The organism is Peribacillus sp. 05N428 (assembly GCF_056397085.1).
In genome coordinates, this window is sequence record NZ_JBFTMS010000004.1 from 1 (window position 1) to 57,671 (window position 57,671).

Consider the following 57,671-nt stretch of genomic DNA (forward strand, 5'->3'; position numbering starts at 1 on the left):
ATTTGAAATACTTAGGGTCCTTATGTCTAACCGTGATGTGGTAGTTAAACGACTCGTTAGCACTATTAATCAATTAAACCGTTGGGTGGATATTGTCTTTCCCGAACTCAGGCAAGTATTTAAAGACATTACTGGTAAAGGGGCGATCGCCACACTTCGTTTATTTCCATCTCCAATGGAACTGCGTTCCCTGAAACCTCATGATGTTGTTTCAGGATGGAAATCAATAATGAAGAGGCAGCCTGGATTAAAGAAAGCTCAATTACTTCTTCAGTTAGCTAGGAAATCTGTCGGCACAAGACAAGCACTTGAAGCGTATAAATTTCATTTGGAACAATTATTAGAGGAGTATGATCTCGCAGTCTTACAACTCGAAAGAGTGGAACAAGAGGTTAAGGATGTATTAAAACAAATACCTTTTGCCAAGAAGCTTCTTGCCATTAAGGGAATTAGTGAAATTTCATTAGCCGGAATATTAGGTGAAGCAGGAGATCTAAGTGGTTTTTCACACGGTAATTCTTTACTTCGGCACGCTGGGTTGCATCTGGCTGAAGCAAGCTCTGGAAAGTGGAAAGGCCAAATGGTCATCTCTAAGCGAGGAAGATCCAGGCTAAGGCGTTTCCTTTACTTAGCCACCATGAGCCTTGTGATGAATAACATGGAATTTCGAGCCATTCACTCCCATAATGTTAAGGTGAAAAAAATGAAGAAAATGAAATCGATTATGAAATTGATAGGTAAGCTAGCCAGGATATTTGTTGGAATAGCACGCAGAAACGAGTCTTATTGTGCAGATAAAGTTCAACCTATAACTGAACTGGTTGCGTAGTTTTAAAGGGGGATTTTTTAATAGGGTTCTCGAAGGGAACCTTCAACAACTAATTTTCATAGACTTTTTCTTTTTACGAATGTTGGCTTATTCGTAGGATTTCAAATATGTACGGAGTACCAGATTTCTTGAACAAAAGGGCACCGACCCATCAGGTTAGCATAACTGGCCTTCACCCCTTGGATAGGCATGACGAAGGAATGATAGGGCAATTGACCCGTTGAGACATGGGAGGAAAAGCCTCCTGGGGCGGCGTGGAGAATGTACATTATATGGTAAAATGTGGAGTCTTGTACAACTCCTTTATTTCACTATGCCTTCACGAAATCTTCATGTCCTGAAATCACTCCCTTTACCCGTGAACTTAAATTCAAAGGTGATGAAATCCTGCGAATAAGCGAGTATTTGTGAGAAAATCGTATTAAACTGAGGGAGTTGAAGAGTGCTGTTTAATCTTTTTTCAACAATTGGGCCATATTGTTGAATAATCATTATCTTGATCTCCGCAATCAGGCGCATTTCATAAAGTGAGATGCGCCTTTTTCAAGATCGGTCCTATACAAATTTCTGTAGAGTTAAATGTTTGGAATAAAACCCCTGTATTCAAAATTAATCAAGTTGAATTATAATTTTTATAAATAAATAGGGGTTAATCTTGAATTAATGATTCAGGGAAACAGAGGAAAGAGGAAATGGATTATGTTTGTTAATATGTTTTGGACAATTTATTTAGGAATACTTGGTGCTGTTGCTATTGGATATCTTATTAAAGGAAAATATAAGACTTTTCCAGCAAAACTAGATTTTGTAATTTCGATTATTACCTGGATAGGACTTTTTGGTTACGTATCAAATATCCAAATAATAAATACTTCTTTATGGCAAATCGTGTTTTTTGGGGCGTTATTTTGGGACTTAATCTACAGCTTCTTCCTAGCTGACTACGGGGAGGAGTTCGAGGGTGTTTCACCTCCAGTCAAATACATCATTATTGCTGTAGTATTTGTACTTTTACTCGGTCCATTGTATTTTGGTCTCTATAAGTACGCATTCTAATTAGAGAAGTATACTTTAAGGCAGCTTTTTCTTTATGCAACTATAGGGGCAGATTAGTTGAAGAGTGCTGTTTGATCTTTGTTCAACAATTGGGCCATATTATTGAATAAGGCTTACTGAAAAATGGCAGTTTAGTTTAAGAAAGTGGATCGATAATATAGTAAATAATACTTCCCTTGACCCTGTACTATGGTACAGGGTTTATACTTTATATGAGGTGAGATAGATGCAATATCGTATTGGAGAACTAGCTGAAAAGTGTGGCGTTAACAAGGAGACCATTCGATATTATGAGCGTTTAGGCTTAATTCCAGAGCCTAATCGTACCGAAAAAGGATACCGAATGTATTCCCAACAAACGGTCGATCGATTGAATTTCATAAAACGGATGCAGGAATTGGGATTTACCTTAAATGAAATTGATAAATTGCTAGGGGTTGTCGATCGCAATGAAGCAAAGTGCCGTGACATATATGATTTCACTGTTCTTAAATTAGAGGACATCCGGCGTAAAATTGAAGATCTTAAAAAAATTGAACAAATGTTGATAGACCTTAAAGAGAGATGTCCTGAAAACAAAGATATTTACGAATGTCCTATTATTGAAACTTTAATGTATGAAGAAAAGAAAACAGAAAAATATTTATAGAAATAATAAAATGTAAAGGTGGAAAAATGATGGAAGATTGTTGTAGTAACCTTAAAGAAATAAAAATTGAAAATAATGGTGAGTGTCCATCATGTAAAAATAAAGCTAGAAATGTAAAGCTGATTACATTAAAATCATTGCTTAAACCATCTGCATTAGAAACATTAAACGCTAAAGAAATTCAGTATTTTTGTTCAACTGAAGATTGTAATGTAGTCTATTTTGATACGAATAATAAAAAGTACCTTGTATCTGATATTAAGGTAGCTGTTCATCAAAAAGATGACTCAGCAACTACACCCATTTGTTATTGTTTTGATTGGACAAAAGAAAAAATTAAACAATATGCGGAAAAAGTACTTACTCCTAATCCAGTAGAACATATTCGCGAAAATATAAAAGAAAACCGATGTGGATGTGAGGTAAACAACCCTCAAGGTAGTTGTTGCTTAGGAAATGTTACAAAGTTTATTAATCAATTTTCATAGGAGGGTTTTATGGGTTATTGTGAAGATATAAGAGAAATGATTGGAAATTCTCCACTGATAGTGGTGCGGCCAAGTGTAGCCATTATAAATAATAAAGGAGAAATTTTACTGAATAGATATTCAGGTGCAACTTGGGGAATTCCTGGCGGAATTTTGCAATTAAATGAGTCAGTTGAGGAATGTATTAAAAGAAATGTACAAGATGATTTAGGACTAACAATAAATTCATTACAATTATTTGGTGTTTATTCTGGTCTGGAACTCTATATGAAGCCAGAGGACGGTGAAGATGAGTATCACATCGTTGCGATAGGATACTTATGTACGGACTATGAAGGAGAAGTAACGCCTGATGAAAATCAAGAAATTGAAGCTGGATTTTTTAAATTAGAACAGTTGCCTGAAGAAACAGCTCCGTTTATTAAGAATAAGTTGGTTGAATTAAAAGGGCAACTTGAAAAAATTTGAATGCATCAAAATGAAGTTTTCCATCTTAGTTCCCACAGGATTAAATGTTGGTGGTACCCTTTATTGAGCTAAATTAGCTAATAGAAACTCATAAACTTGAATAATCGGGCGCGATTCTTTAATAAGAATCGCTTTTACTTAATGAACTAACGGGTGCTTTAGTGTAATAAGGAGTATTAAAATAATCGTACTTAGTTATAAAAAAGCTATCAATTCCATGATAGCTTTTTTATGTCTATATATAGTGCAAAATAACACTTAAAACAAGTGCAATTTATCTCCACAAATGACAATAATGGTTAAAACAAACGCTTTTTAATCCCTAAACTCTTCCCTTATTCAAAATCCCTATATAAAGTCAAAGAAACGTTTACAGGAATTTCCTTAGCGTGGGTTTCTTGTCAAAATGTTGGTGGTACCCCTTTAATGTGCCTACTCAAAGTACCGTACGTAGCAACCTACAGTATGTTTTGGACTTTCATCGTTTTAGCTTTTATAGTTGCAAGCACACAAGTGAATCTTGCCATCCAAAAAGCTTGAAAAAAAGTTTAAATTCTATTACTACATTTTCTACTACCCCAAGGATAATCTGTCTTTTTATCTAAAATCATTTTCTATTGTTCATGTTTCCAACTTGTAGATTGTCCTGAAGAAGGACAACTAGGAAACTTTTGTCCAGCATTTAATTCAACATGATCCCCATCTGAATCAATATAATGACCTGTTTCCATTACTTGTTCACCAGTTTTATGAGAGTGATGATGTTCTTGATTATGAGCCATAAATATCCTCCTATTCACATTGTTAAATTGAAAACTTAACAATCATATAGTGCCCTCAAAGTAGATCATTATTCAAAACGTATTTTCAGTTTTGATGTCTGTACTCCATATATTAAGCCGGATTCCTTATAGTAGGAAATCGGCTTTTCTTATCCAGAAATTGTCTTAGCGTATTGCTAGCAGGTGCTCCTAAACTGCAAATCGTTTCCGTACCCATGTACGGAATAGAAGTAGCTCTCACAAAACTAAATTGGAGATTAAACTAAAGAGTCATTAGAAGTTCTTTTTAATAAGAAGGTTATAATCTATATCCAATTGAACATGTAATAGGAAAGATTTAAGTTTTATTAAGAGTAAATAGGGAAAAGTTACAAAAGATAACATCATCACTAATGAATGGAGATGAATGAATGATATGTCAGATACAAATCAAATGCCTCGGGAAGAAGGAATAGATCATAGCTTGAGCCTTATGAGAGAAGGTTATATGTACATTTTGAACAGACGTCACAGTTTTAATTCTGATATATTCGAGACCCGATTGCTTGGCAAGAAAGCGATCTGCATGGTAGGAAAGGAAGCTGCGGAAGTTTTTTATGACACTGAGAAATTCAAAAGGAAAGATGCAGCACCGAACCGGGCGGTTCAAACACTGTTCGGGAAGAATGGTGTTCAGGCGTTGGATGGACAAGATCACAAATATCGAAAAGATATGTTTATGTCCAACATGTCCCCTGAAGGGATTCAAGGCTTAACAAACATTACAAAAATACAGTGGAGTACAGCACTAAATAAATGGGAACAGATGGACAAAGTTATTCTTTATGAAGAAGTAAAGGAGATCATGTGCAGAACAGCATGCCAGTGGGCAGGCGTACCGTTGGAAGAAGAAGATGTTAAGAAAATGACAAAAGACTTGGCAGCGATGTTCGAGTCTCCGGCTGCAGTAGGCCCAAACCATTGGCTAGGGAGAAATGCACGGAATAACGTGGAAAAAAGGATTGGCGAGTTAGTTGATAAAGTGCGTAATGGGGAACTAAAACCTCCAGAAGATACAGCTTTACATAGATTTGCCTGGCACCGTGATCAAGAAGGGAATCTATTAGCTACAAATACGGCTTCTGTAGAAGTAATTAATATCCTGAGGCCGATTGTGGCGATTGCTATATTCATCAATTTTACTGCGCTGGCGGTGCATCATTATCCGGAAGAAAGGGAGAAACTTGAATCCAGTGATGAAAAATATGCTCAGATGTTTGTACAGGAAGTTCGCCGTTTTTATCCGTTTTTTCCTTTTGTCGCGGCATTGGTAAAAAAAGATTTCATCTGGAACGGCTATAAATTTGAAGAAGGCACGTTAACCTTGCTTGATCTATATGGCACAAATCATGATCATGAAATTTGGGAAAATCCTGATGTGTTCAGTCCTGATCGGTTTGCCAAGTGGGAAGGAAGCCCTTTTAGCTTCATTCCGCAAGGTGGTGGTGATTACTTTATGGGACATCGCTGTGCTGGAGAGTGGGTCACCATTGAAATCATGAAAGTGAGTCTTGATTTTCTGGCCAAACGAATGGAATATGAAATTCCTGACCAGGATTTAAGTTACAGCCTGGTAAGCATACCAAGTATTCCACATAGCAAAGTAGTGATAAAGAATGTTAAACGAAAGTTGTAATCACACTAAATTATGGATATTCATTAGAAAGATAAATAAAAAAGTGACTCCATAATTATCGGAAAACGGTTTTATAGGCAGACCCCCTAATGTTTATTGAGAACTTAAAAAACAAAGCCTGATTTTTCTAACATGGAGAAATCGGGCCTTTTATAGTGAAAAAACCTCTATGTTTAAATCTGTGTTTACCTGACTACTACCTTTAGGTGTTCTACATAAATGGAAATTAAATTTAGTTATATATAGAATTATTTATTACAAACTAAAAAATATAAAGAATATTTTTTGAATCATATTCAAACATATATTTGACTATTTGTTTTTGTTTGCATATAATAATAATCAAACAAACATTTGATTGATATGGGGTGGAAAACTTGCAAAATGATGCATGTGAAGTTACGTGTATAGATGAAGAAAAAGTCATAAGAGTTAAAAATGAACTAATCCAACAAAATCCTTTGGAAGTAGCCAAAATTTTTAAAGCATTATCAGACGATACTAGGATTAAAATTGCCTATAGTCTCTCTTTAGAAGATGAATTGTGTGTATGTGATGTAGCAAATATTGTTGGTGCTACAACTGCCACTACATCTCATCATTTGAGGTTACTTAAAAATCTTGGATTAGCTAATTATCGAAAAGAAGGAAAGTTAGTCTACTATTCATTAGATGATGAGCATGTAAAGCAACTAATACAGGTTGCATTTGCACATCAGAAGGAGGTTGTTAAAATTGTCTGAAGCAAAAGCATTAGAGACTGAAAAAAATGTTTACCGGGTTCAGGGGTTTACATGTGCAAATTGTGCAGGGAAGTTTGAAAATAATGTAAAAAAACTTCCGGGAGTACAGGATGCAAAAGTGAATTTTGGAGCATCTAAGATATCCGTTTACGGTGATACAACAATTGAAGAGCTAGAAAAAGCTGGAGCATTCGAGAATCTTAAAGTTGCTCCGGAAAAACCCAGGAGGCAAGCTAAACCAGAGGTTAAAGAGGATAAAAGCGTATACCGTGTTGAAGGATTCACTTGCGCAAACTGTGCAGGGAAATTTGAGGGTAACGTAAAACAGCTTCCTGGAGTTGAGGATGCAAAGGTAAATTTTGGTGCATCTAAAATTGCCGTTTACGGTAATGCAACGATTGAAGAACTAGAAAAAGCAGGTTCGTTTGAGAATCTAAAAGTGACTCCTGACAAACCTATACGAGAAGCTAAACAAGAGGATATAAAAGAAGATAAAGTACCATTTTATAAAAGGCATAGTTCTCTACTTTATGCTTCCTTATTCATTGCCTTTGGATACCTTTCCTCGTTTGTGAATGGAGAAGAGAACATTGTTACTACCTTATTGTTTTTAGCATCCATGATTATCGGAGGGTTATCACTTTTTAAAGTCGGTTTGCAAAACTTACTACGCTTTGACTTTGATATGAAAACCCTTATGACAGTGGCAGTTATAGGTGGTGCTATTATTGGAGAATGGGCAGAAGTTGCCGTTGTTGTTATTCTCTTTGCAATTAGTGAAGCACTTGAGCGATTCTCTATGGATAAAGCAAGGCAGTCCATTCGTTCATTAATGGATATCGCTCCTAAAGAGGCACTCGTTAGACGGAATGGACAGGAAATAATGATTCATGTCGATGATATTGCTGTTGGGGATATCATGATTGTAAAACCTGGACAAAAGATTGCGATGGATGGTTTAGTCGTAAGTGGCTACTCTGCCGTCAACCAAGCAGCTATTACAGGTGAATCAGTCCCTGTCGAGAAAACGGTTGATGATGAAGTATTTGCAGGTACGTTAAATGAAGAAGGATTACTTGAAGTAAAAATAACGAAACTTGTAGAAGATACAACGATTTCTAAAATTATTCATCTTGTTGAGGAAGCACAAGGAGAACGAGCTCCTTCGCAAGCCTTTGTCGATAAATTCGCGAAATATTACACGCCGATTATTATGATCATTGCAGCATTAGTTGCTATAGTCCCTCCTATATTCTTTGATGGCAGTTGGGAAACATGGGTGTATCAAGGATTAGCTGTTCTTGTTGTTGGGTGTCCTTGTGCGTTGGTCATATCGACTCCGATTTCAATTGTTTCAGCGATTGGGAATGCTGCGAAAAAAGGTGTTCTTGTAAAAGGCGGAGTGTATTTAGAAGAAATGGGTGCCTTAAAGGCCATAGCGTTCGATAAAACAGGTACATTAACAAAAGGTGTCCCAGTTGTGACTGATTTTAATGTGCTTAACAAACAGATAAATGAAAAAGAATTACTATCCATCATTACTGCATTAGAGTATCGTTCTCAGCATCCACTTGCATCAGCTATCATGAAAAAAGCAGAAGAGGTGAACATTGCTTATACTGACGTACTGGTTGAGGACTTTTCATCAATTACTGGTAAGGGTATCAAAGGCATTGTAAACGGGATTACTTATTATATCGGTAGCCCTAAACTCTTTAAGGAATTGTTGACAACTGATTTCGATTTAGACTTAGAACAAAATGTAACAACTCTTCAAAATCAAGGGAAAACAGCGATGGTTGTTGGAACTGACAAAGAAATACTCGCTGTTATTGCCGTAGCTGATGAAGTACGTGAATCAAGTAAAGAAATCATTCAAAAACTACATCAACTTGGAATCAAAAAGACTGTTATGCTTACAGGTGATAATAAGGGTACTGCGAATGCAATAGGCGGTCATGTCGGAGTATCAGATATTCAAGCTGAACTGATGCCACAGGACAAATTAGACTATATTAAACAATTAAGATCCGAGTACGGAAACGTAGCTATGGTTGGAGATGGTGTCAATGATGCTCCTGCGTTAGCAGCTTCTACAGTTGGGATTGCAATGGGTGGAGCTGGTACAGATACAGCCCTGGAAACAGCAGACGTGGCTCTAATGGGAGACGATTTAACAAAACTTCCATTCATTGTAAAGCTTAGCCGAAAATCTCTAAATATAATCAAAGCTAACATCACTTTTGCCATTGCGATTAAATTAATTGCCTTACTATTGGTTATCCCAGGTTGGTTAACGCTCTGGATTGCCATCCTTTCAGATATGGGCGCAACCCTTCTGGTAGCATTAAATAGTTTACGACTTATGAAAGTGAAAGAATAAAGGGAAAAGGGCTTTCCAGACAGCTTGGAAAGCCTTTTTTCTAAAAATGAAAACATTATAGTGTGAAATCTAAATATTCAGTCTAATTAAAAATGAAAAGATTGGGTATAAGTAAAACATCAGGTTGTATATTACATACGCCTCATATGGAACAATAACGATTCTAATTATAATAATTAAAAATAATTGTCTTCATTCATCATCAAATTATCGAAGGAGGAACTGAAATGACTGATAAAGTTAAAAAGGATCTAGATTTGTTAGTTATAGGCGCAGGATCAGGAGGTTATGTAGCTGCAATACGAGCTGCTCAGTTAGGTAAAAAAGTGGTTTTGGTGGATAAAGCAGAATTAGGAGGAGTTTGCCTTAACCGTGGGTGTATACCTTCAAAGGCTCTCATTAGTGCTTCTGAACGAGTAAAACACATAAAACAGGCCAACTCAATGGGAATAAAGGTTTCTGGTGAAGTTGAAGTAGATATGCCAGAAGTAGTGAAGTGGAAGGACGGTATAGTGAATAAACTTACGAATGGGGTTCAAACTTTGCTAAAAGGCAATGGAGTGGAAGTAATTAGTGGGGAAGCTTATCTCACCGAACCCTATGCTGCCAAAATCAAAATTGGTAACGAAGAACAATTATATTCTTACAAAGATTTAATTATTGCGATCGGATCTCTTCCTTTCGAGTTAAAAAATATGCCATTTGATAAAAAAAGAATCATCTCTTCAACTGAGGCACTGATGCTTCAAGAAGTACCAAAACATTTAGTTGTAGTAGGTGGTGGGTATATTGGTTTGGAGTTGGGGACTGCTTATGCCAAATTCGGGGCTAAAGTGACCATTCTTGAGGGATCAGAAACAATTCTTCCAGGGACGGATCCTATGCTTACAAATGTAGTAAAACGTCATTTAAAGGAACTTGGAATAACAGTAATAACGAATGCTTTAGTCCAAGGCGGAGAAAATACAGGCGATGAAGTAAACGTTAAGGTTCAGGTTAATGGGAAAGAAGAGATAATTAAAGGGGATTATTGTTTGGTTTCCATTGGAAGAAAACCGAACACAGGAAAAATCGGGTTAGAAAATGTTGGAGTAGATCTTGACCAACGCGGGTTTATTAAGATAAATGATAAATGTCAAACAAACGTTGAACATGTTTATGCGATTGGTGACTGTGCCGGTGGTTACCTTCTTGCTCATAAAGCAAGCTACGAAGGTAAGATAGCTGCAGAGGTGATAAGTGGGTTAAAGAGTGTAATTGATTACCAAGCAATGCCTTTTGTTATTTTTAGCGACCCTGAAGTAGCCTATACAGGTTTAACGGAAAAGGAAGCAAAGGAAGAAGGATACGAAACGGTTTCTAGTCGTTTTCCATTTCAAGCTAACGGCAGAGCATTATCTGTTTCTGATGCCGATGGTTTTGTACAAGTTGTGGCAGATAAGGAAACTAATCGGGTGTTAGGGGTACAAATGGTAGGGCCAGAAGTATCATCACTTATTGCTGAAGCAGTTTTTGCCATTGAGTCAGGGGCAACCGCAGAAGATCTTAGCCTTACGATTCATGCCCATCCAACTCTACCTGAGCCATTAATGGAAGCTGCGGAAGGTGTTATGGGACATGCTATTCATATGCTAAATAAAAAGCAATGATGTGAGAACAGGCGACCTGCACTCAGCATAAGTGCAGGTTGAATTTTTCAATTTTAACTGAGTGGAAATAATGGATATACTGTTTTACGTCTTTATTTAGGACTTTGCTAATGTCTTGGCTGGCTTTATTTATTGCCATGCCAGAATCGTTGGAACTTTATTAATTTAGTGCATGTTTATTATTATGGGATTTGGGTCGAACTTTTTATTCTAGCTATTTCTTCCTCCCCATTTTCATTTTGGAGAAAAAACTCATCAACATTCTCATCAAAGCACACCTTGGTGCTTTAAATTATAACTAAAATGATATATTTTATTTAGATATATTCAAATATTTGTATAAAGGTTTTAATGAAATTATAATGGAGTTGGTAAAAAAGTGGGCGCAACCATTATTTCTGCAATTGGAGCATTCATCGTAACCAATATTGATGACATTTTTGTTTTGATGCTACTGTTCTCCCAGTCAAAAGCACATACTAATGTGACCGACGTTGGAAAGATTAACATGCAGACAAAGAAAAATCTGATCTACCCTAGAGATATAGTAATTGGACAATATTTAGGATTTTCCTTGTTAGTTTTGATTAGTCTTTTAGGAACTTTTGGTGTGATGTTAATTCCAGAACAATGGGTAGGATTACTTGGTCTAATCCCGATATATTTAGGGATTAAGCTGTTTATCAAGGGTGAAGATGAAGATGAAGGTGCGATCATTTCTAGTTTAAACTCAGGAAGATTTAGTAAACTCTTTATGAGTGTAGCCTTCATTACATTTGCCAATGGTGGAGATAACATCGGAATTTATGTTCCGTTTTTCTCGACTTTAGGTACAAATCAATTAAGCATTACAGTTATTACATTTTTAGTCATGGTGGCCATTTGGTGTTATATAGGTTATCGTTTAGCAGCCTTTAGGCATGTTTCTGAAATATTAGAGAAATATGGAAGATGGATTATTCCTATTGTCTTTATTGGATTAGGTATATATATCATGCTAGAAAGTAATACTTTTAGTACCCTGTGGAATTTACTGAATTAAATATGTTACCACATCCTCCCTTTGGAATTTTCCAAAGGGTTTTGTTTTTCATAAAGTGTTTGTTTTCACATCATTAGGGGCATTATATAAAATGCTTTGTGGGAATTGAAATGTTCGTGTAAAGGATTATGAATGGGAAAGAAGATCTTATGAATCACTATTTTTAATTTCATTAATTAGATCGTTTAGGAGGTATGTATTTTTATGGGAGTAAAAATAGTTTCTGTAAAGGAATTTGCTAAAAAAGTCATGAATCATGAGAGCTTATTTATAGTAGATGCGAGAAATCAGAATGATTTTGAGGATTGGAAAATTGAAGGGAAAAACGCCGAGGTTATCAATTTACCTTACTCAGAGGTGAAGGAGAATATAGGACAATATGTACATAAACTGCCTAAAGACAGAAGAATTTACACTGTTTGCGCTAAGGGGAATTCTTCAAAGATGATGGCGGAACTGTTGGAACAAGCAGGTTGTGAAGATGTTTATTCCATTGAAGGTGGGATGAGGGCATGGAGCGAACATCTTGAGCCTGTAAAAATTGGTGATTTGAATAGTGGAGGTGCAATTTATCAAATTATACGTCTAGGAAAAGGGTGTTTATCCTATTTGATTTCTTCAAATGGTGTAGGGGCTATCATCGATAGTAATCGTATGATCGATACTTATGAACGGCTTACGAAGGAGTATAATATTAGCATTAAATATGTATTGGACACACATCTTCATGCGGATCATATTTCAGGTGGAAGAAAACTTGCTGGTAAACTAGGAGCAACCTATTATCTACCTTCTAAAGATGCCAGAGAAGCAGAATTTAAATTTGTTCCTATAGAAGATGGAAACGAATTTAAAATTGGAAATACCGTCATACAAGCTCTTTATTCACCGGGACACACTATCGGAAGTACATCTTTTATCATAGACAATCAATATTTATTAACCGGAGATATTTTATTTATCGATTCTATAGGGCGTCCAGATTTAGCTGGAAAAGCAGCAGATTGGGTTACGGACTTACGACAAACTCTATATAAACGTTATAGGGAACTCGCAGATGAGTTGATAGTCTTACCAGCTCATTTCATGGGGATTGACGAAATGAATAATGATGGAATTATTTCTGAAAGGCTGGGAGTTTTATATCAAGAAAATCATGGCTTGAATATACAGAGTGATGAAGAATTCAGTAAGGCTGTAACAGAAAATTTACCACCCCAACCTCACTCCTATGAGGAAATCCGCCAAACCAATCTGGGGAAAATTGCTCCGGAAGAAGATCAAGAAAAGGAAATGGAGATTGGGCCAAATCGTTGTGCCATTCGTTAAATGTTTATTAAGATGATTTGTTTATTCTAAATAGATTAAATTTCATGATAAGTTTCTGCATCTATTGTTTAAACAACAACGAAACATAATAAACTCTTAATTACGACAGATGTGCCCTTTGGGAAGGTCTCTTTCCAATGAATGAAGATGTGGTAAACAAGTTAATGATTTCAAAGCTTTTTTATTTGTGGGAAAATGAAATATATATCAAAAAAGAAAGAGATGGGTTCAAATGTCCCAGCTCTTTCTCTTTGGCTCATTCACATTTCAATAACAATCATCATACATGGAATAGTTTTGGCTTTGATGGTTATTCGTGGTACTTTGCGTACTATCATTTGAATTTGTATGTGGTGTACTTACATTCTTTGATGTGGAGGTTTCATTAGGGATATTGTTTTGATTATTCATGAAAGAGTTCATCATTTCAGAACAATAATCCATCATTTGTTGCAAATTTCCATTTCCATGACTAGGAGTGTTGTTTGAATGTGCAAGAGCAGCAGTGCTAATACCAAGAATCAATGCTAAAGCTGCCATAAACGCAAGTAATTTTTTCAATAATTTCACCCTCCTTTGTCCTCATTATACCCATATATTTGAATTACGAAAACAGGCAAGATCGAAATTTAAAAATCAAAAATCATAAAAGCTTTCCCTTAAGTAAAGAAAATTACATGAAATGAAAGATGAATTTGCATCCGAATCCTCTCCTTAGGATTGTTTTCTCTCTAATTTTGACTCCTTAAAAGAGCTAATAATAAATAAGACAACGCCACAAAACAAAAATACATCCGCAGTATTAAAAATAGGATAATTAATAAATGTAATCTCGAACATATCTGTTACTTCCCCGAAAATCAGCCGATCTATAACGTTTCCCGTTGCCCCACCTAAAAAAAAACCAATGGCTATTCGTGTCAACCTATCAGAGACTTTACGAGAATAAGTTAGGCCCGAAACTATCACAATAATCGCAATACTTATTAAAAATATTTTTTGTCCTGAAAAAATTCCCCAAGCAGCACCTGCATTTCGATGAGATGTCAATTGGAAAAAACCATTGATAATCGGGATGGATTGCCCATAGTCCATAAAATTTCTAACTAAATATTTAAATAGTTGATCAATACTTAGTGTTAATAAAATGATCCAGTACATAGTTGTCACCTCAGAGTTTTATAAATAAATGAAGAGAATTTAATTAGTCTAATTAGTCCAAGAGTGACCAGAGGTTGGTCCCTTTTTGCATTTCCCCCCTAAAAGTTGTCATTTGAAAATTTACAAGTTCACATTGCTATCCGTAAGTAGGCGGAGAGTTTTTTAATCTACAAATAATGGAACTACTTATTCAAATATTTGTTTGAATATATTGTAATTTTAGATTAAAATTATTAACGTAAAATGTCAACATTAAAATGATTGTTTGAATGAAAAAGAAAGGGGAGAGTAAAATGAAAAACAAAAGAACCAGATCTATTGTACGTATTAGCCTTCTACTACTTATGGCTTTAGCAGTGGCTTATGCTCTTTATCTAAATTTCTTCATGGAAAAAACACGCGTTCAAGCAGGGGATCAAGCACCTGACTTTGTGCTTGAAAATATGGAAGGAAATAAAGTTCAGTTATCCGAACTCAAAGGAAAAGGCGTATTCTTGAACTTTTGGGGAACATGGTGCAAACCATGTGAAAAAGAAATGCCCTTTATGGAACGTCAATACAATTATTTCAAAAATCAAGGGGTTGAAGTATTAGCAGTTAATATAGGGGAAAGTGACGTTGCAATCGAAACATTTGCAAAACGGTATGGCCTAACATTTCCGATACTGAAAGATAAAAAAAGTGTTGTTACAGAAACCTATGATATTACCCCTATTCCGACTACTTTTTTGATAGATAAGAACGGTATAGTAACCAAGGTAATAACGGGAAGTATGACAGAAAGGGATATTTCAAACTACATGGAAGAAATAAAACCATAAACTCTATAATAATTTTTAGGTGGGATAATCATGGAACAGCTTAATTTATTTCTTGCATTTGGTGCGGGTTTTTTATCATTTCTTTCACCTTGTTCACTTCCTTTGTATCCGGCATTTCTTTCATATATTACAGGAGTGTCTGTAAATGATTTAAAAAAAGAAAAAGGGATTTTACGAAGTAAAGCTATCATTCATACCATCCTGTTTTTAGTAGGATTTTCAATCATCTTTTTAGCGTTAGGGCTGTCCACTTCTTTTATCGGTAGATTTTTTTTGAATTATCAAGATTTACTAAGACAACTTGGAGCTATTTTGATGGTGTTTTTTGGTTTAGTCCTAACAGGGGTTTTTAAATTCAATTTCCTACTTTCTGATAAGAAAATTCATTTTCAAAAGAGACCTTCAGGTTATGTAGGATCGATTTTAATTGGGATTGGTTTTGCGGCAGGATGGACTCCTTGTACAGGTCCAATCCTTGCTGGAGTCATTGCGTTAGGTGTATCAGACCCAGGAAAAGGACTATTATACATGATTTTTTATGTCTTAGGTTTTTCCATTCCTTTTCTATTAATGTCTTTATTTATCGATAAGATGACTTTTCTAAAGAAACACAGTGCAATCTTTATGTCTATAGGAGGCATTTTGATGATTGCGATGGGAGTATTATTGTACTTTGATATGATGACTAAAATTATTGCAGTGTTAACAAGATTGTTTGGAGGATTTACAGGATTTTAAAAAGGTTTTTAGGATTTCTAGGACAACTGTATTTCAATTTTAACAAACTATATTTTCTATTATTAGCAAGTTTAGACCAATCAAACAAGCGAGAGAAGTAAAAATGAGTAAAGGAGGAAAAGATGTGGTAGCTCTTAGTAGCAATTTACTATATGCAGCATTCTTACTATATCTAATTGCAACATTTCTATTTGGAGGAGCCATTCGAGATAAGAGAAAGCAATACGAAAAGCCGAGCAAATGGGCGACAGTTGCAATAAGTGTCACAATATTAGGTTTTGTTGCACATCTTGGTTATTTTGTCACTAGATGGACAGCTTCTGGACACGCACCGGTGAGCAATATGTTTGAGTTTATAACCGCATTCTCTATGATGTTTGTAATGGGATTCATGATCCTTTACTTTTTATATAAAGTAGCCATTTTAGGTTTATTCACCTTACCAATTACATTATTAATTATTGCCTATGCAAGTATGTTCCCAACAGACATCTCTCCATTAATACCAGCATTGCAAAGCGATTGGCTTGCTATCCATGTAACAACAACGGCACTAGGTTCGGCAATTTTAGCCAGTAGTTTCATAGCAGGGGTCATTTATTTACTTCGTTCTGTTGATCAAACTAAACGCTCAAAGGGAACTTTTTGGCTTGAAATTGTCATGTACACGATTGTGGGAATACTTGCTTTTGTAGTGATTACAAGTGTTTTCAGAGGAGTGGAGTACGAAGCCGTCTACAAATGGGTTGATAAAAATGATCAAGAGGTTGAAATGACATATAATCTACCTTCGATTGTAGGTCCCCATCAAGGCGAATTACTTACAAAGGATAAAATGAAAGCCTTTGTTGAAGTACCAGCTATCATTGCAGCAGGAAAATTAAACACCGTCATTTGGTCAGCATCTACAGGTTTATTTTTATACGGGATGCTAAGACTGATTTTAAGAAAACGTATTTCTGCAGCCCTTCAGCCACTAACGAAAAATATCAAACTTGATTTGGTCGATGAAATTGGATACAGATCGGTTGCAATAGGCTTTCCAGTCTTTACTTTGGGTGCACTCATTTTTGCGATGATTTGGGCTCAAATTGCATGGACGCGTTTCTGGGGATGGGATCCTAAGGAAGTATGGGCCTTAATTACATGGTTATTTTATGCTGCGTATTTACATTTACGGTTAACAAAGGGCTGGCAGGGTGAGAAATCAGCATGGCTCGGAGTCATTGGTTTTGCGATTATTATTTTCAACTTAATTTTCGTTAACCTAATTATTGCTGGTCTACATTCATATGCATAAAAGAAAAATTATTAGCAATTATGTTTTTTTTTAAAAACAAGTTAAAAGTTAATTTGAAAAATCCAATTTTTTTTTATCCAGGCACCTGGAGGGGGATAATTTTGTAGAACCCCTCCATTTATGTAAATCGAAAGTATGTTTTTAACTGTGTTAAAAACAAAAACGTATTTGAATTTTTATTCAAATTCAACTCTCCATATGATGAAAAGAGAGTAGAACCATCGACTTAAAAATTTCATCATCAATATAGTAAAATGCTAATTTACCTTCCTTTCTATAATTAGCTACACCTGATCGTTTTAAGAACCGCAAATGATATGAAGCTGTAGCAATTGAGGACCGAATAATATTAGCCACATCACATACGCAAAGTTCCCCTTCCATAGCTAATGAAAGAATAATCTTTAATCGTGTCTCATCAGCAAGAAGTTTAAATTTTTCCGATAGATGAAGTGTGTTTTTAGAACTTAACAAATCTTGTAACTTTGCTACTTTTATAGGGTCATAACAATATATCTCACATTCATCTTCTAGAGATTCTTTCATATTTTTATCAACTAAAGACAATTCTCCCACCTCATTAAAAAATATGTGATTAGCTTATAATGAGTAAGCATTCATGTCAACATTCAGATAATTACTTGAATAATAACGTGAAGTGTTTCATATTCTCTTATGTCTTAATGCGTAAGCAAATCTAAATTATGTGTTACGTATATCAGATCTTAGCAAAAAACGTGTGAGAGTAATCAAATCATAACTTATTATGAATGAAGGGATGAATTTTTAATGGATAAAAAAAAGACAGATGAGTATATACCTGCACTAAAATACCATTGGATGACTCGATTTTATGATCCATTAATTCAATGGGGAATGCAGGAAAAAAAGTTTAAAACACATTTAGTAAAACAAGCAACTCTCCAACCAAATGAAACGATAATGGATTTAGCTTGCGGTACAGGTACACTTGCACTTTTAATACAGCAATTACAACCTGGTGTGCAAGTAATTGGGGTTGATGCTGATCCTAAAATATTATTAATTGCTAAGGAGAAAATTAAAGAAACTCAAGTTAGTAATATCACATTTGAGGAAGGGTTTTCTGATAAACTTCCCTTTTCCAATAACCTATTTCATCATATATTTACAAGTCTATTTATTCATCATTTAACTCTAGAGATAAAAAAGAAAACATTTAAAGAAGTTCTTCGGACACTCAGATCTGGTGGCCAATTTCATATTATTGATTTTGAGAAGCCACAAAATTGGTTGATGCGTGTCGCTTTTTTCCCTATACAATTTTTAGATGGGTTTGAAACAACTTCAACCCATGTTAAAGGGATTATTCCTAATCTTTTAAAAGAATCTGGATTTGTCTCAATTGAAGAAACTGGTCAATTTTCAACTATCACAGGCACACTAAGGGCATATAAAGCCTTCAAGCCATAAGCTGTTTGATTTTTATTCAGACTTCTTTCATTTTAAGTATGAATTTTTTTATCTTCATTTTACTTTAAAGGTGTGAGTAGCACTGACAATTTTAATAAAGAGAGATGGGAATGACATACATGGAGAAGATTTCACCTTTCAATGCAATTTTGGATATCTGGAAGGTTAAACGAAGCAAACCGGAAGACATTCTACCCCGGCAACAATCTCGTTTAGCCGACCTTATCAGTTTTGCAAGATCGAACTCTCGATATTACGCACAAAAATACAGGGAGTTGCCAGAGCATATCACAAGCTTACAGCAACTCCCTCCGGTCACGAAATCCGAGCTCATGACCCATTTTAATGATTGGGCGACGGACCCAGAAGTCACCATCGAAAGTGTGAAAGAATTCGTATCAGATATGTCGTTAATCGGACATCTGTATTTAGGGCGGTATATGGTTTCGACTACCTCGGGGTCGACAGGTGTGCCAGGGATTTTTATTCAAGATAAAGGTTCAGATACGGTCATGAAATCTTTAGTAGCTTTTCGAGGAATGATAAAATTGAAATGGAGTGACATGTTGAAAATTGTGGTCAAAGGTGGACGAAATGCGGCGGTATGCTCTACAGCCGGACATTTTACAGCATTCTCCACTGCTGAACGCTTGCGCTTAAAACGGCCATCAAATGGAAAAATAAAAGTTTTTTCTATCCACTCCCCCCTTTCCACACTTGTCAAAGAATTGAATGAATATCAACCGGTTGTATTGGGAGGGTATGCAACCGTGATGGAAATTCTGGCAGAAGAACATAAAGCAGGCCGGTTACATATTCAGCCTGTGGCGATCCTTTTAGGTGGAGAAAAGTTATATCCCAATATTCGTGCGAAATTAGAATCTGTTTTCCAAGCTCGCGTTCTAGATATGTATGGAAGTACGGAAGCAACAGCCATGACTTTCGAATGTGAAGAAGGTCATTTTCATGTAAATACCGATTGGATCATCTTTGAACCGGTAGATGAGTATTACCAACCTGTGCCACCAGGGAAGCAATCCCATTCGGTTCTAATTACTAATCTGGCCAACAGAATTCAGCCCCTTATTCGTTATGAATTAACCGACCGTGTCATCATGTCTCTAGAACCATGTAAATGCGGAAGACCATTCCCGGTTATACAAGTCGAAGGGCGAACCGATGACATTTTAAAATTCTCTGCCACCAACGGACAAATCGTCAATATACTGCCATTGGCTTTGAAAACCATTGTCGAGGAAATACCAGGAGTAAAGCGTTTTCAACTGATTCAAACAGCATCGGATCAGTTAACAGTACGTTTAGAAATGGACGAGGGTAATTCAAGAGATCAAGTCTGGGAAAATGTTAGAGAAGCCCTATTAGATTACTTTGCAACACAGGGGCTAATTACCATTTCAATAGAAAAATCTAATGAGTTGCCACAAAGGAACCCTAAAAGTGGCAAGTACCAGCATATTTGGATTGATTATCGTGAATAACCAAATGGTAATGTATCGGGATTTATACAAAGAATAACACGACCAGAATAGTGACTAAAAAGCCGATGATTCCTTAGCGTAGGAAAAGTCGGCTTTCTTCTTGTCGAAAATTGCTTAGCGTATATTTTCCGCGTTTTGTTGGTAGGACCCTTTTTAATAAAATAAAAAAAACTGGCTTAACAGGATTTTACATCAAAGAAGTGCGAGATTTAAAGTTTACATACTATACATGACTAATATGTGCAAACCTTTAGTTTGTATAACTTTTTTCAATTTAGGTCTTGATAAATAATGAACCATCCGGAATATCTACCTGGAAACTATTCAGGGAATTTAAAACTGACCTCATTTTTTAACTATACTATAATAATTAGAGGATAAAATGTTCAATATACGACCATTCAATTCTCTTTTTTTGTATATTAAAATGATTAAGAAGATTTAAGAAAATATGTCTACTATGTTTAATATAGGGGGCAAGTTTAATAAATGAGGGTTCAAGAAGTTTTCCTAGAGAAACAGCAAAAGATACATGCTCATAGATGGTGAGGGAGGTTAGTTCCATAAGGAAATGGATTATTTTACACTTATGAATAATTACTCTTTATTGTTATTATTTTTTTAAAGGTTCAAATTATTTTTTATTTGATATCGTTAATTCACCATTAAGGAATGTGATTTACTGTGAGAGCAATAAATTCAATTAACTTCGTTACAAAGTTATTAATTTTATTAATTTTTTTCTATTTTAATACATATATTTGTTTTTATGCAAAAGACAAAACAGAATGCATAGTTACTGCCTGTATAGGTATCTTTCTAGTGATTTTAGTGGCAACTATTGGATTTCTTCTAAATAAAAAATAATCGATGGAAAGCAGGAAAATAGAAGAAACTCGTCAAAAACAGCCTTTACTCCCGTTGAGCAAAGGCTGTTTTAGGGATAGATTCTCTCAATCCTTTCCCAATTATTAAAATTGCTGAAAGAATCTTTCAGCAACAATTTCTTTTACGCAACAATTTCTTTATTTATTGTACTTCCTGATGCTGAAAGATCATTTATGATATCCTGGGCCACCTTATCTAATTCAAATATCATTAATTCTAAATCATCGACAGTTGCCTTCTCGAATATAGTTCTTGATTTGTCAGGGACTAACAAACCAGTTCTATATGATTTATTGTCATAAACATTTTTCAAAAATGAAAGGGAGTTTGTAATAATCCTCAACGGTGATTGGCCAACTAAGTAAGAAGAATTATCCTGGTGATACATAAGCGCAGCAATATCATAACTACTGAGATTAATTTTTGCATCACCGTCAGCCTTTAATGTCTTTAATAATCTCACAACCTTTTTATAATTTGTTGCTGTTTGAAGATCTTTATCATTCAGAAGCTTATTATGATAAAAAGGTGTGTTTGCTAATCGTGCTTTATTATGATAATCCAGGATCTTGACCCCTCGATGGTATTCTTCTTTCGTTTGATTATACAAATTTGTGTTATACCAGTTTGATGGTACTACATCGACTTTTCTTCTTAAGGAGCCTCCTTGTAACCCAATTGATTTCGCACCTGAGTTATCAACGTCTGCTGCCGGAAAAGCACTTGACAGAATAGAATAACATTCCTCTCTCAGTTCACATAAATCCTTCACCGGATCTCCTGCATACGGATATGTAGGTTTTTGAGGGGCTTCCAGTGAATAGAAACCTGAATGCAGCGTTAATAAATCAATATCGCTGTGGGCCTTGATATGTGTATTATTGGTGACTGATCCCTGATATCGAAACTCAACATCAAAACCACTGTCTTTAAGTTTTGAAAGTTGATTCTTTACTCTTTCCCCTTCTGCAATTGTATTATGGGTATACTTTAAATCAACCGGATTCATTGCACCGATTACGTACTTTATAGTGGAAGACTCTTTTAGTTCTTCATAGGATTCCTTTATTACTTCATACTCACCAAATTCGGACTTAATTAACTCGCCATCTTCTTGTCTTCTTTTTTTAAGGTTATCCAACCTTTTAGAGTAGTCAAAATTCCCCATTTTTTTTCTTTCCTCCTATTCAACTTCATATCCCCATAAGATTGTCTATCTTTCATGTTATTAAAATAGCAGCCTTCAGCTGTTTTTCCATCCTCGCTAAAGGTTAAAATGCAATACCCATCATGTTTTCTTAGATCCTTATCTGAGTTAGCACTTGGATTATTTTCATAATGATATGATAACTTATATCCCATCCCTGCATAGTACTTAATTCCACCCGTGGTACTTAATGAACTAGAATCGGAATTTTTAGTTTTTAAAGTAATCAAGATTTTGTCCCATCTTTGCCTTATAGTTATAGTTCCATCCCACTTAAATTGTTTATTCAATCTAATGTTATTTGATAGTCCGGAACATTCCCATACACCATCTAAATTTGGAAAGTTAAAGATTTTCTGGAACAGAGGGACTTTCCAAACTAAGAGATTAAACAATAGATAGAGTGCGTAAAATAAAGTCACACCACTTAGAGAGATAGTAGCAACAATGGGGGCATTAAGGACTTCTTGAACCCAAGGTTGGATACGATTTGATACCAGGCTAGATAAACCCATAGATGCCATTGCAATCCCAAATAATATCTTGTGTTTAGGATGGTCAATCACAGTATACTCATGCATAAAAATCCCCATTCTTTATTGTTGTTTTAACTTAATGATTACTAATTTAATAGTACTTTATTCACAACTAAAAGACTAGTTAAAATTGTTCGTTTTTCCATTTCATAACAAATTAAACTTTTTGGGTTCACTTCACAATTTAGTGGCCTTCTTTTCTATAATAAGGTTTTGTACTAAATAATTAAGTTATTGAAAATAAGGGTCATAACTAAAGACTAATAAAGTGTCGGGTTCCGAATTAATTAACTTTAGATAGCCTTGCTACACGATATTGTAGCAGGCTGTAACCTTTTAAAATTAAATTAACTTTCTACACTTCTTTCTGATCGTACATTCATTTCGCTTTGATGAGTGTATTCCCGACTAAATTTAAGTTTTTTTATTTTTTTTTATTTAATCAGAAAATTTAAGTATACTTCTGTGAAAGGGGTGATGTTAATGAATAATTTGTTAATCAATAAAGATGATTTTATAAAAGAGATTATGATTGAGGATGTTTATATACTTAAATGGAAAATACCAAATTCTGTTCTCTTGAAAAAAAGGTTATATGGTGTAGCAAGAAAAGATATAGAAATCGATACAGTATATATGAACTTTAGTATCCGTGGTGCAGCATATACTTTTTACACTCACAGCTATGTGTTTCAAAAAGGCCTTTGGTTTGAACCTGGACTGTTGATGGGTTACCTTAAATTCAAAAAAAATATAGATAGGTCATTAGATGAAAAACACTTAGAAAGATTGAATAAATGTCCTCTTACTGGAGAGGAATATATTCCATTAAAAAACGTAACAAGAATACCTATATATCATCAAACAGACTATAAATCAGCTTTTAAACACCGTTCTAGTGCTTTTGTAGAAGAGTATTATAACAAGGAGGGAGAATACTTAGATGAAGAATTTTTCTTTTCAATATTAAGTTCGCGTGGCTTTGATATAGAAGAGGTGCGTTTGATAAACTGTAATGAACAGCAATAATGCAAAAAACTCGTCAAATCTAGACGAGTTTTTTTATTTTTATATTCTCTAGTTTTTTTACTTTTATCAAAGTATCTCTTCTCTGTTTCGTTGTAATCTTCACTCAATATAATCTATCAGTTTTAGCTAGGGTAAAGAGATTTAATCTGTGATGCCTTTATATTTAATCAGTAAATCATTAGATAAGAATCTCCATAGAATCTGCATATTTATCAATAAAGACATTTAATTAAATGAGTACCCATAAAATGATAAAAAATAAAATTAAACAGGAAAGGAAGATCTTTTTGTGAAAAAGAGGGTGAAAATAAGTCCTGTATTTTTCCTTTTAATGCTCATGTTACCTACTTTATATCTAGAATCGTCTTATTTGGATTCTTTGTATAATACTGACCCCCTTTTTATGGACAAGAAAGTGTAAATGAAAGTGAACCAGCTATGGCTGAATCTAAAGAACAAAAGGAAGAACCATTACTCTTTGAATTAGATGAAAGGCTTATTGATAAAGATGTCATTGATGGTTATCTTGTAGATACTTATCGTGAATATGAACTCTACAAAGATAAGAGTGGAAAGGTTATAAAAGTTATTCCAACATCAAACTACAATTATATTCGTTATAAAATATACAATTAATACTCTTGTAATGATTGGATAAATGACCTTAGAGTTGTCATCTGGATGTCTCGAAAGAATTCTAAGAAAATAGGACTGAGAAGGAATAAAGAGTTTATCTTTGGGGGTAGGAAGTAAGTGATGAGGCAGATATATATAATTTTTGGAAGATTTCCATTGAACAAAAATAAAAGATTCTAGATTACCCATTTATATTTAATTGGGGAAAAGGAGTGATTATATGAACAATAGAAAAAGATATATAACTACTCCCATCAGGTACATGGCAATGGTGCTTTTTGGAATGATACTAACCTTTTCATTAGTAGCTTTTCTCGTCACATCCCCATTAAATTTCACTTCCAGAACTGTAAATGGCATAATTGGCAACTCTGCTATAGATCAAGTATTAATATTGGCATTGAACAGTGAGAATCATTACTTTTATCAAAAGCAAAGTATGAATTCACCATCCCTGATGGAATTATCTTTTGAATCCATGACAAATTTTAAAATAAATGACACTCGCACATTGCTTGGCCTGGAACTACCAGGCTTATCGATCTATAACACGGAAATCGCTGTGGCGGGGAAAGGAACCAATATAACAAATTTGCCGGTTGAATCAGGGCCACCATTAGATATTTACCTTAAAGATAGAGAAATTGCCGAAGAGAATTTAAAACAACCAGAAGAGGATGGAAAACAAGAAGATGCAATAAACCCACAGGAAAAGTCTGTATATATTTATCATTCACATAGTTGGGAGGCTTTTCTCCCTTTTATAAAAGGGGCAACAACACCAAATGAAGCTGTTAGTTCTGATCAAAGGGCCAATGTCATTGCTGTTGGCGATTTATTAAGCCTTGAATTAATCAACAAAGGGATAGGGGTAGAGCACAATACAGAAAACATGGCTGCAAATTTAAAAAGTAAAAAATTGGACTACAGGAGCTCATACAATTTAACTCGTAAAGACGTTCAGGAAGCAATGGGATTTAACGATAAATTAAAAATACTGATTGATATCCATAGAGATTCACAACGTAAAGCAGTCACAACAACTACTATTCAAGGTAAAGAGTATGCAAGGCTGTTTTTCATTGTTGGAAAAGAGAATAAAAATTACGAGAAAAATTTAGAATACGCAAAAAAAATCAACAAAAAATTTGAGGGAAAATATCCTGGACTAAGTCGTGGTATTTTCATAAAAGGGAAAGACGAGGGTAATGGGATATACAACCAAGATATTTCCGATAAAGCCTTATTGATTGAATTTGGTGGAGTTGATAACAATTTAACTGAACTTTCCAATACCATTAAAGCATTTGCAGAGGTTTTTAGTGATAACTATTGGGAAGCGGAGGAAGTGAATGGATAAGATAGTGAAACGTTCCCATATTATTTTGATGTTAACATTTGCCATTACGTTATGGATGTATAATTTTTTCGGTTTATCTAGCTTTGTCATAGCCTGTTTTGGTACGGGCATGACCATAGCGACAGTAAATTTGGTTTCCGAGGAGATATCACGAAAATAAAAAAAATATGGCTTATGGAGGTAGTGAAAGGGGTATTTTTATTAGCAAATTCAAAAAGCTGAGAAATCTTACTATATATAAAATCTTCGGAATCACAAAATTATATTCCTTAATATTCCCTTACTAGAATAATCTTCAGTTAGTACCATATCCATAATTTCTACACATGTTCATGACAAGATATTTACTTAATTATCCGAGGAGGGATACTGTGTTTAAAAGTTAAGGGTAACATTGAGCTTATCCATTATTTTAGCGACATTTCTTGCATTGGGGGCTTGTTCAAATAATGACGAAGAGAAGAACGGCAAGGGCGAGAAGGTAGAAGATATGAATAATATGGATCATGAAAATATGGATATGGATAAAGATAAATAGAAATTAAACATTGAGGGTTGAAGGTAAGTATTCAATTTCCAAAACTATAAAAGCGTGAAGAGACAGTCCATTTTATTAGACTTATCTTCATGCTTTTTTTTGTATCCTTTTGGAGAAATACTAAAAAAATGTGTGAATGGATTTCATATCTAAATTCTTTCATTTTATATTACAATACACAAACTATTGTTAATACTATATTACAAAAGTTAGTTCTCCATAATTTCTTCATATTTTTGCTCTAACATAAACGGTGATGTAGCTTGCTAAATAAATAAGGAGTAGAAATTTTTATGATTATAAAGGACGCAATAAGAGAAGTAGGTATACATTCTGATAAGAAAACAGTGCCTCTCATTGACAATAGATTACGTAGAGTTATGAAGAAAATATTGGTTTTTTGCTTGATTACCATAACATTGAATATCCCTTTTTATTCTAAGGTACTAGCAGCGGATTTTAAAAATTCACCTTATGTTAATAGTGAAGCGGTTATTTTAATGGAAGAAAAAACGGGACGAGTCCTTTATGAAAAGAATGCGGACTTGAACATGTACCCGGCGAGCCTAACCAAGGTGGCAACGGCCATCTATGCAATAGAAAAGGGGAATCTAAACGATATCGTTTCGGTTAGTAAAAATGCTAGGAACGTGGATGGAACAAGGGTTTATTTAGAAGAAGGTGAAAAGGTGCCATTGAAAAAACTGGTACAGGGTTTACTTATTAACTCTGGAAATGATGCAGGTGTGGCCATTGCAGAGCACATGGATAGTTCAGAAAAGGCATTTGCAACAACCTTGAACAAATATGTGTGGGGAATTGGACTACAAGATACTAACTTTGAAAATCCACACGGTTTATTTAATCCCAAACATACAACCACTGCACGTGATCTAGCAAAGATTACACAATATGCCATGAAAAATGAAGAATTTCGTGAAATCTTTGGAACGAAAGAGCTGAAGTGGGAAGGAGTGGCTTGGGAAACCACTCTTTTTAACCACCATAAATTAATGAGAGAACGACCATATGAAGGGGTAACAGGAGGTAAGACTGGCTACGTCGACCAGTCTGGCCAAACTTTAATTACAACAGCCACGAGAGAAGGGATGTCGGTAATTGCTGTAATATTGAAAGGGCAGACACAAGCTGTGTCCTATAACGATACAATTGAGCTTTTAGACTATGCCTTTACAGGTTTTAAAGTTATCGATATCCCTAAGGGAAAAGAATTTAAGACTAATAACAATACGTTCGTTACTGAGGCTAATAAATCCTTTCCTATATCAAAAAATGAAAAAGTCAGAGAAGACATAACGGGTGCTGGGGTTCTTGAAATCAGGAATCAAGACCAGGCTCTTATTGCTTCCTTTCAGTTAAATAAGGCAAAAAAGCCTGAAACGATTGAAGGCCGGCAAAAAGAAAAACAAGATGAAGGTTTAAACCCAAAAAAATATTCTTATTATCATATTGTTTCTTTACTTTTAGGTATTTCAATACTTTGCTTCTTCTTCAGATTTAGAAGAAACAAAAAGCGTTTCAAAAAATACTGTTAGAATTTTATTCCCTGTGGTTAATCCAATAAATTCTTTGTATCGAATAAAGAAAGAGTCGAATTAGATGAAAGTTGTTTATGTGTACTTATTTAACAATCTCCACAATTTCTCCACATTTTTTTTTATAATAACTCGATAAAGGTCAGAGAATTTATTCGAAGAACAGTTTACTACAGCCTTGTGAGGGTTCTTTTCGCTGATATAGAGTTAACACCTTAAATATTTTCTCATTTCAATTAGGGGACTGATAGTGTTGAGTAATAATGTTATAATCAAAGACATTTTAAAAATTAATTTAAACGGACAATTATATATTCCAAAAGCTATTCGTAATTTCCTGCCATTTAAGGAAGGGGAAATGGTTTCTGTATATCAAAAAGGCAGCGACATAATTATTGAAAAGAGTCTGAAAGAAAATATTTATAATAATTGTGTCTTTCACTTTGGTGGAATTACGATCCCTGCTGAAATCAGGAAACTACAGAAGATAGACCACAAAAGCTTACTTGCGATGGAACTTTCAATTGGTGGGGAAAAGCTAATACTCCGAAAATGAGTGCGTAATCGTTCTCACTATTTCCTATAAGGCCTAGTGACAGGGTAGCTGCTCTAGTCTGCAGGATTACTTCCATCCAATAAAAGTAATTTAATTGTTAAATAAGGTAATAAAAAAGAAATGACAATAGGAAAAAACAAAAATAAACGCATTGAAATTACCCTGTGAGTCCTAATTCATCGCAATAAACGTCTGCTTCAATAAAACAATTTCTCATATCTGCCTCACTATCCAATTCACCGAGAATATTATACACTGTCTTTTCTAACGCATCGACAGTTGTGTAGGGGACGTATATTATATACTCGTTAGCTATGATCTCCATTTTGTAATATCTTTTAGGAACTGTTCGATACTTTCTCTTACTTTCCCTTTGCCACGTACAAATTTATTGTTATTTTCTATTCGCAGCCCCATTCTTATTTTTGCAGTGTTTTCTAGATCAATTTGAGCTGGTTTCTCTTTGCCTTTCCGTGTTGTTCGTATGAAACGATACAATGTTGCTTGACTTATCTCGGGAATTTCCACAATCTGCTAATGCTGTATTCCTTAAAGTGATATAGATTTAGAGCTTTATTTATCTGTTTTTCTTTCACTTTTGGACGGCCGCCATTTCTTCCTCTGGCTCTTGCACTCTCTAAACCCTATTTTGTTCGTTGAGCAATTAGATCTCTTTCGAATTGGCTGAATGCTTGAAATACAGTAAGCATAAGTTTACCTTGTGGTGTATTCGTATCAAAATTCTCTTTTATGCTAATCAATTTAACATTTTTACTTTCAAAGTACTCAACTAACTCTATCAAATCTTTTGTACTTCGACCTAATCTCGGAAAACTCTCTACAACGATTGAATCTCCGGGTCTAACTTTATCCTTTAATCGAATAAGTTCGGGTCTATTCGTTTTTGTACCTGACATTTTCTCTGTTAGTATTTCGGTGCAGTTGTATTTGCTCAACAAATCTAATTGCACAATCAAATCTGTTGCTTGGTACTAACTCTTGCATATCCATAAGTGTAATGTATTGTACTCCCACCTTTTGATAGTACCAACCTTATCATTAAAAGGTGTTATTGTTAATTTGTTTTTGATAATAGTTTTGATAACGAATGGACAAGGATTTTACGATCAAAAAATTTAGAAAGTTACGTTTATCAAATGAATTCTACAGATTTTTCATCAACAATTCTCCAAATTTATAAAATTAATTTACTTTTATTAATTCCATAATTTCTGCATATTTTTTTGTTACAGTCTTTTTATAATAAACAGAGGGAGGAAGTAAGATGAAATCGAAATTATGGATTTTTACATTATTAGTAAGTGCAGCCATCATTGGCGGCTGTAGTGCGAGTGGTTCTGATTCTGATGGAAATTCAATGGACAATTCCAATATGACCGAAGAAGAAATGGCAGATATGGAAGGCATGGATCATTCCAACATGACTGAAAAAGATATGGCTAATATGGAAGGTATGGATATGGAAAATGGCGATGCAGGCCATACAAATCAATTAGCATTAAATAACTCTACTGGAGAAAATGAACTTGCAATTCCGCCATTAGTTGAACCAAAGGATGGAATTGTTGATATTACTGCTCAACAAGGAACAACTGAAATATTTAAAGGAGTTCAAACAGAAACTTTAGGATATAATGGTTCATTCTTAGGACCGGTTATTCGTATAAATCAAGGTGAAAAAGTAACATTTAGAACAGGGAATGAGATGTCGGAACCAACAACGTTTCACTGGCATGGAGTCGAGATACCTGGAGAAGGCGATGGTGGACCACATCAAGTAATACAACCTGGTGAAGCTAAAGATGTTGAATTTACAGTAAATCAAGGTGCTGCGACATTATGGTTCCATCCACATCCAGTAGGTGCCACTGCAGAACAAGTATATAAAGGTTTAGCAGGTTTCATTTATGTAGAAGATGAAAATTCTAAAAAACTTAGGTTACCCGATGAATATGGGGAAAACGATTTTCCAGTAGTATTCCAAGATAGACAATTTACTGAGGAAAAACAATTCGATTACCAAGCTGTTCTTAATGAAGATGGTACAATTGGAGATACATTATTAATTAATGGTACGTTGAATCCAAAACTTACCGTTGGGAAAGAAAAAGTTCGTTTACGTTTATTAAACGGCTCAAATGCGCGTAACTATACTTTTAAATTAAATACAGGAGATTCATTCAAACAAATTGCAACGGATGGTGGTTTGGTGAATGAAGCAAATGAGATGAATGAAATTACATTAACTCCAGGTGAAAGAGCAGAAATTATTGTAGATTTTTCAAAATATAATGCAGAAAGTGACATTGCTCTTGTAAATGAAGAGGATACAATTTTATTACCATTCAAAATCGAAGGACAAAAAACAAACTCAATTGAGATTCCGGAAACATTAAATGATTATATAGTTACAGAAGAGGAAAAAAATCTACCTGTTACGAAAAAACTGGAGCTATTCGGTATGGGAAAAATGGTATATATTAATGGAAAACAATTTGATATGAACCGTATTGATTTCACGCAAAAACAAGGTGAAACAGAAATTTGGGAAATATATAACAAGCCTGATAAGATGGGTGGTATGACTCATCCATTCCATATTCATGGTACACAATTTAAAATTGTTTCAATCGATGGAAAAGAACCACCAATAAGTCAGCAAGGATGGAAGGATTCCATTGGAGTTGAAGCTGGAAAAACAGTAAAATTGGCAGTGAAATTCAATAATAAAGGTGTCTATATGTTCCACTGTCATATTCTTGAACATGAAGAAAATGGTATGATGGGTCAAGTTGAAGTTATTTAATTAAGCAAACCCCTCTAATTAAATATAGATTAATCTCCAAGTTGAATTGAGTTGATCATTCGAGTTGTAGATTTTTTATAAATGATAAGCTTATCTTTAACTGATATGAACTAAACTGTCAACCCACCACACCCAAATGGTTTTAAATGGGGTTTCATTCAGAAATGGATACAATCCTAAAAGTTGAAAAGGAAAACCTCAAAGACTTGGCACGAAGGCAAAAATGCTGACGGTGGTATGCAAACTGATATGCGTGGGTTGGCTACCACATTTCTTTCCATCCGTCACGGAGCTGCCTCGGACTAACGGCGACGCACGTTCAGTTCTTCGAACCTAGTGCATAGTTGAAGATGAGGGTTCTTCTTACCTCGATTTTGCCTCCGAGCCAAATCTTCAATTCTTCAAATACAAAATTACAAAAAATATAACAAAGTCATGAATTATATATTAAGAAGAACCCTACAGCCATCAGAAAGAATGCCTAATAAATAGGGAATTCATGTAATAAGGGAACCGTGTTCTAAACAAAATTGGTTGCAAACCTTCCTAATTTATAGGCGGGCTTAAATAACCTAAATAGGAGTTGAGGACAATGATGGATGGAATGATGGGTGGTACTTCTATGATGGGAATGTGCATGATGATGTTCGTTGGATTCCTTCTTTTGATCCTGATCAATGCAGTGATCGTTTACTTAGTTGTTCGCTCCTTGATGAGAAATAGCAAAGTGACAGATCATCCACTCAAGTTATTAAAAGAGCGTTATGCCAAGGGTGAAATTAATGAAGAAGAGTATGAACAGAGACGGAAGGTATTAAATAAAAAGTAGATATCCTACAGCCTAAGAGATAACATAAGGTATTAAAAATAAAGCTTTTCCTTTAGTGTTTTTTTATATAGATACACTGATTTCTACCAAAAGAGTTAGGGATTTCCTAACTCTTTCTCTTTTTTTTAGAATCTCTTTATGAAATAACTAAACAAAGGGAATTTTATACTGAAATGTTTTTACTACTAAAAATGAAAATAATGAAAAAAGAATAGGGTTGGTGAAAAATGGAGAAAACCGTTTTGGTTGCTGATGATGATCGGGATATCGTAATGCTAATCACAGAAAGCTTAAAATTTGAACAATTTATAGCGATACCGGCATATAGCGGAAGAGAAGCCTTATCTATTTTGAGAGAAAACAAGATTGATTTTGTTGTTCTTGATATCATGATGCCGGAAATAGACGGGTTAGAAGTTTGTAGGAATATCAGAAGTGAATACAACATCCCCATTCTGTTACTAAGCGCTCGCAACAGGGATATGGATAAGATTATCGGATTGGAAATAGGAGCTGATGATTATATGACTAAGCCGTTTAGCATACAAGAGCTTACGTCGCGAATTAAAGCTCATTTCAGAAAGGTGGATCGCTTGTATAAGGAATGGAATAGTCTCACTCAAGATAAGGATATGAATACTCAAGCTTATAGTTCGTCGCTTGTTTTGAATGAAAAGACGTTCGTCGCTTCTTTAAATAATCAACAGCTGGACCTGTCGACAAAGGAATTCCAGATTTTATCCTTTCTGAAGAACCACCCTAATAACGTATTAACCCGCGAACAAATTTATGAGAACGTATGGGGAGACGACTACGGAGAATTAAACACCGTTACGGTGCACATCAAGAATATCCGGAAAAAGCTCGGCGCGAAGTACGATTTTATAAAAACTATCTGGGGTGTCGGATACAAATATGTTGAAGGGAACGAGTGAACATGAAGCTGAAAATCAAGATTCCTTTACTGTTTCTGCTGCTTTTTGTGCTGATCAACATTATTATTATTTTATATTTGATATCTTTAGTAGAAGTAACAGATGAAGGGCAAATGCATATGTGGCTAAGAAATGTATTTAGTCCGATTCATCTACAAATGCTTCTGTTTCTATGTATGTTAACCGGATTAATATTTGTTGTTTTAACCGTTTATCTTCATTTCAACATTACCAAACCGATACAGATCCTTAATTCAAGGCTATCAAAAGTAACTATCGGTCATTCTCGCACCTCTCTGCAATCAAGAAGGAACGATGAAATCGGAGAACTGTACAATCATTTTAATGAGATGGAAGAAAGGCTTTATCAGGCACATAAAGAACAGGTCAATATGATTGATGCCATCGCCCACGATTTAAAGACTCCGCTCACGACAATTAGCGGATTTATGGAATTGCTCACGATCCAGAAACATATTTCAGAAAGAGAAAAGCAGGAATACTATAAGCTTATTATCCAGAAATCAAAGCACATGGTGGGATTGATTGACGCTTTCTCTGTTTTTTCGAGGGATGAGTTTACACTTGAAACTATTGATATGAAACAGGTGGAGGTACATAGTCTTTTTGAAAACATCGCTGATGAATATGAAACTGAATTATCGGGGCTTGATTATAAACTGAAATGGGACCATTCCTTCAAACCGAACCAGCTTATAATGGTTAATGAACATATGATACGGCGAGTGTATGGGAATCTTTTCAGTAACGCTTTAAGATACGGTGAAAAGAATGATCTAAATGTCTATATGAGCGGGTATACGCGGAGAGACTATGCATATTTTCAAATTGAGGATGATGGCGTGGGAGTGCCGGATCAGCAGATGTCTTCTCTGTTCCATAAATTTTTTACGGTCGATAAGTCCAGACAAATGGATAATGGTGGTAGTGGGCTAGGCCTAGCCAGTTGTAAATCGATAATTGAACATCATGGTGGAGAAATTAGTGCTTTTCATTCAAATTATGGAGGATTGGGAATTCGGTTTAGCCTTCCACTTGTAGCATAACTATTTGTGATAAAAACTTTCAGTTGAAACTGAAGGTTTTTTTACTTGCCACTTTATAATTTTTTAGATTTGCTTTATAACTTTTTATTTTCATTTTATTAGTGTTTTATTTTGCCCGTTTACAATATGTTTAACGGTATGCATATAAAGCAATTTGGGATATTTCATAAATAGATCAAGTAAAAAGAGGAGGATTTTTTAATGAATAAATTACCAAACTCCAACCGTAACGGCAATGACACCGGCACTGAGGATCGACCACCTAGGACACCACGCTGGGTGAGGGTGTCTGGAACTATTGCAATCGTCCTTGTCCTGCTAATTGTCATCCTGAAAATCACCGGCTTCGGTGGTAACCATGGTCCTGGTCGCCACATACCTGGGGGGGAGCCGGCTGAACAGATAGAGAGAGATGCGTCTGGTGGTGACGCACCTGAACATACACCTACTGGAGGTGGCCATTGATGATCATGACACCCCTCCTACGCAAGTTCGCGCTTACCGCACATATCTCAGCTTCAGTAGGCTGGATAGGTGCAGTCGTATCCTACCTTGCGCTCGCCGTAGTCACTCAGACAAGTAAGGATGTTCAGCTGGTGCGTTCCGCCTATATAGCGTTGGAACCGATTACGGGGTACGCCCTCGTTCCGTTAGCTTTCGCCTCTCTACTTACTGGGCTTATCATGTCACTAGGCACCCCGTGGGGATTGTTCCGGCACTATTGGGTCATTTTCAAACTTATGCTTACCGTTTTGGCTACAATCATTTTGCTGGGATTCACACAGTCAATTAGCGGCATGGTCGGCGTAGCAGCGGATCCGAAAACCTCTTTGACAGTTCTTCGCGCAATGGGGGCAGGCATGAACCATGCCGTTGGTGCTCTAGTGGTGTTGCTCGTGATTACGACACTGTCGGTGTACAAGCCTCGAGGCATAACAAGGTACGGGTGGCGTAAGCAGCAGGAGAAACGTAATGTTCTACAACCGTAGGTGCAGCATCTCCTGCTCGACGTGACCAATATACCTTATTATCCAATTTGTGTGTTAACAAATTATTCGGAAAAAAGCCGCATTTCATTAGAAATACGGCTTTTTATTTTAGCCTAACTCTATTCAGATAAGCAGGTTATCCGAGACTAATACAATTACCTGAAGGAAAAGAATAATCAGCTTGCTCAATCTTTTTAACCTTAAATATTCTCGATTGTAGAGGAACAACAAATGTTTTACGTTCTTAGCTTTATAAATTGTTAAAATAAAAAATCATGAAAAATAGAGGAAGTAGAATTTCAAGTAATTAGGGGATGTAAAAGTGCTTTTTTGGAATTTTCCATAAAATAATGATTTACTCACACAGGTAATTAAGGCTTACTTTAGTTTTTTTCATAAATTCTGCAAATTTAACGTGTAAAATAACCTCAAGAATTAATAATAAGAAATGGAGGATGTAGGATGGGGTGCTGCAGCAAACGAAAAACCAGGAAAAAGGAAAGGATTTCACCTGTGTTTTTTTTATTATATGGTCCGTATTTATTATTTTGATAGCCTACTTTACTAATGTAATTTAGAATGTTTCGGACACTGTCAAGGAGAGTCCAAAATGGACAATAAAAAAATTCAGTTTTTTTAGCTATGAGATTTGGAGGGAGTATTGTGAAGAAATTACTAAGCGGTATATTATTATTTGCTTTATTATGGACTTTTGTTACTACAATTAATAAGGAAAATAGCCTAAACACTTCCGCAGAAAATTTAAATAAAATGGAAGAGGCTCCCCAAGTAAATTTTAAGAGACCTAGTTTTACACTAAAGGCGTTAGATGGAAAAAAATACTCTACGTCTGATGTATCAAAACCTTTAGTGATTAATTTTTGGGCCTCATGGTGTGGCCCATGTAAAATAGAAGCGCCGGAGTTAGTAAAATTAAACGAAAGATACGGGGAAAAGGTACAAATTTATGCTGTAAACATCACATCAGGTGACTCTATAGATGGTGCTCGATCTTTTGCTGAAACCTATGGATTTAAATTTCCAGTCTTACTTGATGTTGATGATGCCGTGTCTAAAAAGTATCATATCCAAGCTATTCCAACTACCTTTTTTATCAATAAAGATGGAATTATTGTTGATCAAATTATGGGTTTTGCTGGAGAAAAAATATTTGAAGAAAAATTTCAAAGATTAGTCGAAAATGAGGTTAATTAAATGGATGACGTCATAAATGTAGGGCCCTTTCTATTACAATATAAACTGCTTATAATCATCATTAGCGGAATAGCCGGTTATCTTATATTAGACTTTCGATTTAGGTACATAAAAAATCCCTTTAGGAAACAAGTGACAGACATATTTTCTGGGGCAGCATTTTTACTTTTATTCACTTGGAAATTTGGTCCTGTTCTTTTCCAACTAACAGAATTATTTCAAAATCCCTCTCTTATTTTGTATACAAATGGCAACGATAAGTCATTTATATTAGGTGGTATATTAACAATTCTGTACTTATACATCAAGTCGAGAAAAATGATGATTGCATTAATGGAGCTTTTTGATTATTTATTTATCGGTATTCTATCCTCTTTATTTCTATACAATCTTTTCAATCCCATCTATGGATACTCAACGAATCTTCCTTGGGGGTTATCTATGGCTGATTCATCCATTAAATATCATCCCATACATCTGTATTTCGCAATTGTATTTGGGATATTCTTATTTATTGCTTTTAAAACGGATCTTAAAAAAAGTCATGGGGAGCTTTCTAGGAAAACGGCCATTATTCTTGGGGCTTGTGGAATGTTTTTTTCTTTCCTTTCTCCTCAAGAAATTATAAGTTTACAATTATCCTTATTGCAATGGATATCCATACTATTAATAATCGTAGGTATTGTTAATAAGACAGAAAAAGAAATAGTACGTACAATCTCAGTGGATAAAGCACCCTGAAAAAATAAACTTGAATACTATTCGTTTAGTTTATGCTTATCTAACTTTATCATTTACCAATGACCCTTATGTCTTTATAAGGGTTTTTTGTTTGTAAAACGAACTGGGGAAATTAATAAACTTCATAAATTCTGCAAACTTATTCTGTATACTAATCAAATAAAAAAATCAAAATACAGGGGGACGAAATACATTGGAAAACGAAAAACTGCCTCTCGACCCAATAGCATTAAGTTTGGGACCTATAGAGATTCACTGGTATGGATTAATCATCGCGGCAGCAGTTTTAATTGGCTTGTTGCTGGCAATGAAAGAATCTGAAAAAAGAGGACTTAATAAGGAAATATTTATGGACTTAATTCTTTACGCGGTTCCTATATCCATCGTTTCCGCTCGAATCTATTATGTACTGTTTGAATGGTCTTATTATTCAAAGTATCCAGAACAGATTATTCAAGTATGGAACGGTGGCATTGCTATTCACGGAGCCCTAATTGGGGCGTTCGTAACAGCATACTTTTTTTCAAGGGTTAAAAAGGTTTCTTTTTGGAAGATTGCTGATATAGCTGCACCTAGTCTTATCCTTAGCCAGGCGATCGGTCGATGGGGAAATTTTATGAATCAAGAGGCATTCGGAGAGAATGTAAGCAGGGGCTTCTTAGAGAACCTAATGCTTCCCGATTTTATCATTAATCAAATGTATATAAATGGTGTTTATCATCATCCCACCTTTTTATATGAGTCACTATGGAATGTAGCAGGGTTTCTATTCTTACTTTTATTAAGAAGAACCCATATCCGTCATGGGGAAATGTTTTTGTCTTATCTAATTTGGTATTCATTTGGAAGGTTTTTTATAGAAGGAATGCGTACAGACTCGCTTATGCTATTTGATGTAATCAGAATGGCTCAACTCATGTCCCTTGTACTAATTTTAGGTTCCATTATCATTATGATAATTCGAAGGAGAAAGGGCCTAGCCGCAAAAGAATACCTGGATTCTTGAAGAGATGAATTGAATTTGCCTTGTCAAAGGGTCATATTTTTAAGCGAATTTTTGATAAGTGCATGTGAAGAGGCAGGATTTACGAATCTGCCTCTTTTTTGAATAGAAAAACAAAAACTTAAACGTCGGTACGCTTCCTTTTTATCAACCAATTAATCATCAATATCATCAATGAAACAATAAATAAGGCAATTTTCCCTTCAGCTTCCCAGGATAACACTTCTTTAACGGAGTATCCTTCAATTAGCATTGCTGGAATTTTTCCTATAGCACTAGCTAATGTAAAGTGAAGTGTGCTGATTTTACTTAGGGCTGCTCCGAGATTGATCAATCCGGATGGTATAAATGGAAAAAGCCGAAGAGCTACAATTAATATAGCTGCCTCTTTCCCTTTTGAACGCATGAGTTTATTTAGATATTTTGAATTTGAAGGAACATGATGTTTCACATATTTAAACCCTTTTCTATATAAGAGAAAGCTCATGCCAGCACCCAAGCACTCTCCAATATAGGAAATGAAAATCCCTGTTTCAAATCCATAAAAAGTAATATTACTAGCTGTTAAAAAAAAACTGGGTATTACTCCGAATATACTTATAACAATATTAATGAGAATGCTCAAAAAAATTGAAAATATTCCCCACTGTGAAAACCAATTTAAAACTAATTCTTCCATCCTTGTACCATTCCTAGTCATATTACATTTTATAATCCGACCAATTAATCAAGACTTTCCTTTCCACATGTGTACAGTACAGAGACCAGCTGAAAGCATTTATTGAATTCTTCATTTATTTTGTCTTTAGGATTATTGAATAAACCCATCCCATGTACTTTAATTAGAACCTTAAAAAGAAATCATAAGAAATAAATGTGAAGAAAGTTTGCAGACTTTATCAAGATTCTAAGGACTTTTACATTTACTACATTATCCTAGCTATATCTGTCTTTTATAAGTATTTTTTATGGTTGTTTTCAATAGATATGTACAAACATACTTTTTAGGGAGGAATCCTCTTGTCTCATTCCCTGCTTTGGATATTAATTGTTTCAGTTGGATTGTTGGTAGGCATCTTCATATTGTGTGCTGTTTTGTACAAACAGATTAGACTCATGTCGGGTATGATGGTCTCTATGGCTACAGGAATGGTTAGTGGAATCGTTGGTGGTACCATCATTGCCATATACCAATCAGGAGATCTATTTCAATCGACGGTATGGGGAATACTTGTTGGAATAATTATTGGATTTATAACGGGTATGCCTTTTGGAATTTTAGCGGTAACTGATGGTGTATTGTCGGGTCTTATGGGAGGAATGATGGGAGCCATGCTGGGGGAAATGATCCCCTCTGAAAATATTGAACAGCTATTAAAGATATTATTTATTCTCTTTATGGGTGTTCATCTACTTATGATTTATCACCTTTTGTCTGAAATAAGAGAAAAACAAACCAACATTGTGGTCAAGCTAATGAAAAATCCTTTATTTTCTGGAGGATTTTTGCTCTTCTCGATTTATTTATTAAACTTTACAGGGCCAATTATGGCAAAGGACATCGGAAACGAGCAGCATCAACACAACCAGGAAACTGCACCAAAAGAAAACATAAGTAACTCCTTAGCCTTAGAGGTCAAGGCTCTCGATTTTAGTTATGAGCCTCGAAATATATCCATTAACCGAGGGAAAGAGTATGAAATTACTTTAAAAAATGATGGGAATGACGAGCATGATATAAATATAGTAAGCCGTGATGAGTTTTATAAAAAAAATACAGAAGATTTTCATGGTGAGGGAAGCTTTCATCTACATGCAAAAGCAGGAGAGTCGGCATCGGCTAAAATAGGTTCTCTACCTGCGGGAAACTATATATTTTATTGTACACTTCCCGGACATAAGGAAGCGGGGATGGTTGGGGAAATTACTGTAATGTAACTATAAACTTAAGGATGTTACCTGTTAGATTGTACTTGGTGCATGTATTTCCATTTATAATGTTATAACAGTATGGGCAAAATAGGGATGATTTTATAAAGGGGAATTTTCCTATAATGTTTAATCGGGACATAAAAGCAACATAAAAGCAGGATAAAAAGGTTGATGAAATGATATGTAAGTAAATTCTTCTTTGAGGATTAAAGTATATATATCATTTTATTTATACATCCTTTTGTAAAAAAGGAGAGGACTAAAGAGTACTAGGATAAATTTGCCCGTGAAAATTACTGTGGTACTTCCTTTAATAATATTAAGATTTTATTTCAATAATGATTCTCCATAATTTCTACATATTTAAAAACTAAGATAAGGGGGATTATTTGAAAATAAGGAGTCAAACCAACCTATGATGTTAAAAAAATTGATAGAAGATGCCGGTATCGAGAATTTAACAGGAATGAATGTTGCAGATATATCGATTTTAGGTGTTACGGATAACTCGAGAGATATCCAAAAGGGATATCTCTTTGTGGCTGTGAGTGGGTATAGTGTCGACGGTCATAATTATATACAGGATGCCGTGCGACTTGGTGCTTCAGCTGTGATAGGAGAGCTCGATATAGGTAACTTGGAGGTTCCTTACCTACAAGTGAATAACAGCCGAAAAGCATTAGGCAAGATTGCAAAGCAATTTTATGTAGATCCAAGTAAACAAAAAATCATGATTGGAATTACCGGAACCAACGGAAAAACAACGACAAGCTATATGCTGCATCAAATTATTAAAGAAAGTGGGATGTCGTGCTCCCTCATAGGGACGATTCAACATATTATTAATGGAAAAACAATTGATTCTCATAATACCACACCAAGTGCGCTTGAACTTTATTCCTTACTCGCTTCCAGCGAGGACAAGATAGTCATAATGGAAGTGTCCTCACATGCATTGGTTCAATATCGTTTAGAGGGAATTGAATTTGATTATGGTATTTTCACCAACCTCTATCATGACCACCTCGATTATCATGGAACCATGGAAAATTATTTTCAGGCAAAGGCCCTCCTATTTGAAAAATTAAAGCCGAATGGAATGGCTATCCTTAATGGAGATAATTTTTGGGGAGAAAAGCTGCATGAGTACCTGAAAAAACGGAAAGTGAATACGTGTGTCATTGGCGAATCCAAGTTCTGTGATCTATCAATCCATGATTATGATACGGCAACTAAGGCTTTTGTTTTACTGAATGATGGGGGCGAGATCGTACGAATTATTTTGCCAATGCCTGGAATGCATAATTTATATAATGCAGCAGTAGCATACGCAGTTGCTCGGAAGCTGAAAATTGGAAAAGAGGATATTCTACTAGCTCTTAAGAAGTTTCCTGGTGTTCCAGGAAGATTTGAAGTGTATAAGGACGAATATGGCCCAACTATTGTTATTGATTATGCCCATACTGCAGACGCGATTTTTTACTGTCTGCAAACCGCTAAGGAATTAGGTGTCGAGCGGATTTTTCATATATTTGGCTTTAGAGGTGGCCGTGACAAAAACAAGAGAGCTGAAATGGTCAAGGTTTCTTCAGAACTAAGCGATGTATCAATCTTAACTATGGATGATTTAAATACAGAGGACTATCTCGATATGAAAGCTACTTTAATCGATCTATATCACAAATATATTGCAGAGAATGGTCTGGTAATTCCAGATAGAACATTGGCGATACAGACTGTCTTAAAGATGGCTAAAAAAGGTGATTGGGTAATCGTTACGGGAAAAGGGCATGAGAGTTATAAACAAGATTTTTCATTGCCAGTGACTTCCGATAAAGAAACAATCTTATATTTACTAGATAAAAAGCATGGGACTATTTAGTGGGTGGACTCAATTAGTATTAATGGAGGAAAATAGAAAAACCCATCTCCATATTAAAATGTTGGAAATGGGTTTTCTGGTGTCACACGTATATTATTATTGTTGACTCTTCATTAAGCGGACATTTTACGGCATGCTTCTGCACATTTGAAGCATACTTCCGCACATTTTTGACAATGTTCATGATCGTGCTTTTTGCATTCGTTTCCACATGCTTCACAAATGTCTGCACAAAGTTGACAAATCTGATGGGCAAAGGGACTGTTGGATTGCATGGCTTTAGCTGCAAATGCACAGATATCCGCACATTCCCTGTCTATCCTTATACAAGTAGCCATCATTTTAAGATCTTCTTCCTTTAAGCATGCATCATAACATGTGTTACAGGCCTCCATGCATTCTAGACACGCTCTAATACATTCTTCATAAGTGGTATTCACAAATAAAACCTCCTAAGAATTTTGTTGTTCAACACTCATATTCTACCCAGCTCAACTATTTTTTAACGAAATATCAAAAACTCCTTAAAAACTGCACAATTTTTTGATATTTTTTCATTATGATGGTGATAGTAATTCGAAAAAGCGGTGATTAATTTGAATAAAATATCCCTGAAATTCGGGATCTGGTTTTTAGGTGCCATGCTTATTCTTGAAATGTTTTTGTTCTTTTTTCTCCATACAAGCATTGTAGATTCAAGAATAGAAGAAGAATTAGCTGCACTTCAGGCAAGAGGCAATAGTCATCGGGACGTGCTTGAAAATTCCTATAATCAGGAAACATTACATCATATTGCTGTAATGGAAGCAAAAGCTGATACAGAGGTCATCATCACGGGATTAAATCAAAACATTATTATTTCATCCTCGAAATTAGATAATGAAGAGCAAAAGATTATTGCCAAAGAAATAGGTCGAGTACCCCGTGATGGAGAAACACTGGAAAATAGGTGGAAAAGTGAAAAGTATATATCCACAGTCACGCCTTTTAAAATTAACCAAAACCAAAAAGGGTATGTGTACATGTTCCGGAGTACGGATCAGATTCAAACCTTAATTTCACGACTGAACCATCATTTTATTGCAGGTGCCATCATGATTCTTTCTTTAATGATCATCACCATCCTATTTTTATCCAAGGCTTTGACTACGCCTCTGATTAGGATGAAGCGGGCTACGGAGAAACTTAGCACGGGTGACTTCTCTGTCAATCTCCCTGACATGGGTGATGATGAGCTGGGAGAGCTATCCAGATCTATAAAAATCCTTGCGGAGGACTTAAAACACCTAAAGGGGGAAAGAAGTGAGTTTTTGGCCAGCATTTCTCATGAGTTAAGAACACCGCTTACCTATATTAAGGGATATGCAGACGTATCAAGGAGAAAAGATATAGACGAATCCACCCGCGATCAGTATCTGAGCATTATTTTTGAGGAAACAAAAAAATTGTCTGATATGATAAAAGATTTATTTGATTTGGCTAAGTTAGACAAAAATACCTTTGTCATAAATCGAGTTGAAGTAAAGCTTTGTTCCTTTTTACACTCTATTTATGAGAAAATGCTACCTGCTTTCACGGAAAATGGGATGGAACTTATCGTTGAATGTAAGAAAAATGTAAATGTCTTTATAGACCCTATGAGATTTGAACAGGTAATGTTTAACTTATTAGATAATGCGATCAAATATTCCAATCCCAATACTGAAACAAGTATATCTGTAAAAAGTGAAAAGGGAATGGTAGCGCTAATTATAAAAGATGAAGGCCATGGGATTCCTAAAACGGACCTTCCTCATATCTTTGATCGTTTTTATCGAGTGGATAAGTCTCGATCTAGGGACACTGGAGGGTCAGGACTTGGACTATCCATCGTCAAAGAACTAATAGAAGCTCACGATGGTACGATAGAGATAAAAAGTGAACAAGGAAAAGGAACAGCCTTTTTCATTTCGTTAAAGGAGTTGCCGTAATGAAAACCTTATTGCTTGTAGATGATGAAGCAAGAATGCTCGATTTGTTGAGTATATACTTATCTCCCGTTTATCACTGCATCAAGGTGAATTCAGGACGTGAAGCCGTTGTTCATATGAAAAATTCATATGCTGATTTAATATTGTTGGATGTGATGATGCCGGAAATGGATGGTTGGAGTGCTTGCGCTAAAATTCGCGAATTTTCTAAAGTACCCATTATTATGCTGACGGCTCGAAATGAAAAATCGGATGTGGTTAAAGGTTTCCAATTAGGGGCAGACGATTATGTAACAAAACCATTTGATGAGGGGGAATTATTGGCTAGAATAGATGCACTTTTCAGAAGAATGGATGATAAAGACACGAAGGCAGTTCATTTCAAGGGATTAAAATTGGATGAGGAATCTCATGAATTGACGTATGAAGGACAGCAGATTCAACTCACTCCAAAGGAGTTTTCCTTACTGGGACTATTATTAAAAAACCCAAATAAAGTCTTTTCTCGTGCGCATTTACTGGAAAGTATTTGGGAGAATAAAGCTTTTACAGAGGATAGGACGATAGATTCCCATGTCCGTAATATCCGAGACAAATTAAGGCAGGCAAATTTTCCTATAGATCTATATCTCTCAACTGTATGGGGAGTTGGATATAAGTGGGTGCCCAAGGAATAACGGAAATTTGTCAATAAAAAACATAAAAAAGGTACAAATTAGACAGGAGAGGATACCATTGAAACACTTAAAATGGGGCTTATTATCTTTCACATCTATAAACTTACTTCTAGCAGCCTGTTCAAATGATGAGCCAAAGGAGTATTTTATTAAAGCTGAGAATGAAACAATTGAACATATCCATGGAGCGGGATACTGGAGTAAAGAGGGAACCCCAGTTATAGCAACCCATGGGGGGCCATTTGAATATAGGGATGGGTCCTGGTACAAAACATCACGTAACAATCACGATTACATGGGGTTCCAGACAATAAAAGACGGTTTCTATTCAAGTGGGCACCCTGAAGAGGGTTCAGATTTAAAAAATCCCTTAGGTCTTGTGAAAAGTACGGATAAAGGGGAAAGTCTGGAAAAGCTTGCTTTCTATGGAGAAACGGACTTTCATTACTTAGGGGCCAGTTATGAAACCGGTACTGTTTATACATATAATGAAGCTCAAAATTCAAAAATGGGACCAGGCTTTTTTTATTCCAAAAATAAAGGGGAAGACTGGACACAATTAGAGCTCAACGGTATGACTTCTACCAAAATTGGGGGCCTTGATATTCATCCATCAAGGGATAACATGATGGCCATTTATGGAGAGGAAGGAGTCTTTTTATCTAAAAACTATGGAAAGGACTTTTCCCTAATCCCGACAACGTCGACGGTGACTTCATTAACCTTTAAGGAAGATTCCATGGTCTATTCCATGCTTGAAAATGACAAAGTGAGCCTTCATGAAATCAGTTTGAACGATAAAAGGGATTCTTCACTAGTTGCCCCTTCATTGGATAAAGAAAACATACCGATTTACCTAGAGGCGAACCCTTTGAAAGAAGGCGAAATGATGATGGTAACCACAAAGAATGATGTGTTTGTTAGCGAAGGGCAGGAGAAGAAGTGGAATGAAATTCTATCAAATGGGGAAACAGAGTAAGGTATTCCGTTAACCATTTTCATGAGCGTGCTCCACAATTTCTGCACAATTTATTGGTATCATATTGTCTAAAGCCAAAGGAGGAATCATTTACATGTTGAAAAAAAGAATGAAAAAGTCCACCATCTTATCGTTATTTGCAGCCCTTATCTTAGTACTGGGTGCCTGCTCTAATGCAAATGATGAAAAATCAGGAAACAAAGAAAGCACGGAGAAAACAGAAAGCAATGGGAACATGGAAGGCATGGATCATAGCAATATGAACATGGACGACTCAGGAGATGTTCCCGAAGGTATGAAATTGGCAAAAAATCCAACCTATGAAGTTGGAAGTAAAGCGATTATCAACGCAGATCACATGGAAGGCATGAAGGATGCAAAAGCAACGATTGTCGGTGCCTATGACACGTCGATTTATGCTGTTTCATTTAATCCAACAACTGGTGGAAAAAGAGTGGAAAATCACAAATGGGTCATTCAGGAAGATATTAAAGATGCGGGGGAAAAAACTTTTAAACCTGGATCGGAAGTTATATTAGAGGCAGATCATATGAATGGGATGAAGGGAGCAAAAGCTGAAATTGACTCAGTCGAAAAAAGCACTGTTTATATGGTCGATTACACTCCGACAACCGGCGGTGAAGTAGTTGAAAACCATAAATGGGTAACAGAGAGTGAATTATTACCTGCTGAATAATGTTTAGTCAAAATGACATATTCGAACCAATCAAAAGAGCTTATACCTTAAATGGATAAGCTCTTTTTCCTTAAGAAAACAAGGACCTAAGAAGATTATTATAGGAAGGTAGGTTATGTTGTACAAGAAGGGCGAAAAGAAGGTAAAAGAACGACAGCTAGAAAGAATAGTCGAAGAATTAGAATGTTAAAAGCAGTCGAACCTGTAATTTTTGCAAAGGATAAAAAGGAAAGATACATATGAAGTGTATTTGGGAGTGGTAAAGCAAAAGGTATCGATGCAAAGGCCTTTTATTCAGTGAGTGCATTTCCAATCAGGAGCTATTAATTAGTGTACAAAAAGTAATTTCCATATATAGGAAAAATGAAAAAAAGAGAAGCCTCCCAAATTTATTAATAAGTATGGAATAGATAATCTCAAGAAGCAAATATTAAAAGAGTAAAAAATTTAGTAACAATATGTTTACTCATTGCATAGGGTGGTGGGGTATGGTATATTGTATTCAAGGAGGTCGAGATATGGATAAAGAGATGAAGGAAAATGTTTATCCGGTTGACGATGAATGCTGTGTATCCCCCACTTCTGAAAGAAAAAGTCATCACTCAGAAGCAGTAAAAAAGAATTTAACTACCCGTCTAAATCGGATTGAAGGACAAATACGTGGTATAAAAGGTCTTATTGAAAAGGATACCTATTGTGATGACGTTATTACTCAAATTGCAGCCACTCAAAGCGCACTAAATGGCGTAGCAAAGATATTATTAGAAGGACATATGAAAAATTGTGTAGTCGACCGACTTAATGAGGGAGATACAGAAGTTATTGATGAGGTATTAGTAACCATACAAAAACTAATGAAAAAATAAAGGAGAAGTGAATGAAATGGAAAATGTAACATTGAATGTAAGTGGAATGTCATGTGGTCATTGTGTGAATGCTGTTGAGGGAAATGTAGGAAAGCTTACCGGTGTAGAAAGTGTAAAAGTACATTTAGAAGCAGGAACAGTTGATGTCTCTTTTGATAATGAAAAAGTTTCCCTCGAAAAAATAAAAGAAACAATCGATGACCAAGGCTACGAAGTTAAATAAGTTGTAAGAGTGCTTTTTAGCACTCTTTTTTACAAAAAAATATACCCCCATATGGTATGAAGAGGTGAAAACAAATGAGTAATGATATAAAGGAAACAAGTTTGCAAATTACAGGAATGACTTGTGCCGCTTGTGCAACACGAATCGAAAAAGGGTTAAAAAAAATGGAGGGTGTAGAAGAAGCCAATGTCAATTTAGCCCTTGAGAAGTCAGTCATTAAATATGACGCAGAAAAGGTGAACGCTCAGGATTTCGAAAAAAAAATTCGGGATTTAGGCTATGATGTAGTCAAAGAGAAAAAGGAGTTTGCCATTACAGGGATGACCTGTGCAGCGTGTGCAACAAGGATTGAAAAGGGTCTAAATAAAATGGATGGAATATCCAAGGCAAATGTGAACCTTGCGCTTGAAAATGCCACGGTTGAATATGATCCTTCCCAAACTTCCCCTATAGATATTATTCAACGAGTGGAAAAGTTGGGATACGGGGCAATTATTAAGGATGATAATAAGAGTTCTGTTGACTATCGTCATAAAGAAATCCAAAAACAAAAAAGAAAATTTATTTTCTCCGTTATTTTGTCATTCCCGTTGTTATGGGCGATGGTAAGTCATTTTAGTTTTACATCATTTATATACCTGCCGGATTTTCTCATGAATCCTTGGGTACAAATGGCGCTGGCATCACCCGTACAATTTTTTATTGGTAAGCAATTCTATGTGGGTGCTTTCAAAGCGCTTAGGAATAAGAGTGCCAATATGGATGTATTGGTCGCTATGGGGACATCGGCCGCTTATTTTTACAGTGTCTATCAGGCCTTTATTTCCATTGGGAATCATCATATGGCACAACTATACTTTGAAACAAGTTCCATACTCATCACGCTTATTATCTTAGGTAAGCTTTTCGAGGCAAAAGCAAAAGGACGATCTTCTGAAGCGATTAAGAAGCTCATGGGACTGCAAGCTAAAACAGCCTTGGTAATAAGGAATGGGGAAGAACTTGAAATCCCGCTTGAAGAAGTTATCGTAGGAGATATACTTTTGGTGAAGCCGGGTGAAAAAATACCGGTAGATGGAGAGGTAATTGAAGGGAATTCTGCCGTCGACGAATCCATGTTGACTGGAGAAAGCCTTCCGGTAGATAAAAGTCTAGGAGATGCCGTTATAGGTTCAACCCTGAATAAAAATGGTTTTATAAAAATGAAAGCCACTAAAATTGGCAGAGACACGGCTCTTTCCCAAATCATTAAAGTTGTGGAAGATGCCCAAGGCTCCAAGGCCCCTATACAAAGGCTTGCGGACCAAATTTCTGGAGTTTTCGTACCGATTGTCGTCGGCATTGCCTTTTTGACATTTCTTGTTTGGCTCATTTGGGTCAATCCTGGAGAGTTTACACCTGCTCTCGAAGCTTTGATTGCAGTTCTTGTCATAGCTTGTCCGTGTGCCTTAGGACTTGCAACTCCGACTTCGATTATGGCTGGTTCAGGACGTGCAGCAGAATTCGGTATTCTTTTTAAAGGTGGGGAACACCTTGAAACTACCCACCATATTGATACTGTCATCTTAGATAAGACAGGAACAGTTACAAATGGTAAACCAGAATTGACAGATGTTATTGTGGATAATGGAATAAATGAAGAGGAATTCCTATCCTTAATAGGGGCAGCTGAAAAACAATCTGAACACCCACTTGCCGAGGCGATTGTTCAAGGAATACAAGAAAGGGGTATATCCCTTAGCCTCGTTCAGGAATTTGAGGCGATTCCAGGGTATGGGGTTAAAACGAGAGTCAATCAAAAAGAGATCTTGGTAGGGACTCGAAAACTTATGAAGCAATATAACGTGGATGTGTCAAAGGTCTTAACTGATATGGAAGACTTAGAAGCAAATGGGAAGACTGCAATGCTAGCCAGCATTGATGGAAAATATGCTGGTCTGATTGCAGTTGCTGATACGATTAAAGACACCTCTAAAAAAGCCATAGATCGATTAAAAGAGATGGACATTGATGTCATTATGATAACTGGTGATAACGAGCGTACTGCAATGGCAATTGGCAAACAGGTAGGTATCGACCATGTCATTGCTGAAGTACTTCCGGAAGGAAAAGCGGAGGAAGTGAAAAAGCTTCAGGCTACAGGCAAAAAGGTCGCAATGGTTGGAGATGGAATTAATGATGCCCCTGCTCTTGCTCTAGCCGATATCGGTATGGCGATTGGTACGGGTACAGACGTAGCCATGGAAGCTGCTGATATTACCTTGATTCGTGGAGATTTGAACAGTATAGCGGACGCTATACTAATGAGCCGGAAAACGATGAGGAATATTAGACAAAATCTGTTTTGGGCCTTTGCCTATAACACATTAGGGATTCCAATAGCAGCGATTGGGCTACTTGCCCCTTGGCTAGCAGGTGCCGCAATGGCATTCAGTTCTGTGTCGGTCATATTAAATGCACTTCGTTTGCAAAGAGTTAAGCTATAAAGCTTGGAGAGACATTGGTGATTGTACCAGTGTCTCTTTTTAAGTGGCTGTTTTCTTAAAGATTGTTGCTAGTAGAGATAAATTTTCACATTTAAAGGAATTCGTATTAATCGTGGTAAAATTACAATATATTCATTAATAAAATCTTTAAAGGGGAAATTTATATGTCCTCTTTTTGCAATGATTATCATTATTGGCTGTATTTTTGGAGGAACTCGTCTTTGGAAGAGAAAAAGGATATTATCGATAATTTTATTAAGTCCTTTGCTAACAGTTTTCACTTTTTTTGGATATTTTGTTTATCAAACGTCGTATCATACAACACCTGATTCTTTAGAATTTTTTGTTCATACAGAAAATGAAACATACTTTGTGGAGGGCAGGTGGAAAGAAAGTTTTGATGCGAATAGATTTCCTTCGGATTTTCTCGTGTTCTATGTTCCAGAAAATAAAAAAAGTCTCCAACGTAAAACGAAATAGGGTAAAAGACTACAAAGATATGGATTGGAAATTTTTAATGGAGAAGTACATTATTGGGCTGGAAAAGAATATCACCCTCAATTAGAACCGCAAATTTTTGATTTACATACAGATAAACAATTTAAATTCAAATTCGTTCTCCCCTCTACCAACCAAGTGATGTGAAATTATATTATGCACATACAAGAGAAGAGCCAATGGAGGCATTGGAGTTTTGGTTTAAAAAACATTGAATTGAAGTAGTAAAACCTCCTACATAGAGGTTTTTTTATGCACTTCTTAACATCTTAATAGTAGTATGGTTAGCTTTTTGACAAGATGAAACAAGCATTTGTTTGACTTGTTCTTCAAATGCTATCTTCTTTCGTAATTCGAGCAACCGGAACCAGTAGAGTTAGAAAGCTTCCTTGGTAATATTTATTTAGGAAATCTTTAATCAATAGATTTTGATTATAGGAGGAACAGTAAAAGAACTTACTAAATCTCCATATTTTCTGCATGAATTTTTTATATAATCGAAATGGTAACTTTTTTTTAAGGAGTCACTTGTAAATGAATTATAGGGATACTATAATGCGTCCTTTTAGAATGTTGTTAAAAGGAAGGATCCATGACCTATGATTTATTCCATCTCTGCTAAAAAACGCAATATTCCTTTGGAGGGTCATTAGAATGAAAAGAAATGTATTAGTTGTTGATGATGAATGGAATATGTTAAATCTAATAAAGATACATTTATCTAATAATTATAATATTGTCGTTTCGGACAATGGGCATGAGGCATTAAAATGCCTAGATAAGCAATCATTTGATTTAATTATCTTAGATATTATGATGCCGTATATCAGTGGTTGGGAAATGTGTGAAATTATTAGAGAAAAATATAATATACCGATTTTAATGCTAACAGCAAGGAATGAATTGAAAGATAAAGTTCGTGGATTAGAGATAGGGGCAGATGATTATCTAGTTAAACCTTTTGCATTTGAGGAATTGGCAGCACGTGTTCATGCATTAATACGAAGGTCAATAGTAAAACAAACCATTGAGCCAAAAGAGCAAGTAATAATTTCTAGTGGTTTAGAAATCCATTATGAAAGCAGGAGAGTTAAAATAGAGGGTGAAATAGTGGAATTCACTCCAAAGGAGTTTGATTTATTGTGGCTATTGGCTAGTAATTCAACTCAAATTTTTACTCGTGAATTATTGCTTGACAAAATATGGGGAATACATGATGAGCGTGAGTTTCGAACAGTGGATACTCACATTAAGAACATCCGAGTGAAGTTAAGGGAAACTCAGTGCAAATCAAACCCAATAAAGACAGTTTGGGGAATTGGCTATAAATTTGAGGATATGGGCAAGCCATGAAGAAAATCAAAATTAATAGTATAGGGAGTAAGTTAGGCATTACTATAATGATTTTATTTATGTTTATTTTAGTGCCCTTAGGCTATGTAATAGATAGAATATTTTTCGGTTTTTATTATGGTCAAACTCATGAATATATTGATGAAGTTTCTTTAGACATCATAAACTCCATTTCATATCTCGATGATCAAAACGAATTGGGACTATACGAAAAAATGGCGAATCATACAAAAACTGAATTAGTGATCGTCGATAAAGCTGGAAAGGTTCTTACAACCTCCAATCTCTATGAAAAAGGGGAGGGTTTTAACCCTGACTTGTTGTCTAAGATTAAAAAAACGAATAAAATTCACCAGGATTATGTGGATCCCAAAACTAAAAATTATTATTTTTTATCCGGACGCCCAATTATAATTAATGAAAATTTTGAAGGTGGAGTTTTTGTATTCTCCTCTTTAGATTCCATTCATGATTCGATTCATAAATTAAGGACTTACCTTGTTATTGCAATTTTAGGTGCATTACTGCTTGCTGCAGGTTTTACTTTCTTTGTATCCAAGAAGCTATCGAAGCCTCTTATTGATATGGAAAAGATAACAAGAAGGATCTCAAAAGGCGATCTTAATATAAATATCAAAAAAACTTCTAACGATGAAATTGGATCGCTTGCTCAAGCCATTAATGACCTTGCCATAGAACTAAAGGAATATCGGACGAATAGAAGTGAATTTTTAGCGAATATCTCTCATGAGCTTAGAACCCCTATATCTTATTTATCTGGTTATGCGTCGGTGATAAGAAAAAATCTATACAATAATGACCAGGAAAAGGAAGAGTACCTAGCTATTATAGAGAATGAAGCCTCGAGATTGACACTTCTTATTAATGACTTATTTGAACTGTCAAAAATGGAAGAAAACAAGATTGAATTATACAAAGAATGGATTGATGTCGAGGAATTAATTGAGGGGGTCCTGAACAGGTCCAAACTGAGCGCAAATAAGAAAAATGTTATTTTGAAATATGAACCCGGTAAACATTTGAAAATGATTTTATCTGATGGGATGAGATTAGAACAAATCTTAACTAACCTTATCGAAAATTCTATAAGATACACAAATCATGGGGGAATTGTTATTACTTCTCGTGCAAATAAGGATTTCGTCATAATCACTATCAAAGACTCAGGAATAGGGATACCTCCAAATGATTTGCCCTTTATTTTCGAACGGTTTTATCGAGTAGAAAAATCTCGATCTAGGCAAATGGGGGGTACTGGTCTTGGACTTGCTATCGTTAGGGAATTGGTCAACGTATTGGGAGGGACGATTGAAGTTAATAGTGCAGTTGGACAAGGGACTGAATTTATCATTACCCTTCCAATAGAAGTATAGAAATAAGTGTATGGCTAAACAAATCGTTTAGTCTTTTTTTATTATGATATGTTAAATTGATTGCTAAAAAAAAAGATATCATCGAAATCAGATTTTAACCAATTTACTTGATGAGGTACGATGATCTTTTTTTAGAAATTTCATAGGCTTGCTGTACCTTTAAGCACAATAAAAAAAGAGGAATCAACCAGCGATCCCACTTTTCATCTAAACACTCGTTATTTAATCATATTTTATCTTTCATAACAAACTCTATGCTCAATTATTAGCTGAAAGTTTACTTTCTATAACCCATTTATGATTTTTCACTTTTGGTCCTCCGGTAGTCGGAGTGTAGGTAACCGCATATGCTGTTGTATCGTAGGCACCCACAATAAGAAATGATCAGTTCGTTGCTAATTGCTCAATCTTTTGTCTGGATAGGTTAAAGTCATATAAATGTTCAACATAAATTTGATGCCATACCATAAAGATTAAAATGGTCCACAATTTACGGCTATTGTCCATTTTGTTTTGAACATGATTGTCCAATAGTTTTAGGATTTCCTGTTTGTTAAAAATATAGTCAGTAGGGCTATTATGAATTAACTGTATGGCCCAATCATAAAGTTCTGCTTTCAACCAATGGCGGATGGGGACAGGGAAACCTAGTTTCTTTCTGCTCCATACATGCTCTGGAACTATACCTTCTGCAGCTTTACGGAGGATATATTTAGTCGTGCCATTCCGAACTTTTTGATGGCTGCAAACTTTTGATGCGATATTAAAGACATGTTTGTCCAAAAAGGGTACTCTCACTTCTAGGGAGTTTGCCATGGACATTTTATCGGCTTTTAGTAAAATGTCTCCCTTTAGCCATGTATGAATATCAATATTTTGCATTTTTGTAATGGCGTCATAATCTAAAGAACTAGAATAAATGGAACCCGTCACTTTTTCATTCTCTAAATTGTTTATATAATTCACAAGCAAAAGTTTTTTCTCTTTTTCATCAAACATATTTGCGTTTCCGATATACCGTTCTTCTAAGGGTGTAACCCCTCGTTCTATAAAGCTCTTTCCTTTCACTCCTTCTGGAAGTGCTGAGGAGAGGGCTTTTAAAACATGTTTTACTGGAGACGGAATATAGGAAAACATGCGAAGGGATTGAGGTTCCCTATATATGTTATAACCGCCGAACAATTCATCTGCACCTTCACCGGACAAAGCAACCTTGACTTGTTTCCTTGCTTCCCGCGCTACAAAGTACAAAGGTACAGCCGCAGGATCAGCTAAAGGATCGTCCATATGCCATATGATTTTTGGTAGCTCAGCAAGAAATTCTTCAGGGGTTATTACATAACTAATATTTTCTACATTTAGAGCGTTGGCCGTTTCTTCTGCAACGTTTATTTCGCTATAACCTTCTCTTTCAAAACCTACCGAAAAGGTTTTAATTTTAGGATTAATCTGTTTCGCAATTGAAACGATAAATGAAGAATCGATTCCTCCAGATAAGAAGGAACCAACTGGAACATCACTCCTCATATGTACGTTTACTGAGTCGAGCAAGGTATCTTGGACTTCTTTAATTAATTTGGAATCTCTCATATTTGTGGGTTGGAAATTCGGTTTCCAGTATTTTTTTATGTCCATTTTTTCCCCGGGTTTTTTAGTGAAAAAATGTCCAGGTGGTAGCTTTTTTATCGATTTTGTAAGCGTTGCAGGCTCCGGTACATATTGGAAACTAAGATAATGTTGTAAAGAATCTACGTCTAACTCTTCACTGATTGCCGTAAGAATACTTTTTTTCTCGGACGCAAAGTAAGTAGTTTCATCTTGCTCACAATAGAAAAAGGGTTTTATCCCAAAGTGATCCCTTGCACCAAAAAGTTTTTCTTCTTCTTTGTCCCAAATGACAAAAGCGAACATCCCACGCAGTTTACGAACGGATTGCTCCTTTATACTACTATAGAGGGCTATAATGACTTCGGTATCAGAATCTGTCGTAAATTCGTGGCCATTATCGACTAATTCCTTCCTTAGCTCAATATAATTATAAATTTCGCCATTGAAGATAATCCAGTATCTTTCATTTTCATATGAGAGGGGCTGGTTTCCGTTATCTATATCGATGATGCTTAATCTTCTAAAGCCAAAATTCACAAATTCATCGAAAAAATACCCTTCATCATCTGGGCCTCTATGGGTAATGATGTTATTCATCTTTTTCAACTTTTCCTTTATATCAGAATGTATGGCTTTAGGCTCGTTATGAACACACCCAACAAAACCGCACATAAAATCCACCTACCTATTGTTATTTTGAGCTTCCTTGAAAATTTTTAAGGAACTACAAGAAACATAACAACAAAATATGTAGAAAATAAGGAGTTTACATAAAAATTGTAATTAATTTTATGGTGCACAATTGTCATATCGTTTTTTGGGAGAATTTTGGGTTATTATAGGTGTTTTGTCATTTGTGCACACATTCTGCATAATTTTGTAACGATAATGTAAATTCAGGTATCACTTAAGGATGATAGAATAATAAAAAAAGAACTTAATCGGGGGAAAAATAGAAAATGAAAAAAATTATAGCGTCAGTTGTAGTGACGGGATTGTTACTATCAAATCCATTGGTCAGTAATGCTGCATTAGGAGATCGTACATTAAAAAGTGGAATGACACATACAGATGTGAAACAATTACAAGAGAATTTAAAGAAAAAGGGATATTTTAAAACAGATACCACTACCTACTTTGGGACGGTTACTAAAGGTGCGGTAGTAAAGTTTCAAAAAAGCAAAGGCTTAAAAGCTGACGGAATTGTAGGTCCGAATACGTATAAAGCATTGGGCGTAAAAAAGCAGACAACCAAGGTAGCTAATGTGAATAATACAAGTAATAAATCTGCAGCGTTAGTGAAGGAAGCAAAAAAATATATGAATGTACCGTATGTTTGGGGCGGGAGTACACCAAAAGGTTTTGATTGCAGCGGATTCCTAAAGTACGTATTCGAAAAAAGTACAGATATCACTTTGCCAAGAACGGTAGCGGAAATTTATAAGAAGGGGACAAAGGTATCCAAACCACAAGTTGGGGACCTAGTCTTTTATGAAACCTACAAACCTGGTGCCTCCCATGCGGGTATATACATCGGGGATAATCAATTCATACACAGCTCCTCATCAGGTGTAGGCATTTCCTCCATGGATAATAGTTATTGGAAACAGAGATATTTAGGAGCAAAAAGAATGTAATAGTAATAACGGCCAGTTCTTTTTTAAGAGACTGGCTTTTATTTATTTTAATTGTAATCTACCAATACGTGACGATATCGAGAAGACCTATAATGATGATAACCGCCCCTGCACATTTTTGAACGGTATTGCCAAACTTCTTCCTTTTTTTTATTAAATAACCCTCTGCTCCAAAACTCCAAATTAATAATAGGGTGATAATAAGGGGTAAAGCAGTCCCAATCCCAAAAATCGGTGTCAAGGCAAAACCATATGTATTAGATAATACTAAAGGCATAAGTTGTACAAAAAATAGGACAAACATAGTTGGGCAAAAGGCGATTGAATAGCTTATGCCTAATAAAAGGGCTCCTAATTTCCCGTTTGAATTCCGGAATCCTCTCCACTTAAAAAGATGCGAAATCCAAATGAATTTTAAATAACCTAATAGAAAAAGGCCAACAATTATGTTTAAGAATCCAATGCTTTTGCGAAAATATGCGAAATAGGTGGTTAAGGTAGATTGAAACTCTCTTCCTAATAACCAAATTAAAACTCCAAAGAGGGAATATACCAATAGTTTTCCCAGGATGAATAAGGATATTTCCACCCAAGGGGCTTTTTTCCCCACTGCTTTATTTCCAAAATAGGCTATAGAAGTGAAATTCCCAGTAATCTGACAGGGTGCTAAGGAACCGAGGATCCCTAATAGTAAGGCACCGATAAGAGGAAAGGCTATTGAACTATTCGTCAATTGTAAGACTGGATCAGAGAAAAATAGGCTAATTTTATTTAGGAAGTCGTACATGATAGCTCCTTTCAATTAATTGATGCTTTATTTTAGCAAATGTTTTTCAAGAAAGTATGCAGAAAGGGTTTTTTATACTTCTTCACCTATTTTCATTGAATAAAAAATATGATGTTAATTTCTAAGTATAATTAATATAATGAGTTAAAATATTATTTTGCAAACTAGGTGCCCTTGAGAAACAAGGGATGATAGGGAATCGGGTGTAAGTCCCGAGCGGTCCCGCCACTGTAATTAAGGAGTTCTCTATCATTTATGTCACTCAACAATATAGTTGGGGAAGACGATGGAGTGCGTTGATCTAAAAGCCAGGAGACCTACCTAGAATGCACACCGAACTCTTAGCGGAAAGGAGTGGTGTACGAAATAATAGACAATTGTATTCTGTCAATTTGTCGTTTATTTACACGTACCCATAAAGCCCTCAATCTGTTATGAAATGTACCCTTTGTAAAGGACAGTTTAAAAAAGCCTAGGCAGGTTGAAAAAGATGATTTCTGTATTGAACAAGAGTCATCTTTTTTTAAACTCATATCAATTAGGGGGAAAATCAGAAAAGACTGCCGGGTTAACTTCCTACAATCTTGTTAAAAGATTTTAACTACATTTATTTACTAGACAGACTTATGGGTGATATGTTCCCATCGGTCTTTTTTTGTTATATATACGAAGTTAGAAAGGAGATATCTAACTGGTATTAAATGGG

General features: G+C 35.4%; 54 protein-coding genes, 2 pseudogenes and 1 riboswitch. Of the genes and pseudogenes, 44 read left to right on the forward strand and 12 right to left on the reverse strand.

Annotation, left to right across the window (positions count from 1 at the left end; genetic code table 11):
* From AC1DIV_RS04940 to AC1DIV_RS04960, 5 genes are all read left to right on the forward strand, one after another.
* Positions 1–829, forward strand: an 829-nt coding sequence (locus AC1DIV_RS04940) for a transposase (RefSeq protein ID WP_477575896.1), incomplete at its 5' end; no start/stop codon positions are given.
* 699 nt (positions 830–1,528) lie between these two features.
* A complete protein-coding gene (locus AC1DIV_RS04945) occupies positions 1,529–1,885 on the forward strand; it encodes a hypothetical protein (RefSeq protein WP_127776909.1) in 357 nt (118 codons plus the stop codon).
* 226 nt (positions 1,886–2,111) lie between these two features.
* On the forward strand, positions 2,112–2,534 hold the full coding sequence (gene merR1, locus AC1DIV_RS04950) for a mercury resistance transcriptional regulator MerR1 (protein ID WP_336867206.1): 423 nt from the start codon (positions 2,112–2,114) through the stop codon (positions 2,532–2,534).
* Positions 2,535–2,563: 29 nt separating this feature from the next.
* On the forward strand, positions 2,564–3,022 hold the full coding sequence (locus AC1DIV_RS04955; RefSeq protein WP_477575898.1) for a putative iron-sulfur cluster-binding metallochaperone: 459 nt from the start codon (positions 2,564–2,566) through the stop codon (positions 3,020–3,022).
* A gap of 9 nt (positions 3,023–3,031) precedes the next feature.
* Entirely contained in the window at positions 3,032–3,490 is a 459-nt protein-coding gene (locus AC1DIV_RS04960) for an NUDIX domain-containing protein (RefSeq protein ID WP_477575900.1), read from the forward strand.
* A 614-nt stretch (positions 3,491–4,104) separates the two neighbouring features.
* On the opposite strand, the gene AC1DIV_RS04965 is transcribed toward AC1DIV_RS04960, so the two are convergent.
* The gene (locus AC1DIV_RS04965) at positions 4,105–4,272 is read right to left on the reverse strand and encodes a hypothetical protein (RefSeq protein WP_260088980.1); all 168 of its coding nucleotides are present in this window, start codon (positions 4,270–4,272) and stop codon (positions 4,105–4,107) included.
* Between the two features lie 415 nt (positions 4,273–4,687).
* Here AC1DIV_RS04965 and AC1DIV_RS04970 point away from each other — a divergent pair, with 415 nt between their 5' ends.
* The 6 genes from AC1DIV_RS04970 (at position 4,688) to AC1DIV_RS04995 (ending at position 13,093) form a co-directional block, all read left to right on the forward strand.
* A complete protein-coding gene (locus AC1DIV_RS04970) occupies positions 4,688–5,947 on the forward strand; it encodes a cytochrome P450 (RefSeq protein ID WP_477575902.1) in 1,260 nt (419 codons plus the stop codon).
* Positions 5,948–6,324: 377 nt separating this feature from the next.
* Positions 6,325–6,690 carry an ArsR/SmtB family transcription factor gene (locus AC1DIV_RS04975; protein WP_251543341.1) on the forward strand — a complete coding sequence of 122 codons (366 nt, stop codon included), beginning with the start codon at positions 6,325–6,327 and terminating at the stop codon, positions 6,688–6,690.
* Positions 6,683–9,073, forward strand: a complete 2,391-nt coding sequence (locus AC1DIV_RS04980; RefSeq protein WP_477575904.1) for a heavy metal translocating P-type ATPase — start codon at positions 6,683–6,685, stop codon at positions 9,071–9,073. Before AC1DIV_RS04975 ends, AC1DIV_RS04980 begins: the two co-directional genes overlap by 8 nt.
* A gap of 227 nt (positions 9,074–9,300) precedes the next feature.
* Complete coding sequence (lpdA, locus tag AC1DIV_RS04985) at positions 9,301–10,722, forward strand: dihydrolipoyl dehydrogenase (protein WP_477575906.1); 1,422 nt, start codon at positions 9,301–9,303, stop codon at positions 10,720–10,722.
* 379 nt (positions 10,723–11,101) lie between these two features.
* Positions 11,102–11,764, forward strand: a complete 663-nt coding sequence (locus AC1DIV_RS04990) for a CadD family cadmium resistance transporter (RefSeq protein ID WP_477575908.1) — start codon at positions 11,102–11,104, stop codon at positions 11,762–11,764.
* A gap of 204 nt (positions 11,765–11,968) precedes the next feature.
* Complete coding sequence (locus AC1DIV_RS04995; protein ID WP_477575910.1) at positions 11,969–13,093, forward strand: MBL fold metallo-hydrolase; 1,125 nt, start codon at positions 11,969–11,971, stop codon at positions 13,091–13,093.
* A 267-nt stretch (positions 13,094–13,360) separates the two neighbouring features.
* On the opposite strand, the gene AC1DIV_RS05000 is transcribed toward AC1DIV_RS04995, so the two are convergent.
* Complete coding sequence (locus AC1DIV_RS05000) at positions 13,361–13,654, reverse strand: hypothetical protein (protein ID WP_477575912.1); 294 nt, start codon at positions 13,652–13,654, stop codon at positions 13,361–13,363.
* A 153-nt stretch (positions 13,655–13,807) separates the two neighbouring features.
* The gene (gene lspA, locus AC1DIV_RS05005) at positions 13,808–14,254 is read right to left on the reverse strand and encodes a signal peptidase II (RefSeq protein WP_260088973.1); all 447 of its coding nucleotides are present in this window, start codon (positions 14,252–14,254) and stop codon (positions 13,808–13,810) included.
* Between the two features lie 293 nt (positions 14,255–14,547).
* On the opposite strand from lspA, the gene resA reads away from it, so the two are divergent.
* The 3 genes from resA (at position 14,548) to ccsB (ending at position 17,113) form a co-directional block, all read left to right on the forward strand.
* The gene (gene resA / locus AC1DIV_RS05010) at positions 14,548–15,075 is read left to right on the forward strand and encodes a thiol-disulfide oxidoreductase ResA (protein ID WP_095396595.1); all 528 of its coding nucleotides are present in this window, start codon (positions 14,548–14,550) and stop codon (positions 15,073–15,075) included.
* Between the two features lie 30 nt (positions 15,076–15,105).
* Positions 15,106–15,813: a cytochrome c biogenesis CcdA family protein gene (locus tag AC1DIV_RS05015; protein ID WP_340877002.1), complete on the forward strand. Its 708-nt coding sequence runs from the start codon at positions 15,106–15,108 to the stop codon at positions 15,811–15,813.
* 124 nt (positions 15,814–15,937) lie between these two features.
* The gene (gene ccsB / locus AC1DIV_RS05020) at positions 15,938–17,113 is read left to right on the forward strand and encodes a c-type cytochrome biogenesis protein CcsB (protein WP_340877001.1); all 1,176 of its coding nucleotides are present in this window, start codon (positions 15,938–15,940) and stop codon (positions 17,111–17,113) included.
* A 186-nt stretch (positions 17,114–17,299) separates the two neighbouring features.
* On the opposite strand, the gene AC1DIV_RS05025 is transcribed toward ccsB, so the two are convergent.
* On the reverse strand, positions 17,300–17,680 hold the full coding sequence (locus AC1DIV_RS05025) for an ArsR/SmtB family transcription factor (protein ID WP_336867266.1): 381 nt from the start codon (positions 17,678–17,680) through the stop codon (positions 17,300–17,302).
* A 222-nt stretch (positions 17,681–17,902) separates the two neighbouring features.
* Here AC1DIV_RS05025 and AC1DIV_RS05030 point away from each other — a divergent pair, with 222 nt between their 5' ends.
* Both AC1DIV_RS05030 and AC1DIV_RS05035 read left to right on the forward strand, forming a co-directional pair.
* Positions 17,903–18,565 carry a class I SAM-dependent methyltransferase gene (locus AC1DIV_RS05030; protein WP_477575914.1) on the forward strand — a complete coding sequence of 221 codons (663 nt, stop codon included), beginning with the start codon at positions 17,903–17,905 and terminating at the stop codon, positions 18,563–18,565.
* 110 nt (positions 18,566–18,675) lie between these two features.
* On the forward strand, positions 18,676–20,064 hold the full coding sequence (locus tag AC1DIV_RS05035) for a phenylacetate--CoA ligase family protein (protein WP_340876998.1): 1,389 nt from the start codon (positions 18,676–18,678) through the stop codon (positions 20,062–20,064).
* Positions 20,065–21,073: 1,009 nt separating this feature from the next.
* Here the strand turns inward: AC1DIV_RS05035 and AC1DIV_RS05040 are convergent.
* Complete coding sequence (locus AC1DIV_RS05040) at positions 21,074–22,120, reverse strand: nucleotidyltransferase-like protein (protein ID WP_477575916.1); 1,047 nt, start codon at positions 22,118–22,120, stop codon at positions 21,074–21,076.
* The gene (locus AC1DIV_RS05045) at positions 22,051–22,740 is read right to left on the reverse strand and encodes a Cap15 family cyclic dinucleotide receptor domain-containing protein (RefSeq protein ID WP_101222699.1); all 690 of its coding nucleotides are present in this window, start codon (positions 22,738–22,740) and stop codon (positions 22,051–22,053) included. The genes AC1DIV_RS05040 and AC1DIV_RS05045 overlap by 70 nt, the downstream gene beginning before the upstream one ends.
* Before the next feature lie 438 nt (positions 22,741–23,178).
* Between AC1DIV_RS05045 and AC1DIV_RS05050 the strand changes: the two genes are divergently transcribed.
* The 7 genes from AC1DIV_RS05050 (at position 23,179) to AC1DIV_RS05080 (ending at position 28,370) form a co-directional block, all read left to right on the forward strand.
* Positions 23,179–23,724 carry a hypothetical protein gene (locus AC1DIV_RS05050; protein ID WP_340876997.1) on the forward strand — a complete coding sequence of 182 codons (546 nt, stop codon included), beginning with the start codon at positions 23,179–23,181 and terminating at the stop codon, positions 23,722–23,724.
* A gap of 438 nt (positions 23,725–24,162) precedes the next feature.
* A complete protein-coding gene (locus tag AC1DIV_RS05055; RefSeq protein ID WP_340876996.1) occupies positions 24,163–24,360 on the forward strand; it encodes a hypothetical protein in 198 nt (65 codons plus the stop codon).
* A 220-nt stretch (positions 24,361–24,580) separates the two neighbouring features.
* Positions 24,581–25,720 carry a stage II sporulation protein P gene (gene spoIIP, locus AC1DIV_RS05060; protein WP_340876994.1) on the forward strand — a complete coding sequence of 380 codons (1,140 nt, stop codon included), beginning with the start codon at positions 24,581–24,583 and terminating at the stop codon, positions 25,718–25,720.
* Positions 25,713–25,880, forward strand: a complete 168-nt coding sequence (locus AC1DIV_RS05065) for a hypothetical protein (RefSeq protein ID WP_336864877.1) — start codon at positions 25,713–25,715, stop codon at positions 25,878–25,880. Before spoIIP ends, AC1DIV_RS05065 begins: the two co-directional genes overlap by 8 nt.
* Before the next feature lie 234 nt (positions 25,881–26,114).
* Positions 26,115–26,258: a hypothetical protein gene (locus AC1DIV_RS05070; protein WP_336864875.1), complete on the forward strand. Its 144-nt coding sequence runs from the start codon at positions 26,115–26,117 to the stop codon at positions 26,256–26,258.
* Positions 26,259–26,551: 293 nt separating this feature from the next.
* The gene (locus AC1DIV_RS05075; RefSeq protein WP_477575918.1) at positions 26,552–27,814 is read left to right on the forward strand and encodes a D-alanyl-D-alanine carboxypeptidase family protein; all 1,263 of its coding nucleotides are present in this window, start codon (positions 26,552–26,554) and stop codon (positions 27,812–27,814) included.
* A 250-nt stretch (positions 27,815–28,064) separates the two neighbouring features.
* The gene (locus AC1DIV_RS05080) at positions 28,065–28,370 is read left to right on the forward strand and encodes an AbrB/MazE/SpoVT family DNA-binding domain-containing protein (protein ID WP_063593238.1); all 306 of its coding nucleotides are present in this window, start codon (positions 28,065–28,067) and stop codon (positions 28,368–28,370) included.
* 157 nt (positions 28,371–28,527) lie between these two features.
* On the opposite strand, the pseudogene AC1DIV_RS05085 reads toward AC1DIV_RS05080, so the two are convergent.
* Positions 28,528–29,430: pseudogene (locus tag AC1DIV_RS05085) on the reverse strand (recombinase family protein).
* A 225-nt stretch (positions 29,431–29,655) separates the two neighbouring features.
* Between AC1DIV_RS05085 and AC1DIV_RS05090 the strand changes: the two are divergent.
* From AC1DIV_RS05090 to lgt, 9 genes are all read left to right on the forward strand, one after another.
* The gene (locus AC1DIV_RS05090; protein WP_336864872.1) at positions 29,656–31,197 is read left to right on the forward strand and encodes a multicopper oxidase family protein; all 1,542 of its coding nucleotides are present in this window, start codon (positions 29,656–29,658) and stop codon (positions 31,195–31,197) included.
* Between the two features lie 592 nt (positions 31,198–31,789).
* Positions 31,790–32,026 carry an SHOCT domain-containing protein gene (locus AC1DIV_RS05095; RefSeq protein WP_063593241.1) on the forward strand — a complete coding sequence of 79 codons (237 nt, stop codon included), beginning with the start codon at positions 31,790–31,792 and terminating at the stop codon, positions 32,024–32,026.
* Between the two features lie 227 nt (positions 32,027–32,253).
* Positions 32,254–32,961 (forward strand): response regulator transcription factor, encoded by a 708-nt coding sequence (locus AC1DIV_RS05100; protein WP_477575919.1) that lies wholly within the window; start codon positions 32,254–32,256, stop codon positions 32,959–32,961.
* 2 nt (positions 32,962–32,963) lie between these two features.
* On the forward strand, positions 32,964–34,028 hold the full coding sequence (locus tag AC1DIV_RS05105) for a sensor histidine kinase (protein ID WP_336864869.1): 1,065 nt from the start codon (positions 32,964–32,966) through the stop codon (positions 34,026–34,028).
* Between the two features lie 285 nt (positions 34,029–34,313).
* Positions 34,314–34,493: a hypothetical protein gene (locus AC1DIV_RS05110; RefSeq protein ID WP_340876990.1), complete on the forward strand. Its 180-nt coding sequence runs from the start codon at positions 34,314–34,316 to the stop codon at positions 34,491–34,493.
* A 131-nt stretch (positions 34,494–34,624) separates the two neighbouring features.
* Positions 34,625–35,017: a DUF2269 domain-containing protein gene (locus AC1DIV_RS05115; RefSeq protein ID WP_336864866.1), complete on the forward strand. Its 393-nt coding sequence runs from the start codon at positions 34,625–34,627 to the stop codon at positions 35,015–35,017.
* 663 nt (positions 35,018–35,680) lie between these two features.
* Positions 35,681–36,232 carry a TlpA family protein disulfide reductase gene (locus AC1DIV_RS05120; RefSeq protein ID WP_336864865.1) on the forward strand — a complete coding sequence of 184 codons (552 nt, stop codon included), beginning with the start codon at positions 35,681–35,683 and terminating at the stop codon, positions 36,230–36,232.
* The gene (locus tag AC1DIV_RS05125) at positions 36,233–36,973 is read left to right on the forward strand and encodes a prolipoprotein diacylglyceryl transferase family protein (RefSeq protein ID WP_336864864.1); all 741 of its coding nucleotides are present in this window, start codon (positions 36,233–36,235) and stop codon (positions 36,971–36,973) included.
* Between the two features lie 193 nt (positions 36,974–37,166).
* A complete protein-coding gene (lgt, locus tag AC1DIV_RS05130) occupies positions 37,167–37,979 on the forward strand; it encodes a prolipoprotein diacylglyceryl transferase (RefSeq protein WP_336864862.1) in 813 nt (270 codons plus the stop codon).
* Positions 37,980–38,097: 118 nt separating this feature from the next.
* Here lgt and AC1DIV_RS05135 read toward each other — a convergent pair whose 3' ends face one another.
* Positions 38,098–38,655: a TVP38/TMEM64 family protein gene (locus tag AC1DIV_RS05135; RefSeq protein WP_340876988.1), complete on the reverse strand. Its 558-nt coding sequence runs from the start codon at positions 38,653–38,655 to the stop codon at positions 38,098–38,100.
* 458 nt (positions 38,656–39,113) lie between these two features.
* On the opposite strand from AC1DIV_RS05135, the gene AC1DIV_RS05140 reads away from it, so the two are divergent.
* Positions 39,114–39,914: a cupredoxin domain-containing protein gene (locus AC1DIV_RS05140; protein WP_336864860.1), complete on the forward strand. Its 801-nt coding sequence runs from the start codon at positions 39,114–39,116 to the stop codon at positions 39,912–39,914.
* Between the two features lie 409 nt (positions 39,915–40,323).
* Entirely contained in the window at positions 40,324–41,790 is a 1,467-nt protein-coding gene (locus tag AC1DIV_RS05145; RefSeq protein WP_336864858.1) for a UDP-N-acetylmuramoyl-L-alanyl-D-glutamate--2,6-diaminopimelate ligase, read from the forward strand.
* A gap of 113 nt (positions 41,791–41,903) precedes the next feature.
* Here AC1DIV_RS05145 and AC1DIV_RS05150 read toward each other — a convergent pair whose 3' ends face one another.
* Complete coding sequence (locus AC1DIV_RS05150; RefSeq protein WP_336864857.1) at positions 41,904–42,230, reverse strand: four-helix bundle copper-binding protein; 327 nt, start codon at positions 42,228–42,230, stop codon at positions 41,904–41,906.
* A 156-nt stretch (positions 42,231–42,386) separates the two neighbouring features.
* Here AC1DIV_RS05150 and AC1DIV_RS05155 point away from each other — a divergent pair, with 156 nt between their 5' ends.
* The 9 genes from AC1DIV_RS05155 (at position 42,387) to AC1DIV_RS05195 (ending at position 52,933) form a co-directional block, all read left to right on the forward strand.
* Positions 42,387–43,760, forward strand: a complete 1,374-nt coding sequence (locus AC1DIV_RS05155; protein ID WP_473828778.1) for a sensor histidine kinase — start codon at positions 42,387–42,389, stop codon at positions 43,758–43,760.
* A complete protein-coding gene (locus AC1DIV_RS05160) occupies positions 43,760–44,437 on the forward strand; it encodes a response regulator transcription factor (RefSeq protein ID WP_336864853.1) in 678 nt (225 codons plus the stop codon). The genes AC1DIV_RS05155 and AC1DIV_RS05160 overlap by 1 nt, the downstream gene beginning before the upstream one ends.
* A 58-nt stretch (positions 44,438–44,495) precedes the next feature.
* Positions 44,496–45,416, forward strand: coding sequence for a F510_1955 family glycosylhydrolase (locus AC1DIV_RS05165; RefSeq protein ID WP_336864852.1), 921 nt, complete (start codon positions 44,496–44,498; stop codon positions 45,414–45,416).
* 94 nt (positions 45,417–45,510) lie between these two features.
* On the forward strand, positions 45,511–46,113 hold the full coding sequence (locus tag AC1DIV_RS05170; protein WP_336864850.1) for a YdhK family protein: 603 nt from the start codon (positions 45,511–45,513) through the stop codon (positions 46,111–46,113).
* Positions 46,114–46,643: 530 nt separating this feature from the next.
* Positions 46,644–46,979, forward strand: coding sequence for a metal-sensitive transcriptional regulator (locus tag AC1DIV_RS05175; protein WP_419721591.1), 336 nt, complete (start codon positions 46,644–46,646; stop codon positions 46,977–46,979).
* A gap of 16 nt (positions 46,980–46,995) precedes the next feature.
* Positions 46,996–47,202 carry a copper chaperone CopZ gene (copZ, locus tag AC1DIV_RS05180; protein ID WP_336864847.1) on the forward strand — a complete coding sequence of 69 codons (207 nt, stop codon included), beginning with the start codon at positions 46,996–46,998 and terminating at the stop codon, positions 47,200–47,202.
* Positions 47,203–47,276: 74 nt separating this feature from the next.
* Positions 47,277–49,688 (forward strand): heavy metal translocating P-type ATPase, encoded by a 2,412-nt coding sequence (locus AC1DIV_RS05185; protein ID WP_336864845.1) that lies wholly within the window; start codon positions 47,277–47,279, stop codon positions 49,686–49,688.
* A gap of 1,152 nt (positions 49,689–50,840) precedes the next feature.
* A complete protein-coding gene (locus AC1DIV_RS05190; protein WP_161923101.1) occupies positions 50,841–51,539 on the forward strand; it encodes a response regulator transcription factor in 699 nt (232 codons plus the stop codon).
* On the forward strand, positions 51,536–52,933 hold the full coding sequence (locus AC1DIV_RS05195; protein WP_340876986.1) for a HAMP domain-containing sensor histidine kinase: 1,398 nt from the start codon (positions 51,536–51,538) through the stop codon (positions 52,931–52,933). The genes AC1DIV_RS05190 and AC1DIV_RS05195 overlap by 4 nt, the downstream gene beginning before the upstream one ends.
* Before the next feature lie 273 nt (positions 52,934–53,206).
* On the opposite strand, the pseudogene AC1DIV_RS05200 reads toward AC1DIV_RS05195, so the two are convergent.
* Both AC1DIV_RS05200 and asnB read right to left on the reverse strand, forming a co-directional pair.
* Positions 53,207–53,308: pseudogene (locus AC1DIV_RS05200) on the reverse strand (DUF1541 domain-containing protein); the annotation flags it as partial.
* A gap of 9 nt (positions 53,309–53,317) precedes the next feature.
* Positions 53,318–55,213 carry an asparagine synthase (glutamine-hydrolyzing) gene (gene asnB / locus AC1DIV_RS05205; protein WP_340876985.1) on the reverse strand — a complete coding sequence of 632 codons (1,896 nt, stop codon included), beginning with the start codon at positions 55,211–55,213 and terminating at the stop codon, positions 53,318–53,320.
* Positions 55,214–55,500: 287 nt separating this feature from the next.
* Here asnB and AC1DIV_RS05210 point away from each other — a divergent pair, with 287 nt between their 5' ends.
* Complete coding sequence (locus AC1DIV_RS05210) at positions 55,501–56,178, forward strand: C40 family peptidase (protein ID WP_336864839.1); 678 nt, start codon at positions 55,501–55,503, stop codon at positions 56,176–56,178.
* A gap of 58 nt (positions 56,179–56,236) precedes the next feature.
* Here AC1DIV_RS05210 and AC1DIV_RS05215 read toward each other — a convergent pair whose 3' ends face one another.
* Entirely contained in the window at positions 56,237–56,965 is a 729-nt protein-coding gene (locus tag AC1DIV_RS05215; RefSeq protein WP_477575921.1) for an urease accessory protein UreH domain-containing protein, read from the reverse strand.
* 149 nt (positions 56,966–57,114) lie between these two features.
* Positions 57,115–57,304, forward strand: a riboswitch (cobalamin riboswitch).
* The last annotated feature ends 367 nt before the right edge of the window (positions 57,305–57,671 follow it).

Coding starts and splice junctions, on each gene's coding strand:
- AC1DIV_RS04945 (WP_127776909.1), top strand. CDS start 1,529: ATGTTTGTTAATATGTTTTGGACAATTTATTTAGGAATACTTGGTGCT.
- merR1 (WP_336867206.1), top strand. CDS start 2,112: ATGCAATATCGTATTGGAGAACTAGCTGAAAAGTGTGGCGTTAACAAG.
- AC1DIV_RS04955 (WP_477575898.1), top strand. CDS start 2,564: ATGGAAGATTGTTGTAGTAACCTTAAAGAAATAAAAATTGAAAATAAT.
- AC1DIV_RS04960 (WP_477575900.1), top strand. CDS start 3,032: ATGGGTTATTGTGAAGATATAAGAGAAATGATTGGAAATTCTCCACTG.
- AC1DIV_RS04965 (WP_260088980.1), bottom strand. CDS start 4,272: ATGGCTCATAATCAAGAACATCATCACTCTCATAAAACTGGTGAACAA.
- AC1DIV_RS04970 (WP_477575902.1), top strand. CDS start 4,688: ATGTCAGATACAAATCAAATGCCTCGGGAAGAAGGAATAGATCATAGC.
- lpdA (WP_477575906.1), top strand. CDS start 9,301: ATGACTGATAAAGTTAAAAAGGATCTAGATTTGTTAGTTATAGGCGCA.
- AC1DIV_RS04995 (WP_477575910.1), top strand. CDS start 11,969: ATGGGAGTAAAAATAGTTTCTGTAAAGGAATTTGCTAAAAAAGTCATG.
- lspA (WP_260088973.1), bottom strand. CDS start 14,254: ATGTACTGGATCATTTTATTAACACTAAGTATTGATCAACTATTTAAA.
- resA (WP_095396595.1), top strand. CDS start 14,548: ATGAAAAACAAAAGAACCAGATCTATTGTACGTATTAGCCTTCTACTA.
- AC1DIV_RS05015 (WP_340877002.1), top strand. CDS start 15,106: ATGGAACAGCTTAATTTATTTCTTGCATTTGGTGCGGGTTTTTTATCA.
- AC1DIV_RS05030 (WP_477575914.1), top strand. CDS start 17,903: ATGGATAAAAAAAAGACAGATGAGTATATACCTGCACTAAAATACCAT.
- AC1DIV_RS05035 (WP_340876998.1), top strand. CDS start 18,676: ATGACATACATGGAGAAGATTTCACCTTTCAATGCAATTTTGGATATC.
- AC1DIV_RS05040 (WP_477575916.1), bottom strand. CDS start 22,120: ATGGGGAATTTTGACTACTCTAAAAGGTTGGATAACCTTAAAAAAAGA.
- AC1DIV_RS05045 (WP_101222699.1), bottom strand. CDS start 22,740: ATGCATGAGTATACTGTGATTGACCATCCTAAACACAAGATATTATTT.
- AC1DIV_RS05050 (WP_340876997.1), top strand. CDS start 23,179: ATGAATAATTTGTTAATCAATAAAGATGATTTTATAAAAGAGATTATG.
- AC1DIV_RS05055 (WP_340876996.1), top strand. CDS start 24,163: ATGGCTGAATCTAAAGAACAAAAGGAAGAACCATTACTCTTTGAATTA.
- spoIIP (WP_340876994.1), top strand. CDS start 24,581: ATGAACAATAGAAAAAGATATATAACTACTCCCATCAGGTACATGGCA.
- AC1DIV_RS05065 (WP_336864877.1), top strand. CDS start 25,713: ATGGATAAGATAGTGAAACGTTCCCATATTATTTTGATGTTAACATTT.
- AC1DIV_RS05075 (WP_477575918.1), top strand. CDS start 26,552: ATGATTATAAAGGACGCAATAAGAGAAGTAGGTATACATTCTGATAAG.
- AC1DIV_RS05090 (WP_336864872.1), top strand. CDS start 29,656: ATGAAATCGAAATTATGGATTTTTACATTATTAGTAAGTGCAGCCATC.
- AC1DIV_RS05095 (WP_063593241.1), top strand. CDS start 31,790: ATGATGGATGGAATGATGGGTGGTACTTCTATGATGGGAATGTGCATG.
- AC1DIV_RS05100 (WP_477575919.1), top strand. CDS start 32,254: ATGGAGAAAACCGTTTTGGTTGCTGATGATGATCGGGATATCGTAATG.
- AC1DIV_RS05105 (WP_336864869.1), top strand. CDS start 32,964: ATGAAGCTGAAAATCAAGATTCCTTTACTGTTTCTGCTGCTTTTTGTG.
- AC1DIV_RS05125 (WP_336864864.1), top strand. CDS start 36,233: ATGGATGACGTCATAAATGTAGGGCCCTTTCTATTACAATATAAACTG.
- AC1DIV_RS05135 (WP_340876988.1), bottom strand. CDS start 38,655: ATGGAAGAATTAGTTTTAAATTGGTTTTCACAGTGGGGAATATTTTCA.
- AC1DIV_RS05140 (WP_336864860.1), top strand. CDS start 39,114: ATGGCTACAGGAATGGTTAGTGGAATCGTTGGTGGTACCATCATTGCC.
- AC1DIV_RS05145 (WP_336864858.1), top strand. CDS start 40,324: ATGATGTTAAAAAAATTGATAGAAGATGCCGGTATCGAGAATTTAACA.
- AC1DIV_RS05160 (WP_336864853.1), top strand. CDS start 43,760: ATGAAAACCTTATTGCTTGTAGATGATGAAGCAAGAATGCTCGATTTG.
- AC1DIV_RS05170 (WP_336864850.1), top strand. CDS start 45,511: ATGTTGAAAAAAAGAATGAAAAAGTCCACCATCTTATCGTTATTTGCA.
- AC1DIV_RS05175 (WP_419721591.1), top strand. CDS start 46,644: ATGAAGGAAAATGTTTATCCGGTTGACGATGAATGCTGTGTATCCCCC.
- copZ (WP_336864847.1), top strand. CDS start 46,996: ATGGAAAATGTAACATTGAATGTAAGTGGAATGTCATGTGGTCATTGT.
- AC1DIV_RS05185 (WP_336864845.1), top strand. CDS start 47,277: ATGAGTAATGATATAAAGGAAACAAGTTTGCAAATTACAGGAATGACT.
- AC1DIV_RS05190 (WP_161923101.1), top strand. CDS start 50,841: ATGAAAAGAAATGTATTAGTTGTTGATGATGAATGGAATATGTTAAAT.
- AC1DIV_RS05195 (WP_340876986.1), top strand. CDS start 51,536: ATGAAGAAAATCAAAATTAATAGTATAGGGAGTAAGTTAGGCATTACT.
- asnB (WP_340876985.1), bottom strand. CDS start 55,213: ATGTGCGGTTTTGTTGGGTGTGTTCATAACGAGCCTAAAGCCATACAT.
- AC1DIV_RS05210 (WP_336864839.1), top strand. CDS start 55,501: ATGAAAAAAATTATAGCGTCAGTTGTAGTGACGGGATTGTTACTATCA.
- AC1DIV_RS05215 (WP_477575921.1), bottom strand. CDS start 56,965: ATGTACGACTTCCTAAATAAAATTAGCCTATTTTTCTCTGATCCAGTC.